Source organism: Pseudomonas sp. Je.1.5.c (assembly GCF_051129895.1).
In the GTDB taxonomy this organism is placed as follows: Bacteria; Pseudomonadota; Gammaproteobacteria; order Pseudomonadales; family Pseudomonadaceae; genus Aquipseudomonas; species Aquipseudomonas urmiensis.
The window spans coordinates 1-42,797 of sequence record NZ_JBCPSP010000043.1 but is presented as its reverse complement, the minus strand read 5'-3'; the positions used below and the strand labels follow the sequence as shown (position 1 = coordinate 42,797).

The 42,797-nt window shown below is 63.3% G+C and carries 45 protein-coding genes and 1 pseudogene; 25 read left to right on the top strand and 21 right to left on the bottom strand.

Annotated elements, in window-relative coordinates; genetic code table 11:
* Positions 1–107: pseudogene (locus AAZU54_RS23180) on the top strand (IS110 family transposase); the annotation flags it as partial.
* Positions 108–375: 268 nt separating this feature from the next.
* A complete protein-coding gene (gene metE, locus AAZU54_RS23175) occupies positions 376–2,685 on the top strand; it encodes a 5-methyltetrahydropteroyltriglutamate--homocysteine S-methyltransferase (protein ID WP_434727730.1) in 2,310 nt (769 codons plus the stop codon).
* Between the two features lie 124 nt (positions 2,686–2,809).
* On the opposite strand, the gene AAZU54_RS23170 is transcribed toward metE, so the two are convergent.
* Positions 2,810–3,991, bottom strand: a complete 1,182-nt coding sequence (locus AAZU54_RS23170; RefSeq protein WP_434727729.1) for an acetyl-CoA C-acetyltransferase — start codon at positions 3,989–3,991, stop codon at positions 2,810–2,812.
* 230 nt (positions 3,992–4,221) lie between these two features.
* On the opposite strand from AAZU54_RS23170, the gene AAZU54_RS23165 reads away from it, so the two are divergent.
* Together AAZU54_RS23165 and AAZU54_RS23160 are read left to right on the top strand one after the other, a co-directional pair.
* Positions 4,222–4,488 (top strand): PepSY domain-containing protein, encoded by a 267-nt coding sequence (locus AAZU54_RS23165; protein WP_434727728.1) that lies wholly within the window; start codon positions 4,222–4,224, stop codon positions 4,486–4,488.
* Positions 4,488–5,024 (top strand): cytochrome b/b6 domain-containing protein, encoded by a 537-nt coding sequence (locus tag AAZU54_RS23160; RefSeq protein WP_405130045.1) that lies wholly within the window; start codon positions 4,488–4,490, stop codon positions 5,022–5,024. Before AAZU54_RS23165 ends, AAZU54_RS23160 begins: the two co-directional genes overlap by 1 nt.
* 114 nt (positions 5,025–5,138) lie before the next feature.
* On the opposite strand, the gene AAZU54_RS23155 is transcribed toward AAZU54_RS23160, so the two are convergent.
* The 4 genes from AAZU54_RS23155 to AAZU54_RS23140 are packed head-to-tail and all read right to left on the bottom strand — an operon-like array spanning position 5,139 to position 9,291.
* The gene (locus AAZU54_RS23155; RefSeq protein WP_405130046.1) at positions 5,139–6,248 is read right to left on the bottom strand and encodes an agmatine deiminase family protein; all 1,110 of its coding nucleotides are present in this window, start codon (positions 6,246–6,248) and stop codon (positions 5,139–5,141) included.
* A gap of 3 nt (positions 6,249–6,251) precedes the next feature.
* Positions 6,252–7,346, bottom strand: a complete 1,095-nt coding sequence (locus tag AAZU54_RS23150; RefSeq protein WP_392464066.1) for an extracellular solute-binding protein — start codon at positions 7,344–7,346, stop codon at positions 6,252–6,254.
* Positions 7,347–7,348: 2 nt separating this feature from the next.
* Positions 7,349–8,239: an N-carbamoylputrescine amidase gene (aguB, locus tag AAZU54_RS23145; RefSeq protein WP_434727727.1), complete on the bottom strand. Its 891-nt coding sequence runs from the start codon at positions 8,237–8,239 to the stop codon at positions 7,349–7,351.
* Entirely contained in the window at positions 8,236–9,291 is a 1,056-nt protein-coding gene (locus tag AAZU54_RS23140) for an agmatine deiminase family protein (protein ID WP_434727726.1), read from the bottom strand. Before AAZU54_RS23140 ends, aguB begins: the two co-directional genes overlap by 4 nt.
* A gap of 135 nt (positions 9,292–9,426) precedes the next feature.
* Between AAZU54_RS23140 and AAZU54_RS23135 the strand changes: the two genes are divergently transcribed.
* From AAZU54_RS23135 to AAZU54_RS23120, 4 genes are all read left to right on the top strand, one after another.
* Positions 9,427–10,275, top strand: a complete 849-nt coding sequence (locus AAZU54_RS23135; RefSeq protein WP_186553728.1) for a LysR substrate-binding domain-containing protein — start codon at positions 9,427–9,429, stop codon at positions 10,273–10,275.
* Positions 10,276–10,488: 213 nt separating this feature from the next.
* Positions 10,489–11,700, top strand: a complete 1,212-nt coding sequence (gene fabV / locus AAZU54_RS23130) for an enoyl-ACP reductase FabV (RefSeq protein ID WP_312153471.1) — start codon at positions 10,489–10,491, stop codon at positions 11,698–11,700.
* 156 nt (positions 11,701–11,856) lie between these two features.
* Positions 11,857–12,543, top strand: a complete 687-nt coding sequence (locus AAZU54_RS23125; RefSeq protein WP_312153469.1) for an N-acetyltransferase — start codon at positions 11,857–11,859, stop codon at positions 12,541–12,543.
* A gap of 95 nt (positions 12,544–12,638) precedes the next feature.
* The gene (locus AAZU54_RS23120) at positions 12,639–13,547 is read left to right on the top strand and encodes an alpha/beta hydrolase family protein (RefSeq protein ID WP_434727725.1); all 909 of its coding nucleotides are present in this window, start codon (positions 12,639–12,641) and stop codon (positions 13,545–13,547) included.
* 93 nt (positions 13,548–13,640) lie between these two features.
* On the opposite strand, the gene AAZU54_RS23115 is transcribed toward AAZU54_RS23120, so the two are convergent.
* From AAZU54_RS23115 to AAZU54_RS23100, 4 genes are all read right to left on the bottom strand, one after another.
* Positions 13,641–13,982 carry a HopJ type III effector protein gene (locus AAZU54_RS23115; protein WP_186553732.1) on the bottom strand — a complete coding sequence of 114 codons (342 nt, stop codon included), beginning with the start codon at positions 13,980–13,982 and terminating at the stop codon, positions 13,641–13,643.
* Positions 13,975–14,271 (bottom strand): DUF1244 domain-containing protein, encoded by a 297-nt coding sequence (locus tag AAZU54_RS23110; RefSeq protein ID WP_186553733.1) that lies wholly within the window; start codon positions 14,269–14,271, stop codon positions 13,975–13,977. The genes AAZU54_RS23115 and AAZU54_RS23110 overlap by 8 nt, the downstream gene beginning before the upstream one ends.
* Positions 14,272–14,282: 11 nt before the next feature.
* Positions 14,283–14,975 carry a dihydromonapterin reductase gene (folM, locus tag AAZU54_RS23105; protein WP_264236400.1) on the bottom strand — a complete coding sequence of 231 codons (693 nt, stop codon included), beginning with the start codon at positions 14,973–14,975 and terminating at the stop codon, positions 14,283–14,285.
* A 78-nt stretch (positions 14,976–15,053) separates the two neighbouring features.
* Complete coding sequence (locus AAZU54_RS23100) at positions 15,054–15,626, bottom strand: antibiotic biosynthesis monooxygenase (RefSeq protein WP_186553735.1); 573 nt, start codon at positions 15,624–15,626, stop codon at positions 15,054–15,056.
* Between the two features lie 217 nt (positions 15,627–15,843).
* Between AAZU54_RS23100 and AAZU54_RS23095 the strand changes: the two genes are divergently transcribed.
* Positions 15,844–16,785: a MerR family transcriptional regulator gene (locus AAZU54_RS23095; RefSeq protein ID WP_434727724.1), complete on the top strand. Its 942-nt coding sequence runs from the start codon at positions 15,844–15,846 to the stop codon at positions 16,783–16,785.
* On the opposite strand, the gene AAZU54_RS23090 is transcribed toward AAZU54_RS23095, so the two are convergent.
* Both AAZU54_RS23090 and AAZU54_RS23085 read right to left on the bottom strand, forming a co-directional pair.
* Positions 16,770–17,387 (bottom strand): hypothetical protein, encoded by a 618-nt coding sequence (locus tag AAZU54_RS23090; protein WP_264236404.1) that lies wholly within the window; start codon positions 17,385–17,387, stop codon positions 16,770–16,772. The two genes, AAZU54_RS23095 and AAZU54_RS23090, sit on opposite strands and share 16 nt — an antisense overlap.
* 59 nt (positions 17,388–17,446) lie before the next feature.
* Positions 17,447–17,887, bottom strand: a complete 441-nt coding sequence (locus tag AAZU54_RS23085; protein WP_186553738.1) for a PAS domain S-box protein — start codon at positions 17,885–17,887, stop codon at positions 17,447–17,449.
* Positions 17,888–17,992: 105 nt separating this feature from the next.
* Here AAZU54_RS23085 and AAZU54_RS23080 point away from each other — a divergent pair, with 105 nt between their 5' ends.
* On the top strand, positions 17,993–18,448 hold the full coding sequence (locus tag AAZU54_RS23080; RefSeq protein WP_186553739.1) for a flavodoxin: 456 nt from the start codon (positions 17,993–17,995) through the stop codon (positions 18,446–18,448).
* Positions 18,449–18,462: 14 nt separating this feature from the next.
* On the opposite strand, the gene AAZU54_RS23075 is transcribed toward AAZU54_RS23080, so the two are convergent.
* Positions 18,463–19,341, bottom strand: coding sequence for a LysR family transcriptional regulator (locus AAZU54_RS23075; RefSeq protein WP_186553740.1), 879 nt, complete (start codon positions 19,339–19,341; stop codon positions 18,463–18,465).
* A gap of 100 nt (positions 19,342–19,441) precedes the next feature.
* Here AAZU54_RS23075 and AAZU54_RS23070 point away from each other — a divergent pair, with 100 nt between their 5' ends.
* The 4 genes from AAZU54_RS23070 (at position 19,442) to AAZU54_RS23055 (ending at position 22,639) form a co-directional block, all read left to right on the top strand.
* Positions 19,442–19,828: a CidA/LrgA family protein gene (locus AAZU54_RS23070; RefSeq protein ID WP_186553741.1), complete on the top strand. Its 387-nt coding sequence runs from the start codon at positions 19,442–19,444 to the stop codon at positions 19,826–19,828.
* Positions 19,818–20,504: an LrgB family protein gene (locus AAZU54_RS23065; protein ID WP_186553742.1), complete on the top strand. Its 687-nt coding sequence runs from the start codon at positions 19,818–19,820 to the stop codon at positions 20,502–20,504. Before AAZU54_RS23070 ends, AAZU54_RS23065 begins: the two co-directional genes overlap by 11 nt.
* A gap of 181 nt (positions 20,505–20,685) precedes the next feature.
* Positions 20,686–21,591 (top strand): alpha/beta fold hydrolase, encoded by a 906-nt coding sequence (locus AAZU54_RS23060; protein WP_186553743.1) that lies wholly within the window; start codon positions 20,686–20,688, stop codon positions 21,589–21,591.
* 133 nt (positions 21,592–21,724) lie between these two features.
* A complete protein-coding gene (locus AAZU54_RS23055; RefSeq protein ID WP_312153109.1) occupies positions 21,725–22,639 on the top strand; it encodes an SDR family oxidoreductase in 915 nt (304 codons plus the stop codon).
* A 408-nt stretch (positions 22,640–23,047) separates the two neighbouring features.
* On the opposite strand, the gene AAZU54_RS23050 is transcribed toward AAZU54_RS23055, so the two are convergent.
* The gene (locus AAZU54_RS23050; protein WP_434727723.1) at positions 23,048–23,836 is read right to left on the bottom strand and encodes an IclR family transcriptional regulator; all 789 of its coding nucleotides are present in this window, start codon (positions 23,834–23,836) and stop codon (positions 23,048–23,050) included.
* Positions 23,837–24,020: 184 nt separating this feature from the next.
* Between AAZU54_RS23050 and hmgA the strand changes: the two genes are divergently transcribed.
* The 3 genes from hmgA to maiA are packed head-to-tail and all read left to right on the top strand — an operon-like array spanning position 24,021 to position 27,263.
* Positions 24,021–25,322 carry a homogentisate 1,2-dioxygenase gene (gene hmgA / locus AAZU54_RS23045; RefSeq protein WP_186553746.1) on the top strand — a complete coding sequence of 434 codons (1,302 nt, stop codon included), beginning with the start codon at positions 24,021–24,023 and terminating at the stop codon, positions 25,320–25,322.
* Positions 25,323–25,325: 3 nt separating this feature from the next.
* On the top strand, positions 25,326–26,618 hold the full coding sequence (fahA, locus tag AAZU54_RS23040; protein ID WP_186553747.1) for a fumarylacetoacetase: 1,293 nt from the start codon (positions 25,326–25,328) through the stop codon (positions 26,616–26,618).
* A gap of 12 nt (positions 26,619–26,630) precedes the next feature.
* Positions 26,631–27,263 carry a maleylacetoacetate isomerase gene (gene maiA / locus AAZU54_RS23035; RefSeq protein ID WP_312153102.1) on the top strand — a complete coding sequence of 211 codons (633 nt, stop codon included), beginning with the start codon at positions 26,631–26,633 and terminating at the stop codon, positions 27,261–27,263.
* On the opposite strand, the gene AAZU54_RS23030 is transcribed toward maiA, so the two are convergent.
* Positions 27,257–28,063, bottom strand: a complete 807-nt coding sequence (locus tag AAZU54_RS23030; protein ID WP_186553749.1) for a SirB1 family protein — start codon at positions 28,061–28,063, stop codon at positions 27,257–27,259. The two genes, maiA and AAZU54_RS23030, sit on opposite strands and share 7 nt — an antisense overlap.
* Positions 28,064–28,186: 123 nt before the next feature.
* On the opposite strand from AAZU54_RS23030, the gene AAZU54_RS23025 reads away from it, so the two are divergent.
* Positions 28,187–29,206 (top strand): Leu/Phe/Val dehydrogenase, encoded by a 1,020-nt coding sequence (locus tag AAZU54_RS23025; RefSeq protein WP_186553750.1) that lies wholly within the window; start codon positions 28,187–28,189, stop codon positions 29,204–29,206.
* A gap of 137 nt (positions 29,207–29,343) precedes the next feature.
* Here the strand turns inward: AAZU54_RS23025 and AAZU54_RS23020 are convergent, their stop codons facing one another.
* Positions 29,344–29,607, bottom strand: coding sequence for a YebG family protein (locus AAZU54_RS23020; RefSeq protein ID WP_264236419.1), 264 nt, complete (start codon positions 29,605–29,607; stop codon positions 29,344–29,346).
* A 243-nt stretch (positions 29,608–29,850) separates the two neighbouring features.
* Between AAZU54_RS23020 and AAZU54_RS23015 the strand changes: the two genes are divergently transcribed.
* Entirely contained in the window at positions 29,851–30,321 is a 471-nt protein-coding gene (locus AAZU54_RS23015) for a phosphate-starvation-inducible protein PsiE (RefSeq protein WP_186553783.1), read from the top strand.
* Positions 30,322–30,324: 3 nt separating this feature from the next.
* Here the strand turns inward: AAZU54_RS23015 and AAZU54_RS23010 are convergent, their stop codons facing one another.
* The 5 genes from AAZU54_RS23010 to AAZU54_RS22990 all read right to left on the bottom strand — a co-directional run bounded on the left by AAZU54_RS23010 (position 30,325) and on the right by AAZU54_RS22990 (position 35,260).
* Positions 30,325–30,621: a DUF3509 domain-containing protein gene (locus AAZU54_RS23010; RefSeq protein ID WP_405130052.1), complete on the bottom strand. Its 297-nt coding sequence runs from the start codon at positions 30,619–30,621 to the stop codon at positions 30,325–30,327.
* Positions 30,622–30,757: 136 nt separating this feature from the next.
* A complete protein-coding gene (locus AAZU54_RS23005; protein WP_186553785.1) occupies positions 30,758–31,105 on the bottom strand; it encodes an HPF/RaiA family ribosome-associated protein in 348 nt (115 codons plus the stop codon).
* Between the two features lie 167 nt (positions 31,106–31,272).
* Positions 31,273–33,600 (bottom strand): TonB-dependent Fe(3+) dicitrate receptor FecA, encoded by a 2,328-nt coding sequence (fecA, locus tag AAZU54_RS23000; RefSeq protein ID WP_434727722.1) that lies wholly within the window; start codon positions 33,598–33,600, stop codon positions 31,273–31,275.
* Positions 33,601–33,839: 239 nt separating this feature from the next.
* The gene (locus AAZU54_RS22995) at positions 33,840–34,769 is read right to left on the bottom strand and encodes a FecR domain-containing protein (RefSeq protein ID WP_434727721.1); all 930 of its coding nucleotides are present in this window, start codon (positions 34,767–34,769) and stop codon (positions 33,840–33,842) included.
* Complete coding sequence (locus tag AAZU54_RS22990; protein ID WP_186553788.1) at positions 34,766–35,260, bottom strand: sigma-70 family RNA polymerase sigma factor; 495 nt, start codon at positions 35,258–35,260, stop codon at positions 34,766–34,768. The genes AAZU54_RS22995 and AAZU54_RS22990 overlap by 4 nt, the downstream gene beginning before the upstream one ends.
* 179 nt (positions 35,261–35,439) lie before the next feature.
* On the opposite strand from AAZU54_RS22990, the gene AAZU54_RS22985 reads away from it, so the two are divergent.
* The 6 genes from AAZU54_RS22985 to AAZU54_RS22960 all read left to right on the top strand — a co-directional run bounded on the left by AAZU54_RS22985 (position 35,440) and on the right by AAZU54_RS22960 (position 41,739).
* Positions 35,440–35,745 (top strand): DUF3649 domain-containing protein, encoded by a 306-nt coding sequence (locus AAZU54_RS22985; protein WP_392464038.1) that lies wholly within the window; start codon positions 35,440–35,442, stop codon positions 35,743–35,745.
* Positions 35,742–37,322, top strand: a complete 1,581-nt coding sequence (locus AAZU54_RS22980; RefSeq protein WP_434727720.1) for a PepSY-associated TM helix domain-containing protein — start codon at positions 35,742–35,744, stop codon at positions 37,320–37,322. The genes AAZU54_RS22985 and AAZU54_RS22980 overlap by 4 nt, the downstream gene beginning before the upstream one ends.
* Positions 37,316–37,642, top strand: coding sequence for a DUF3325 domain-containing protein (locus tag AAZU54_RS22975; protein WP_186553791.1), 327 nt, complete (start codon positions 37,316–37,318; stop codon positions 37,640–37,642). The genes AAZU54_RS22980 and AAZU54_RS22975 overlap by 7 nt, the downstream gene beginning before the upstream one ends.
* Before the next feature lie 4 nt (positions 37,643–37,646).
* Entirely contained in the window at positions 37,647–38,219 is a 573-nt protein-coding gene (locus AAZU54_RS22970) for an RNA polymerase sigma factor (protein ID WP_434727719.1), read from the top strand.
* Positions 38,219–39,202: a FecR family protein gene (locus AAZU54_RS22965; protein WP_312153744.1), complete on the top strand. Its 984-nt coding sequence runs from the start codon at positions 38,219–38,221 to the stop codon at positions 39,200–39,202. The genes AAZU54_RS22970 and AAZU54_RS22965 overlap by 1 nt, the downstream gene beginning before the upstream one ends.
* Before the next feature lie 134 nt (positions 39,203–39,336).
* Positions 39,337–41,739 (top strand): TonB-dependent siderophore receptor, encoded by a 2,403-nt coding sequence (locus AAZU54_RS22960; RefSeq protein ID WP_434727718.1) that lies wholly within the window; start codon positions 39,337–39,339, stop codon positions 41,737–41,739.
* On the opposite strand, the gene AAZU54_RS22955 is transcribed toward AAZU54_RS22960, so the two are convergent.
* The gene (locus AAZU54_RS22955) at positions 41,736–42,611 is read right to left on the bottom strand and encodes a helix-turn-helix domain-containing protein (protein ID WP_186553795.1); all 876 of its coding nucleotides are present in this window, start codon (positions 42,609–42,611) and stop codon (positions 41,736–41,738) included. The two genes, AAZU54_RS22960 and AAZU54_RS22955, sit on opposite strands and share 4 nt — an antisense overlap.
* Positions 42,612–42,797 lie beyond the last annotated feature (186 nt).

Below are 42,797 nucleotides of genomic sequence, written 5' to 3'. Positions count from 1 at the left end.
CCCAAGCCTTGGTCATCTTGGCTCGAAAGCTTGCCCGCGTGGCTTTCGCCCTGATGAAAAATCAGGGCGAATACATCACCAGAGCTATGAAATTGGCTTGCCCATAACCATAGAATCTCCCACAGGTTCACCGCCAGCCGGAAGAACGGCGCGGTACCTCCCACAGGTTCACCGCCAGCCAGAAGAACGGCGCGGTACCTGTGGGAGCGGGCTTGTCGGGGCGCCGAACCGCCGCGAACGGCTGCAAAGCAGCCCCAATCGCCCTACCGCCTCATGAATAAATCTCGTGATCATCTCAAATTATATGAGTTTGTCTCACGATGCCCGTGCCGCCAAACTTCCCTCATTGAATTTCCACTCTAAGGGACAAGGCACATGGCACTGGCACACAACCTGGGTTTTCCACGCATCGGCCGCGATCGTGAGCTGAAAAAAGCCCAGGAAGCTTTCTGGAAAGGCGAACTCGACGAAACCGGCCTGCGCGCCGTAGGCCGCGAGCTGCGTGCCGCCCATTGGCAGGCGCAAAAAGACGCTGGCATTGAACTGCTGCCGGTCGGCGACTTCGCCTGGTACGACCAGGTCCTGACCCACTCGCTGACCTTCGGCGTTATCCCCGAGCGCTTTCGTGGCCAAAGCGGCGCCAAGCCGACCCTGCACACCCTGTTCAGCATGGCCCGTGGCGCCGTGGCGACGGACCGCAGCGACAGCTGCTGCGGCGGCGCCCACGCCCAGGAGATGACCAAGTGGTTCGACACCAACTACCACTATCTGGTCCCGGAATTCACCGCCGAGCAGCAGTTCACCCTGAGCTGGGAGCAGTTGTTCGAGGAAGTCGCCGAAGCCAAGGCGCTGGGCCATGCAGTCAAACCGGTGGTGATCGGTCCGCTGACTTACCTGTGGCTGGGCAAGACCAAGGGCGCTGAGTTCGACAAGCTGGAACTGGTCGACCGCCTGCTGCCGCTGTACGACGAGATCTTCAACCGCCTGGCCGCGCAGGGCGTGGAGTGGGTGCAGATCGATGAGCCGATCCTGGTGCTGGATCTGCCACAAAGCTGGAAAAACGCCTACGAGCGGGTCTACAACATTCTTCAGCGTGCGCCGCTGAAAAAGCTGGTCGCGACCTACTTCGGTGGCCTGGAAGACAACCTCGGCCTGGCGGCCAATCTGCCGGTCGATGGCCTGCACATCGACCTGGTGCGCGCCCCCGAGCAGTACCCGACCATCCTCGACCGCTTGCCGGCCTACAAGGTGCTGTCGCTGGGCGTGGTCAATGGCCGCAACGTCTGGCGCTGCGATCTGGAAAAAGCCCTCGACGTGCTGCGCCATGCCGCCGAGCGTCTGGGTGATCGGCTGTGGGTCGCGCCGTCGTGCTCGCTGCTGCACAGCCCGGTGGACTTGGCCCGAGAAGACCAGCTCGATGCCGAGCTGAGAAGCTGGTTGGCCTTTGCCGTGCAGAAGTGCCAGGAAGTCGCTGTGCTGACCAAGGCCATCAACCAGCCAGGCGCAGCCGACGTGTACGCGGCACTGGAAGACAGCCGCGCCGTACAGGCCAGCCGCGCTGCCTCGCCGCGCATTCACAAACCGGCTGTGCAGGCCCGTCTGGCGGCGATCAAGCCGGCTGACAGCCAGCGTCTGTCGGCCTTTGAGCAACGCATCGTCAAGCAGCGGGCGGGGCTGGACCTGCCGGCGTATCCGACCACTACCATTGGCTCGTTCCCACAGACTTCGGCGATCCGTCTGGCGCGTCAGTCGTTCAAGCAGGGCAAGTTGACCGAGGCCGAGTATATCGAGGCCATGCACAGCGAGATTCGCCACGCGGTGCAAATCCAGGAGCAACTGGGGTTGGACGTGCTGGTACACGGCGAGGCCGAGCGCAACGACATGGTCGAGTACTTCGCCGAGCAGCTCGACGGCTATGTGTTCACCCGCTTCGGCTGGGTGCAGAGCTACGGCTCGCGCTGCGTCAAGCCGGCGGTGATCTTCGGTGACCTGAGCCGGCCCAAAGCCATGACCGTAGAGTGGATCAAGTACGCCCAGGGCCTGACCCGCAAGGTCATGAAGGGCATGCTGACTGGCCCGGTCACCATGCTGATGTGGTCGTTCCCGCGTGAAGACGTCAGCCGCGAAGTGCAGGCCCGGCAGCTGGCGCTGGCGATTCGTGACGAGGTGGTGGACCTGGAAGCGGCGGGCATCAAGATCGTGCAGATCGACGAAGCAGCCTTCCGCGAAGGCCTGCCGCTGCGCAAGAGCGCCTGGGCCAATTACCTGGAGTGGGCCACCGCAGCCTTCCGCTTGTGCGCCTCTGGGGTGCGTGATGAAACCCAGATCCACACCCACATGTGCTACAGCGAGTTCAACGATGTGATCGAGTCGATCGCGGCGATGGACGCTGACGTAATCACCATCGAGACTTCGCGCTCGGACATGGAGCTGCTGGAGGCGTTCGAGAAGTTCGACTACCCGAACGAGATCGGCCCTGGCGTGTACGACATTCACTCGCCGCGGGTGCCGAGCCGTGAAGAGATGGTCAAGCTGCTGCGCAAGGCTGCGCAGCGCATTCCCGCTGAGCGTCTGTGGGTCAACCCCGACTGCGGCCTGAAGACCCGTGGCTGGCCTGAGACCGAGGCGGCGCTGGTGAACATGGTCGCCGCTGCCCGCGAGCTGCGTGGTGCGGCGGTGGCTTGAACAGGTAGTTGAGCAAAACAACGGGACGCACTGCGTCCCGTTTTGCGTTGTGCGGGCTTAGATCGATTCTGAACTGGGGTTTGGTGGGACTGCAACGCAGCCCCAACATCTCACTGACGAAAAATCACTCGCGCTCGATCGCCAACGCCACGCCTTGCCCGCCGCCAATGCACAAGGTCGCCAGCCCCTTCTTGGCATCGCGCTTGATCATCTCGTGCAACAGCGTCACCAGCACCCGGCACCCCGAGGCCCCAATCGGATGCCCCAGCGCAATCGCCCCGCCGTTGACGTTGACCCGCGCGGCATCCCACTCCAGCGATTTACCTACCGCCAGCGCCTGAGCGGCAAACGCCTCGTTGGCTTCGATCAAGTCCAGATCGCCCAGCGTCCAACCTGCCTTGTCCAGGCAACGCTGGGTCGCCGATACCGGCCCGATGCCCATGATCGCCGGATCGACCCCGGCACTGGCATAACCGGCAATCTTCGCCAGCACCGGCAGGCCCAGCGCCTTGGCTTTGTCCGCACTCATCAGCAACACCGCCGCAGCGCCATCGTTGAGGCTGGAGGCATTGCCCGCGGTCACGCTGCCGTCCTTCTTGAATGCCGGGCGCAGTTTGGCCAGCGACTCGGCCGTGGTGTCAGCGCGCGGCTGTTCATCACGCTCGACCACTTTTGGCTCGCCCTTTTTCTGCGCCAGCACGATCGGGGTAATTTCATCTTTGAAGCGCCCAGCCTCGATGGCGGCAATCGCCTTGCGCTGGGATTCAGCGGCAAAGGCGTCCTGCTGCTCGCGGCTGATGTCGAACTTGTCCACCAGGTTCTCGGCCGTGATGCCCATGTGGTAATCGTTGAACGCATCCCACAGGCCATCGCTGATCATGCTGTCGATCAACTGCCCATGGCCCATGCGCTGGCCGCTGCGCGCCGCTGGCATGACGTAGGGCGACAGGCTCATATTTTCCTGGCCGCCCGCAATCACCACGTCGGCATCGCCACAGCGAATCGCCTGGGTGGCCAGGTGCAGTGCTTTGAGGCCCGAGCCGCAGACCTTGTTCAAGGTCAGCGCTGGTACTGCGAACGGCAGGCCGGCCTTGACCGCCGCCTGGCGTGCGGGGTTCTGCCCGGCGCCGGCGGTCAGCACTTGGCCGAGGATCACTTCATCGACCTGGGTTGGGTCCAGCCCGGTTTGCTCCAGCAGGCGCTTGATCACCGCGGCGCCCAGCTCGACCGCTGGCACGCTGGCCAGCGCCCCCTGGAAACTGCCAATGGCCGTACGGGTGGCGGCAACGATGACGACTTCATTCATTTTGTTGTTCTCCATGAAGGGTGGGGCGCCAGGACAGCGGCGCATTCCCACCAGCATCGGCGGGATTGGTTGATTTGTTAAGTTTGTTTTTCTTTGTGATTGATCTGAAATGCAAATGAATGGCCCAGGTGGCAGCAGCAGTGGCAGCCAGCATCGCCAGGCAATCGCAGCTACGCTAGATGAGCTTGGCTGCGCCGCGTGCTGTTTCACTCACACTGGAGCTTATCGTCATGCGTACCCTGATCCTGCTCACGTTGCTGCTTGTCAGTGGCCTTTCCCTCGCCTCACCGCAATGCACCACCGCCGAGAAAAGTACCTGGCAAGACCCAGAGAAATTCCAGACCCAGCTCAAGGAACAGGGCTACAAGATCAGCAAGTTCAAGGTCACCAAAGGCAACTGCTACGAGATCTATGGCTTCGACAAGGATGGCCGCAAGGTCGAGATCTACCATGACCCGGTCACTGGCAAGGCGGTGAAAACCGATATCGAAGACTGATGCCCGCCGCCAGGGTGCGGCTGTGGGATCCGCTGTTGCGCGCCTGTCACCTGTCGTTTGCCACGGTGTTCTTCGCCAATTACTTCTTCAATGAAGAAGGCGACGATTGGCATCAGTGGCTGGGTTATTACGCGCTGGGCTGCCTGCTGCTGCGGCTGGTATGGGGCTTCGTTGGCCCGCGCAGTGCCCGTTGGGCGGACTTTTGGCCGACCCGTGCGCGCTTGGCGGCGCACGCTCAGGCGCTGCTGCGGGGCGAGCCGTATCACCGGTTGGGGCATTCGCCGATTGGCGCGTTGGTGATGCTGGCGATGCTTGGCTGCATCGCCGGGCTTGGGCTGACTGGGTGGTTGTCGCAGGAAGTCGACGCGCTATGGGGCGCGGATTGGCCGGTGGATGTGCACAGTGTGCTGGCCAATGCCTTGTTGGCACTGGTGTGCGTGCATGTGTTGGCGGCGCTGGTCGAGAGTGTGCGGCTGGGTGAGAACTTGCCCTGGTCGATGATTACCGGGTGGCGGCGGGGGCCTGGGGATCGGTGAATGGGGCCGCTTTGCGGCCCAATCGCGGGGCAAGCCCGCTCCCACGCAGATAGTGTGCTGACAGGTTACGTGGGAGCGGGCTTGCCCCGCGATTAAGGCGCACGCGGCCCTGTGCTACACCACAGGACACTGATGGGTAACGCAGTGAATCCCGCCACCCCCAGCCGCAATCGCATCGATATCCAGCTGCACCACTTCGCGCCCTGGATACAGCTTTACCAGCAAGTCACGCGCCTTGCCGTCCGCACGCTTGTCGCCAAACTGCGGCGCAATCACCGCCCCGTTGATCACGAAGTAGTTGATATACCCCGCAGCAAAATCTGGATTGCCGCGGCTGAACTTATTGCGCCTGGGCGCCAGCGGCGGCGACACGGTGTGAATTTCAAGCGGGCGGCCATCGGCATCGGTCGCGCCCTTGAGTATCTCCAGGTGCCGCTTGGTCACGGCGTGATCATACGAGTCCGGGTCGTTATCCAGATTGGCGATCACCACCCCAGGGCGGACGAAGCGCGCATAGAAATCCACATGCGCATCGGTGATGTCCTTGCCCTTGATCCCCGGCAGCCAGATGATCTTGCGCAAGCCCAAGCGCGTCTTGAGCTCTTCTTCGACCTGGGCCTTGCTCCAGCCAGGGTTGCGGTTGCCGTTGACCCAGCAGCTCTCGGTCATGATCCCGGTGCCATGGCCATCCACCTCGATCCCACCCCCTTCGCCAACCAGCTCGCTGCGCTGATACTGCGCGCCGGCCAGCTTGGCCACCCGCGCAGCCAGCTTGGCATCGTTGCGGTGGCGCTGCTTGCCACCCCAGCCGTTGAAGTTGAAATCGACGGCGGCCAGTGCGCCGTCATCGTCGACGACGAAGTTGGCGCCGATGTCGCGCATCCAGATGTCGTCCAGCTCGCAGGTGACGTAGGTGATGTTGTGGCGACCACAATAGTCTTCAGCCAGGTCGCGCTCGGTCGGGCGGCAAAACACCGTCAGCGGCTGGAAGCGGGCAATGGCCTGGGCAATGCGTCCGAGGGCGGCTTGCACGTCAGTGGTGAAGTCTTCCCAGATAGCGTCCTGGGCGCCAAAGGCGAGGTACGCGCGCTGCTGCGCTTCGCCTTCGTCAGGCATGAACCAGCGCCCCAGCTCAGCGGCGCGGGCGCTGCCCAGTGGCAGCCCGAGGCCGGCGCCAAGGCCGGCGGCCAGGGACAGTTGCAGGAAGGTTCGACGAGTCGGCATGGGTCAGTCCTGTGCAGTCTTGAAGCGGGTCCAGACGCGCATGCGCGCACGCATGTCGGCCTGGGGGATGTCCTTGCCTGGGATCAACCGGGCGTAGGTCGCTGGGTCTAGGTAGATATCGGGGTTGTCGCGCATGCGTGCATCCACCGCCGGGCGCGCCTTGGCGCTGGCGGTCGGGTAGCCGGTGAAGTTGCTGATCGCGGCCATGTTTTCCGGGCGCATGACGAAGTTGATGAAACGATAGGCGTACTCCGGGTGACGCGCATCGGCGGGGATGGCCATGGTGTCCATCCACACCGTGGTGCCTTCGCGCGGCACGCGGTACTGAAAGTCGATGGCTTTGCCGGCAGCCTCGGCGGTGCGCTGGGCCTGGATCACATCGCCGCTGTAGCCCAGCGACAGGCACAGGTTTTCGTTGACCAGTTCGGTCACCGGCTGCGACTGGAACTTGCGCACGTAGGGGCGGATGGCGCTGAGCAGTGCGCTGGCGGCGGCCAGGTCTTCGCGCTTGGCGCTGCGCGGCTCGCGGCCGAGGTAGTTGAGCACCACGGCCAGGGCTTCGTCGGGCGAGTCGATGATCGAGATACCGCAGTCGGCGAACTTGGCGGCCAACTCTGGCTTGAGCAGCAAATCGAGGCTATTGAGTGGTGCATCGGGCATGCGCTGGCGGATCTTGTCGGCATTGACTGTCAGGCCGATGGTGCCCCAGGTGTAAGGCACGGTCGCCTGGCGCGCCTTGGGGTATTGGTCGTGCAGCGTGCGCAGGCCGGGGTCGAGATCGTCCAGTGCGGGCAGTTGGCTGCGATCGAGCGGTTGCAGGCTGCCGGCGCGCATCAGCCGTTCGGCTACGGTGTCGCCGGGGAATACCAGGTCGTAGCCGCTGCGCCCGGACATCAGCTTGGCTTCGAGCACTTCGCTGCCGTCCATGACGTCGTAGATCACCTGGATACCCGTCTCGGCGGTAAAACGCTTGAGGGTGTCTTCGGCAAAATAGTCCGCCCAGTTGTACAGGCGCAGGGTCGGTTGTTCGGCCTGGGCCTGGCTGGCGCAAAGCGCCAGGCCCAGGGCGGCCAGCAGGTGGCAAGGGCGCAGGGGCATGGTCAGATCCTCCGGGTGGGGTGGCCGTCGAGCGTCATCAGGGGCGCGTACATCTCGGGGCGGCGGTCGCGGTAGATGCCCCAGCTCAAGCGCTCTTCGCGCATGCGCGCCAGGTCCAGGTCGTGCAGCCAGACGCCCGTGTTGTCGCGGTCGGCTTCAGCGAGCAGGGCGCCCTTGTGGTCGCAGATGAACGACGAGCCGTAGAAGCGCATGGCCAGGCTGTCATCGCTGCGTGCCACTTCACTGCCAACGCGGTTGGCGGCCACGACCGGCAGCAGGTTGGCGGCGGCGTGACCGCGCATGGCCATCTGCCAATGGTCGCGTGAGTCCAGTTCGGCGGCGCCGGGTTCCGAGCCGATGGCGGTGGGAAACAGCAACACTTCGGCGCCCATCAGCGCCAGGCAGCGGGCGGTCTCGGGGAACCACTGGTCCCAGCAGATACCGATGCCCAGGCGGCCGAAGGCGGTCTCCCAGACCTTGAAGCCGGTGTCACCGGGGCTGAAGTATTCCTTCTCCTGGTAGCCGATGGCGTTGGGGATGTGGGTCTTGCGATAGACCCCGAGCAGGCGCCCGTCGGCATCGGCCACGCTCAGCGAATTGAAGAAGGCGTTGCCGGCCCGTTCGTACCAGCTCAGCGGCAGCACCACGCCCAGCTCGCCGGCCAGGGCGGCGAAGCGCTTGAGCAGCGGGCTGTGCTGGTACGTCTCGGCCAGCGCCTGGTGGCTGTGGCATTGCTCGATGCAGAAGTACGGGGTGGCGAACAGCTCCTGCAACAGGATCACCTGGGCACCCTGGGCGGCCGCCTGGCGTACCAGTTGTTCGGCGCGCTCAAGGTTGGCCGGCAGATCCCAGCTGCAGGGCATTTGGGTGGTGGCGATGCGCAACTGGCTCATGGGCGTGCCTCGCGCAGGGGCCAGGCCGGCTGCTGCTGGGTGATGCAGTGGATACCGCCACCGCCGTGGGCAATGTTGTCGATGCGCACCGGGACGATCTCGCGCCCAGGGAAAGCCACGGCCAGCTGGCGCGCGGCGGCCTGGTCGGCGTCGATGCCGTAGGCGGGCATGATGATCGCGTCGTTGGCGATGTAGAAGTTGGTGTAGGAGGCGCAGAACACCTCGGCCACAGGGTCGACGGCGGCGCTGGCTTCGTACAGGTCGAGCAGCTCGAAAGGGCGGCCTTGGGCATCGCTCGCCAGTTCCAGGGCGCGGCGGTTTTCCCGGGCGACCTCGGCGTACACCGAGTTGTGCTCGTGGGTGGCGTCGACCAACAGCACGCCGGGGCGGGCGAAGGCGCACACGCCATCGACGTGGCCATCGGTCATGTCGCCGGTGACGTACTGTGGATCGCCCGGCAGCCAGATGGTCTTGCTAATGCCCAGCAGGCGAGCGAAGCAGTCTTCGAAATCAGCCTTGGTCAGCCCCGGATTGCGATTGCGGTTGAGCAGTACCGATTCGGTGGTGATCAGCGTGCCTTGGCCATCGACATGAATCGCACCGCCTTCGTTGCACAGCGGCGTGCTGAAGCCCTCCAGGCCCAGGTGGTCGAGGATACGCCGGCCGAGGCTGCGATCCTGGCTGTGCGCCGACTTGTTGCCCCAGGCGTTGAAGCGCCAGCTCAGGCCTGCCAGGCCATGCTGCGGATGGCAGATAAAGCTCGGCCCGCTGTCGCGGCACCAGCTGTCGTCCACCGCCAGCTCCACCAGCTCGATGCCTGGGCCGCACAGGGCTCGGGCGCTGGCGATGGCGGAAGGATCGACCACCATCTTCACCGGCTCGAAGCGGGCGATGGCGCTGGCCACGCGGGCATAATCGCGTTGCACATCGGCCAGGGTCACGCGCCAGCCGGCTTCCCACAGGCTTTGGTTGTGCGGCCAGATCATCCAGGTGGCGGCGTGGCGGGCCCATTCGGCAGGCATGCGCCAGCCGCTGTCGTTGGACAGGTGCATAGAGAACTCCGATCAGTTAAGAATTATTTATCAACGAAGCCCGCCGTCGCGGGTGTTGAGGTCAATGCTAGGACTAGGAAGGTGCAGCGACAAACGATAGATTTAGCGCACATCTGATCAGTCAGGCTTATCGATATGCTCAAACACTGGCCCCCGCTCAATGCCCTGCGCGGTTTCGAGGCTGCTGCCCGGCTCGGCAGTTTTCACAAGGCTGCCGAGGCGCTGAACCTCACTCAATCGGCGATCAGCCAGCAGATTCGCAGCCTGGAAAGTTATCTGGAGCAGCCGCTGTTTCACCGCACTGGGCGCAGTGTCAGCCTGACCGATGCTGGCCACGATCTGCTCAGCACAACGCAATCGATGCTGCAGCAATTGGCGGTGGGGATTCGGCGGCTCGATCAGTACCGCAAGCCCAACCAACTGGTGGTCAACACCACCCCGGCGTTTGCCCGGCATTGGTTGCTGCCGCGTCTGGCAGACTTTCGTCAGCGCTGCCCGCAGGTCGACCTGTGGCTGTTCACCAGCTTCGACGTGCCAGACATGGCTACCCAGACCATCGACCTGGCCATTCGTGACGACCTCAGCGCCCAGGCCGAATGCAGCTTCAGCGTGCTGCATCAGGATCGACTGTACCCGGCGTGCCATCCGGGGTTGCCAGAAAGCGGCCGCACGACCTTGCACGGCGAGCGGGAGATGGACTGGAGCCACTGGCAGGTGGAGGGCGGCGAGGATGTCGGCCAGCAGGGGCGGGGGCTGAATTTTTCTGACCCCGGGTTGCTGCTCGAAGCGGCTTGCGAGGGGCTGGGGATTGCCCTGGTGAGCCAGCTGCTGGCGCAGCGGGCGGTGGCCGAGGGCCAGTTGCAGGCGCTGTCGCAGCAGCGCGTGCGGGGGCCTGCCTGGGCCTGCCTGGTGCATCGCGATAGCCAGGATGACCCGCTGGCGCGGCAGTTTCTGGCGTGGTTGCGGGGTGAGCTGGCGGGTTGAGGGTTTCTGGGCTGGCCTCATCGCGGGGCAAGCCCGCTCCCACAGTTGCTGCGCCGCTGCGACATGTCCCGCGATGTGGCCGGCAGCCTTTTGCATCACTCAATCACCCCGTAATATGTGTCGGATAACCTGCGGGGGTAGTCTCACCCTCTGATCAACGGATCCGGCCCACGCGGCGCGGCTCCTCAGCATAAACCTGACGAGGTACAGACATTGGCCATCATTCATCCCAAGGTTCGCGGTTTCATCTGCACCACGACTCACCCCAAGGGCTGCGAGCTCAACGTCCGTGACCAGATCGAAGCCACCCGCAAGCTGGGCGTGCGCGAGGATGGTCCGAAGAAGGTCTTGGTGATCGGTGCTTCCAGCGGCTACGGCCTGGCAGCGCGCATCACCGCCGCATTCGGCTTCAAGGCCGACACCCTGGGCGTGTTCTTCGAAAAGCCGGGCACCGAAACCAAGCCAGGCACTGCCGGCTGGTACAACGCCGCCGCGTTCGACAAGTTCGCCAAGGCCGAAGGCCTGTACAGCAAGTCGATCAATGGTGATGCCTTCTCCGACGAAGCCCGCGCCAAGGTCATCGAGCTGATCAAGAACGAAATGGGCGGCAAGGTCGACCTGGTCATCTACTCGCTAGCCTCGCCTGTGCGCAAGCTGCCGCAGACCGGTGAGCTGGTGCGCTCGGCGCTCAAGCCAATCGGCGAGCCGTACAAGTCGACCGCGATCGACACCAACAAAGACACCATCATCGAAGCCAGCATCGAGCCTGCCACCGAGCAGGAAATCGCCGACACCGTGACCGTCATGGGTGGCCAGGACTGGCAGCTGTGGATCGATGCCCTGGCCGGTGCCGACGTGCTGGCCGAAGGCGCGCGCACCGTGGCCTTCAGCTACATCGGCACCGAAATCACCTGGCCGATCTACTGGCACGGCGCCCTGGGCCGGGCCAAGCAGGATCTGGACGAGACCGCCCTGCGCCTGGACAAGAAACTGGACGACGAAATCAAGGGTGGCGCCAACGTGGCGGTGCTTAAGTCGGTGGTCACCCAGGCAAGCTCGGCCATCCCGGTGATGCCGCTGTACCTGTCGATGGTGTTCAAGATCATGCAGGAAAAGGGCGTCCACGAAGGCACCCAGGACCAGCTCGACCGTATGTTCCGCGAGCGCATGTACCGCACCGACGGCGCCCCGGCTGAGGTGGACGAGAAAGCCCGCCTGCGCCTGGACGACTGGGAGCTGCGCGACGACGTACAGGACGCCTGCAAGGCCCTGTGGCCGCAAGTGAGCACCGAGAACCTGTTCGAGCTGACCGACTATGCCGGTTACAAGAAGCAGTTCCTCAACCTGTTCGGTTTCGAGCGTCAGGATGTTGACTATGATCAAGACGTAGCCACCGACGTACGGTTCGACTGCGTCGAGCTGTAAGCAAGCCATTGACCGTGCACCTGTTTTCCACAGGTGTACGGTTCCCGCCTGGGCTTGTTAACATCTTGCAACACATTATCTGCTGGCCATTTGATATGGCCGCCATCTATACCGCAGTTATTGGCCGGGCAATTTCGCCGTGGCCTGGGAGGCGGTATGAGTGCACTGCAAAAACTACAAGAACGCATAAGGCGAAAAGGTCTCAAGCGCACCTTCAAGACGCTGTTCGAACGTTACGTGTTTTTCCACTGGGAACTGCTGTGGATGGAACGCGATTTGATCAGCCCCGTCCCCCCTTGCAAGCTTAAAGAGCACCCGCCAGTCACCTTGGTGGAAATCACCACCGACAATGCCGATGCCTTCGCTCGCCACTTTGGCGACCGCGTTGAAACCATGCGCGAACTGGCCGCTGCCGGGCATACCGGGCACATGTACCTGGACGAGCAGGGCGATGCGATCGCCTTCATTTGGGCCAGCGTGGTCGACTATCACGACAAGCACTATTACGGCTGCACCTTCCCGGTCAAACCGGGGGAATTCTTCGAGTTCGGCGGTGAAATGATCCGCCGCTACTTTGGCAGTGAGCTATCGGTGACCGCCCAGGTCGCACTGTGGAATACCATGCGCGAGAAGGGCTGCCACAAGGTGGTGGATGTGGTCGAGACGCACAACGTGCCGGCGATGAAACTGCACCTGCGCATGGGTTACCACGAGCAGGGCCGGGTGATGCATGTGTACGGCCTGTTCGGCCGCTTCAAACTGTTTCGCGAGAGCCGCTATCACGGTTCGCGCCTGGAAGTGCTGCGCAAGCCAGGCGTTGCTCGCGCCTTGTCGACGACCTGAGGGGGTGGCTTGGCGCTGATTTTTTGCTAGCGTTGGCGGACAACAATTCGTGTGTCCGCCCTTTCCTGTAGGCGCGACGCCGCAGGGAGCGCGCCATGAGCAGCCTCACTCAACCCGCCAGTGCCTTTCGCCAGCCAGCCGCCGATGGTTACAGCCTCGGCGGTTTCCAGTGGCGCCATGCCCAGCCCGATCTCCAGCGTCCGCTGGTGATCATCAATGCCGCAACCTCGGTGCGCTGTCGTTATTACTCGCGTTTTGCCGATTATCTGTTTGCCCAGGGCTTCGATGTGCTGACCTACGATTACCGGGGTATCGGCGAGTCGCGGCCGGCGTCGTTGCGCGGGTTCAGTGCGTCTTGGAGCGACTGGGGGCGATTGGATTTCGAAGCCATGCTGCAGCGCGCAGCCGAGCAGTTCGCGGGGCAGCCCGTGGATGTGGTGGGGCACAGCTTTGGCGGCTGGGCGGTTGGCCTGGCGCCGTCTGCCGAGCGGGTGCGGCGGGTGGTGATGGTCGGCGCGCAGTTTGCCTACTGGCGCGACTATGCGGCGCAGCAGCGCTGGCAGCTGTTTGGCAAGTGGCATGTGCTGATGCCGTTGTTGACGCGGGTCTACGGCTATTTCCCGGGCAAGCGCCTGGGCTGGCTGGAGGATACCCCGGCAGGGGTGGTGGATGACTGGAGTACGCGCACGCCGCGCTTTGAGCACCGGCCCAGTGGGCGCTCGCTCGCCAGCTTGCCGTTTGCCCAGGTGCGGGCGGCCACATTGGCAATCAGCCTGACCGATGATCCGTTTGGTACGGTGGCGGCGACTGAGCGCCTGCTGGGGTATCTGACCCACGCCGAGCGGCTGCATCTGCGGGTGGCGCCTGGGGATATCTCAGTGGATGAGATTGGCCATTTTGCGTTTTTTCACGATCGTTTTCGCGAGGCGCTGTGGCCGATTGCCCTGAGGTGGTTAGGGCAGGGGCAGCTGGGGGCTGAGGTGCCGGGGCAGATCATCAGCTGATGGAGGTAGGTCTGGCCTCTTTGCGGGCAAGTCGCAGCGGCACACCGCCGCTCCTACAGAGCCCTGTTGGAGCGGGGTTTGCCGCGAAGTGGATCAGGCCAGACGCTTGAGCGGCTGCTCAGCGAACTTGACCCCGGCCAAGCCATGGGCGATCAGCGCGCGGATATTGCCGTGGTCGCTGCCATCGGGCGTGGCCACTACGCTGCGGTAGTGCTCACCAAAGGCCAGCAGCGCTTCTTGGTCGCTCAGGCCTTCGAGCAATGCCAGGCCCAGGGTCTTGCAGGAGCCTTCGTTTTGCCCGGCAGCGTTCTCCACGCCGCCATTGCTGAACGCTTGAGGCTGGTAGCTGTAGTGCTCGGCAATGAACGCCAGGGTATCGGCAAAAACGTGTTCGCCGCTGGCAAGGCTGGCGCGCAGGGTGTTCAGATCAGTCACGAGGTTTTCCTTGTTCGAACGCCGCTTGCTGCTCGGCGCTGGCTTCTTTCTGGTATTGGGCTTTCCACTGGGCATAGGGCATGCCGTACACCGCTTCGCGGGCGTCATCCATGCTCAGCTCGATCTGCTGCTCGTCGGCTGCGGCCTTGTACCACTTGGACAGGCAGTTACGGCAGAAACCGGAGAGGTTCATCAGGTCGATGTTCTGCACGTCGGTACGTTTTTGCAGGTGTTCGACCAGGCGCCGGAACGCGGCGGCTTCGAGTTCGAGTTGTTGTTGCGCGGTCATGGGAGCTTCCCTCAGGTCATGCGATTCTTCAGATGGCGGCCACCATTGATGACCACCTGGCTGCCAGTGCTGTACTGGCTATCGAGCAGGTATTTGACCGCCTCGATCAGCGGCCCGGCGCCGGGTTCGAACTCCAGCAGGGCTTTTTTCAAGGTTTGCTGGCGGTAGGCTTCGTCGCCACCTTCCTTGAGGATCAGCAAGCCCGGCAGGATACCGTTGACGCGCACCTTGGGCGCGTATTTCTCGGCAAACGACAGCACCATGTTCTGCAGCGCGGCCTTGGTCGCGGCGTAGCCGATGTGGCTCTTGCTGCCGCGTGAGGAGGTTTCGTCGCAGATGTGAATGATATCGGCCTTGTCGACCTTGGCCAGCAGTTCACCCAGGGCCAGGTTGAGGTGGTAGGGCGCCTCGACATGCAGGCGGAACATCATGTCGAGGTTGTCCAGGCCGTCATCGAGCCACACCGAGGCGTTGTGGATGATCGCTCGCAGCCCGTCGTAGTGGGTGTGCAGGTGCTCGATCAGCGCCTGGCGGTCGGCCTGCTGGCAGAGGTCGGCGCGAAACTGGACGATGTTCGGGTGCGCCGACTGGGCAAGAATGCTGCGACTGGCACTGACCACCGTATGGCCGGCCTGTGCCAGTTCAAGCGCCAGGGCCAGCCCTACGCGTTGGCTGGCTCCGGTTACGAGGATAGGGCTATTCATGTTCGGGGCGGTCTACTTGTCTGTGCGTGCAGTGATGCCCCAGCATACCCGAACTGTCTGCCTCTTGCGTGGCGTGCCTCAGCGGCTGCGCAGCCCGCGTGCCGGTTGGCTGGCGTTGGCCGGCGCCGGGTGCAGCCAGGGGGCCAGCAGACGGGTCGACAACGGGATGAACAGGTAGACCATCACCGGCGTCAGGGCCAGGGTGCTGAGCAGCACTCGGGGCACCAGATCGAGTGGTGCCAGCCAGTGGCCGAAGAGCACGTTGAACAGCAGCGAGACCGGAAAGAACGCCAGCCAGATGGCGACCGCTTGCTTCCAGCGCGGCGGTTTTTGCACCATATTGGTGCCAAACCAGTCATCAATGCCGCTGACGCGCGTCTCTTTGGGGCGTTCGAACAAGCCATCGCCGCGTTGCAGCCAGGCTCGCCGCGAAGCGGAATGCTCCCAACTGTGCAGGGTCTGCTCGTTGGTGAAACGGAAGATAATCTGGAATTCATCGCCCTCGGCGGGCGGTGCGAGGATGCCCGAGCCCAGGTAGCCGGGGAAGTCGGTGGCCAGCTGCTCGCCTTCATGCAGCCAGGTCAGTAGGTCCTGGTAGCGGCCATGGGCGGCGCGGCGCGACACCATCAAGGTGACGGGTGGGGTAGACATCGTGTATCTCCTGGCGACGGGGCTGGCGGGTAGCTGGCCCCTTGGCTTCGTCGCCCGGGGTGGTGGGCGACGCAAGCAGGCTTGCAAGAATCGGGCGCGATTATCGCGGATATTTCATGACCCGTCAGTTTCAGGCGGCGAACGGGATAATCTGAACTCTTTGCCCAAGCGGGCGTAGAATGCCTTTCAATTACCTGAGACAGGGTCATCTGGGCGCATGAACAAGCAGCTATCGGCCTCAACCAGCGCAGCTGATCTGGACTACCAGCAGCTGTATCCGATCCGCGAGGTGTCGAAGTTGACTGGCGTTAAACCTGTGACCCTGCGCGCGTGGGAGCGCCGTTACGGATTGATCCAGCCGACTCGCACCGACAGCGGCCATCGCCTGTATTCCCAAGCGGACATCGACGATATCCGCAGCATCCTGGGTTGGCTGGAGCGCGGTGTGGCCGTGAGCAAGGTCGGCAGCATCCTGGCCCGCGGTCAGGCGTTGGCGCAGGACGGCTGGGCCGCTAGCAGCGCCGATGAACGCCTGCGCTGGCGCACCCAAGTGCGTGAAGCTGTGCAGCGCTTTGACGGCGCCAGTCTTGATCGGCTGTTTGACCAGGTGTTCGCCAGCAATGCCCTGGATCAGGTGTTCGATGAGGTGTTCATGCCGGTCTGGCACAGCCTGCGTGCGGGTCACGCAAATTTTGGACAAATGAGCGAGTGGGCGTTTCTCGACCAGTTTCTGCGGGGGCGGGTGCTGATGCGCCTGCAACTGGTGCGTGGGCCGCGCAGGCAGCAGATAGTGCTGGCGCCACTGAGTTCAGGCGCGCTGGAGCTTGAGCTGCTGGTCGCAGGCTTGCTGCTGAGCAGTGATGAAGTGAGCGTGGTGGTGCTGGCGCCAGGGCAGCCACTGGATGAGCTGACGCTGGTTTGCGAACGCTTGAGCCCGGATGCATTGGTGCTGTTTTCCAACCAACAGCCTACCGCTGAGTTGGGCAAGCGACTGGCGCGATGGGTGTTGGGCCTTGGCTGTCCGCTATTGCTGGCTGGAGAAGCGGCAGAAATGGCCCAGGATCATCTGGCCGGCAGCCCAGTGGCTTGCCTGGGCGCCGATGGCAGCCTGATGCGTAAGCGCCTACGCCAGTACCTGGCGGGTCAGCTCGATACCTGAGTATGCAGCTCGGGGTGGGCCAGGCGGTGAGCCTGAAGGATGTACTCACGCAGGCGCTCGATCTCGTGCGCTGGGCTGCGGCTGAGGTCGTAGGCGGCCAGGTCGCGGCCAATGCGTCGGCGCAGCACGCCATGCAGGCCGATCGCCGGGATGCCTTCGGGGGCGAAACGCAGGTCGAAGCGTGATGGCGCTTGGGCCAGACCACGGATTTCCACCAGTGCGCCCTTGAACGAGATGTCCCTGACCCACAAGCCGCTGGGTTCGCCATGCTCGCCCAGCAGCGCCGAAGGCTGTTCCATCGACAGCCGCCAAGGGCGCAGCATCGGGCCATCTTCGTAGATTTCCGGAGAACCTACCTGCAAGTGCAGGGCGTGGAATTCGTCCTCGACCAATTGCAGCGGGAAGCTGATCTGCTGGTTGTTGAACTGCGCCTGCAGGGTGACCTGTTCATTGGCCACCAGGCGGGTCAGCAACTGCTGGATCTGCGGGTCGCCATTGACCAGCAGGCTCGACATGGAGTCGGCCAGGTTCAACTGCGGCGAATGCTGCATATCCTGGATGAAATCCATTTCGTCCTGGGTCAGGAGGGCGTTTGCGTGCATGATCGAGCTCGAGAGTGGCGATTTCTTCAACGTGATTGACCGCGTCCGAGGCGCTTGGTTCAAGCGTGCAGTTGAGATTCCAGTTCAGCCAGGCGGGCGCGCACTTTATCCAGCTCACGTTGCAGCTCGACCTGACGGCTGACGTCCTTCTGGATACCAATGAAATAGGTACGGTTTTCAGCGGCGTTGTGTACCGGGGTGATCGACAGTTCGTTCCAGAACGCGCTGCCATCCTTGCGGTAGTTGCGCAGCACTTCACGGCACGGCTGGCCTTCTTTCAAGGCTTTGCGAATGCGCGAGCGGGCAAGCTGATCGCGATCGTCGCCCTGCAGGAAGCGGCAGTCCTGGTAGAGAATCTCATCGCGTTCGAAGCCTGTGAGGCGTTCGAATGCCGCGTTCACGTAGATCAGGATGGTGTCTTCATCGCCTTCTTGTTCAGCGACGACGATCCCGTCGTTGGAGGCATCGATCATGGATTGCAGCAGTTGCGCGTTGATCATCTTCGGACCATTGGCAGAGGAGGGGACTTTCGGCTTAGGCGGCCTTTTGCTATCGCCGGATGCTAGTATCCTACGTTTTCACTCAGTTTCGGAATCCTCTTTCAGATGAAAGTCGCCATTATTTCCGGGTCGGTGTATGGCACCGCCGAAGAAGTTGCTCGTCATGCCCAAGCGTTGCTCAAGGCGGCAGGCCATGAAGCCTGGCACGCCGCACGGGCTACCCTGCAGGATATTCAAGGGTTTGCCCCGGAGGCGTTTTTGGCCGTCACCTCGACCACCGGCATGGGCGAGCTGCCGGATAACCTGATGCCGCTGTACAGCACCCTCCGCGACACCCTGCCGGCAGCCTGGCGCGGCTTGCCAGGTGCGGTGATCGGCCTGGGTGATTCGAGCTATGGCGACACCTATTGCGGCGGTGGCGAGCAGATGCGCGAGCTGTTTGCTGAATTGGGCGTGCATGAAGTGCTGCCGATGTTGCGTTTGGATGCCAGCGAAACCGTGACGCCGGAAACCGATGCAGAGCCGTGGCTGGCGGAGTTTGCGGCTGCCCTCAAGGGCTGAATCTGGTGCTGGCCTCAAGCCTGCTCGCGCAACAGTTTCAACCAGGCCTGCGCCGCCCGTGACAGGTACGCCCCGCGGCGCCAGATAAAAGCGATATCCCAACGCAAATAGTCCGGCGCCAACAGCGGCAGGCGCACCACCCCAGGGCGTTCCAGCGCCCGTGCCACCACCCGGGGCAGCAACACCACCCCTTGGCCAGCGGCAACCAGCGCGGCAAGAAAGTCCGCCTGGCCGCTGCGCCCGCCTTCTTTAGGGGTGAACCCCACCTGCTGGCAGGCGCTCAGCAAGCGGTCATTGAGCACGAAACTGCGCTGATACAGCAAAAACGGCGTATCGGCCAGCTGGCGCAACTCGACCTGAGCCAGCCCGGCAAGTGGATGTTCCGCCGGCAGCAAGGCATCCAGCGGTTCATTGCAGAACGGTTGGTACTCAAAGTCGCCATCGCTCGGCGTCAGGCTACCGCCCAGCTCCAGCTCGCCGCTTTTGACCGCCTGCTCCACCGTGCGGCTGCCGCCTTCAAGCAGTTGAATGGCGATGTTCGGATGCCGGCGCCGGTATTCGGCGAACAATCCGGCGAACAGCGCATCGCTACCCAGCAGTGGCAGGCCCAGGCGCAGTTCACCACGGGCCATCTGGCTCAGGTCATCCAACTCGCTTTGCAGTTCCTGACGCTGGCGCAGCAGCGCCTCGCCGCGCTCCAGGACAATCCGCCCAGCCGCTGTCAGGTGCAATTGCGAGCCCTGCCGCTCAAGCAGCGGCTGGCCCACATCTTGCTCCAGCTGGGCGACCTGCTTGCTCACGGCGGACTGGCTGATATGCAAGGTCAGCGCAGCCTGGGTGAAGCCACCTCGGTGCACCACTTCGATGAAGCTGCGCAGTTGTTTGAATTCCATGCTCTGAATTCCATTTTGGAATGGTCTCCAGTCTAACAATTCGCTTCTGGCCTAGGCAGGCAAATTTTACAATGGGCACCTGCTCGAGGAACCCCGCCCCATGAACGCCCTGTTGTTGAAGAAATTCGCCCGCCTGCTGATTGAGTTGGCGGTGCTGCTCGTTTTGTTTCTGCTCGGCGGCCAGCTCGCCGTGTGGTTCGGCTGGCCCATCCCCGGAGGGGTGATGGGACTGGCGCTGCTGCTGGTGTTGTTTGCCAGCGGTATTCTCAAGCCGGCCATGCTGCAACTGGGCGCCGGCTGGCTGATGGCCGAGATGCTGCTGTTCTTCATCCCTGCGCTGATGAGCCTGCTCGACTACGGCAGCCTGCTGCGCGACGAGGGTTGGCGCATTCTGCTGGTGATCGCCGTGAGTACCCTGCTGGTGATGGTGGTCACGGCGGTGACGGTCGAGCTGGTCTGCCGCTGGAGCCTGCGCCATGAGTCTTGAGCCCATGCCGCTGTTCTGGCTCGTGCTGACCTTGCTGGCTTATCTGGGCAGCCGCTGGCTGTACCGGCGCAGCGGGCGCTATTTGCTGTCGCCGTTGATCCTGGTACCGGCGTTGTTGTTGGCGGTGGCGCTGCCGTTGCACACCGCCTATGCCGAGTATGCCCGCAATACCCACTGGCTGATGGGCGTGCTGGGCCCGGTGACAGTGGCCTTCGCCGTCCCCATCTGGCAGCAAAAAGCATTGCTGGCGCGGCACTGGCCGGCGTTGTTGGTGGGGATGTTGGCCGGAAGTGCCGCATCGATTGCCAGCTCCTGGGGTCTGGCCCATTGGTTGGCGCTGGATGATTCGGTCAGCCTGTCGTTGCTGCCGCGCTCTATCACCACGCCATTCGCCATGCCCTTGGCACGTGATTTGGGTGGGGTGCCGGAACTGACTGCGGTGTTCGTGATGTTCACCGGCGTGCTCGGCGCCATGTTCGGCGGCATCCTGTTGCGCTACCTGCCGCTGCGTACGCCCCTGGCGCGTGGTGCGTTGTTCGGGGTCGGTGCGCATGGCGCCGGGGTCAGTCGGGCACAGGAAGTGGGCCGCGAAGAAGGTTCTGTGGCCGGCTTGGTCATGGTCTTGACCGGGCTGCTCAACCTGTTTGCCGCGCCCTTGCTGGCGATGCTGCTCTGACCGTTCATACACCTGACCTGTTAGGTCATCAAGCTGGCTGCCAAGGTAAGTTCCGCCACTGCTCGCGCTGACTAGACTGTGCCTCGACGCGACATAGAGAGCACATGTAAGTGCCGAGGTGACATGCAATGACCGCAGCCTTGCCGTATTCCTTCACCCCCTACCTTCCGGGACCACTGTGATGCCTTTGGCCGAAATTCCATTGTGCGTCTGGCGAACCCGGGGTCAGAGTTTCTCATTCCGGGGCCAGAGCATCCGCTACTGGACAGCAGGGCAAGGAGAGCCACTGCTACTACTCCACGGTTTCCCCACCGCCAGTTGGGACTGGCACTACTTGTGGGCGCCCCTTGCGCAGCGTTTTCGCGTTATCGCCTGTGACATGATCGGCTTCGGCGATTCCGCCAAGCCCCTGGGGCACAGCTACAGCCTGATGGAGCAGGCTGATCTGCAATTGGCGTTGCTGGCTCATTTGAAGATCGATCAGCCCGCGCATCTGCTGGCCCACGACTACGGTGGCAGCGTGGCCCAGGAGCTGCTCGCGCGCCATCACGAAGGGCGCGCCGAGATCGCCAGCTGCGTATTCCTCAACAGCGCCTTGTTCCCCGAGCGCTGCCCGTTGCTGCTGGTGCAGAAGCTGTTGCTCAGCCCACTGGGCTGGTTGGTGGGGCGCTCGTTTGGCCGCGACGATTTGGTGCGCAATGTCACCCAGGTGTATGGCCCTTGCACCCACCCCAGCGAGAGCGCACTGGATGACAGCTGGAGCCTGATTGTTTCCAACCGAGGCACGCGGATCCTGCACAAGTTGATGAGTTTCGTCCCGGAGCGGCGTTTTTACCGCGAGCGCTGGGTGGGGGCGCTGCAACATGACGGGGTGCCGCTACGCTTTATCAACGGTGCCGTCGATCCTTTGTCCGGCGCGCACATGGTCGAGGCTTATCGCCAGCAGGTGCCCGATCCGGACACCGTGCTGCTGCAGGGCATAGGCCACTATCCGCACATCGAAGCACCGGTACAGGTGCTGCGCCACTACCTGGCCTTTCGTGAGCAGCCGATGAGCTATCTGCCGCAAAAGGTCGCCTGGTCGTAGCGCCAGAGTGCAGGCCGGTGGCAACCATCGGCCTGTCTTATCGCCCATCATTCAGCCCCAGTGCGCTTGATTGTCCCGGGCACTTGGCTGGCCGACACTGCCTTTAATCCAATCACCCTGTGGAGCCATGAGCATGAGCGAGCCCGTACGTCTGCAAGATCGAGTGGTGATCGTCACCGGCGCCGGTGGTGGTCTGGGCCGGGCCCATGCCCTGCTGTTCGCCGCGCATGGCGCCAAGGTGGTGGTCAACGACCTGGGCGGCAGCACCCATGGCGAAGGCGCCAGTGCCTCGGCGGCGGATCGGGTGGTCGAGGAGATTCGCGCCGCCGGTGGCACCGCCGTGGCCAACCACGATTCGGTCACTGATGGCAGGCGCATCGTCGAGCAGGCTTTGGACAGCTTTGGCCGGGTCGATGTGCTGGTGAACAACGCTGGCATCCTGCGCGACAAGACCTTCCACAAGATGGAAGACGCCGACTGGGACCAGGTCTATCGGATTCATGTCGAAGGCGCCTACAAGGTCACTCACGCTGCCTGGCCGCATCTGCGCGAGCAAAACTGGGGGCGAGTGATATTTACCGCTTCGACCTCGGGCATCTATGGCAATTTTGGCCAAGCTAACTACGGCATGGCCAAGCTCGGTCTGTATGGCCTGACCCGAACCTTGGCCATTGAAGGGCGCAAGCACGGCATCCTGGTCAATGCCATCGCCCCCACCGGTGGTACCCGGATGACCGAAGGGCTGATTCCCCAGCAGGTGTTCGAGCGCTTGAAGCCCGAACTGATCAGCCCGCTGGTGGTGTACCTGGGCAGCGAGCACTGCCGGGACAGTGGCCAATTGTTCGAAGTGGGCGGTGGTTGGGTAGGCAAGGTGCGTTGGGAGCGCAGCGTGGGCGTAGGGTTCGATCCGCGTGAAGGCTTCACCCCCGAACAGGTAGCCGATCACTGGGCGCAGATTGGTGATTTCGAAGGCGCGCTGCATCCCGAAGACAGCTTGCAGGCGTTGCAGCAAATGATGGCCAATCTGCAAAAATATCCGCTGAGTTGAACAGCAGATTCTTGCAGGAATAAAAAAGGCCGCTGCAAGCGCAGCGGCCAATCGAGACGTTAGATCAAGGAGCTTCAAAATCAACGTCGGTGAACCTGGGGTGGCGCGAAAGGCGGGGGGAGGGCCCTTCGCGCTAACCAGTGAGATAAGAATAAGCGCTTGATCCTGTGGGAAAAATAGTCGCTTCTGACATTCTCTATTACATCTTGGGTGATAATCGCGCGGCCTTGATTCGCTGATCGATCCGGGTTGCTTGTTCCCGATCCTCCATATCCCATCGTGCAGTCAGTGAAGCGGGGGGCACGGAGCAAGTGTTGGAGCACGAGAGCAAGATCAGTCGCCGTGAGGGATCCGCTATTGGCGAAATGCGTTAGGCAGCGGCCAGCGGCATGACAGCCGTCTAGGCATTCAAATCCTGGGCTCGCGCTGATAACCCATCCGCCTGCTGACTGCCTCCACGGCAGCCAGCAGGCGCTGCGCCGCTGGGCCCTGCTCATCGGCGTGGAAGATCGAAGTCGGGCCGACCACAGTCATCACCGCAGCGATCTGGCCCATGGCGTTGAATACCGGCGCTGACAGGGCATCCACCCCCGGCATCAGCAAGCCGTGCACATGGTGCAGGCCACGCTCGCGTATCCCCTCCAGCAGGGGGTCATAATCACTGGCGCTTTGCTTGAGCACCGCCAGCTCCCGCTCTAGCAAATCCTGCGTCTCGCGCGCCGGCAGATGAGCGGCGAACACCAGTCCGGTCGACGAGCTGAGCAGCGGCAACACTGAGCCGATCTGGGTCACCACGGTTACCGCACGCACCGCCGGCTCGATACTGACCACCGTTGCCCCCTGATTCCCCCACACCGCGATGAAGCAGCTCTCATTGAGCTCGTCGCGCAATTGCGACAGCGGCAGTGCGGCCACCTTGAGCACATCGATGCTGCCCAGCGCCGCCATCCCCACGCGCAGTGCTTCACGTCCCAGCCCATAGTGGTTGGTGCTTGGGTCCTGCTCGGCAAAGCCGCTGGAGATCAGCGCCTGCAAGTAGCGATGGACCTTGCTGGCAGGCATCTGCACGTGTTCGGCCAGGCGCGACAGCGAGGTTGAGGGCGACAGTTCGGCGAGCGCCTTGAGGATGTCGGTACCGACTTCCGCCGAGCGGACCTTCTGCTTGCCGGTGTCGGCAGGGTTGCGGGCGGTGGTCATGGGGCTGGGCATCCGGGGAAGACTGAGGGCGTCTTTATAGCTTGACGCCTTGATGCAATCAAATTACGTTATTCGTAATCTGATTACGATAAAAACAATGCAGACGCGCTACCGGTGCTTGCCGCATGGGCAATTGAGCTGGCAGCAGCTGCCAGCATGGCTCGCTTCGAGCCCGGAGGCATCGATGACTCGCGACACGTCCCCCGCAATCGACTACCTGAGCGGCTTCGGCAACGAATTCGCCAGCGAGGCGCTGCCTGGCGCTCTGCCGGTCGGGCAGAACTCGCCGCAAAAAGCGCCCTATGGCCTGTACGCCGAGCTGTTGTCGGGCACCGCGTTCACCATGACCCGTAGCGAGCTGCGCCGCACCTGGCTGTACCGCATTCGTCCCTCGGCGCTGCACCCGCGCTTCGAGCGGCTGGAACGCCAGCCGCTGGCAGGCTCACTTGGAGCGGTTACGCCTAACCGCCTGCGCTGGAGCCCGCAGCCGATTCCCAGCGAGCCGACCGATTTCATCGAGGGCTGGCTGCCGATGGTGGCCAACTCGGCGACCGATAAACCTGCGGGCGTGAGCATCTACATCTACCGCGCCAACCGTTCGATGGAGCGGGTGTTCTTCAACGCCGATGGCGAGCTGCTGCTGGTGCCCGAGCAGGGCCGCCTGCGTATCGCCACTGAATTGGGCGTGATGCAAGTCGAACCGCTGGAAATCGCGGTAATCCCGCGAGGCATGAAGTTTCGCGTCGAACTGCTCGATGGCCAAGCGCGTGGCTATATCGCCGAGAACCACGGCGCACCGCTACGCCTGCCCGACCTCGGCCCGATTGGCAGCAACGGCCTGGCCAACCCGCGTGACTTCCTCACCCCGGTGGCACACTACGAAGAGACCAGCGGCCCGGTGCAGCTGGTGCAGAAGTTCCTCGGCGAACACTGGGCCTGCGAGCTGCAGCACTCGCCGCTGGACGTGGTCGCCTGGCATGGCAGCAACGTGCCGTACAAGTACGACCTGCGCCGTTTCAACACCATTGGCACGGTCAGCTTCGATCACCCAGACCCTTCGATCTTCACGGTATTGACCTCGCCGACCAGCGTTCACGGTCTGGCCAACATGGACTTCGTGATTTTCCCACCGCGCTGGATGGTGGCCGAGAATACCTTCCGTCCACCCTGGTTCCACCGCAACCTGATGAATGAGTTCATGGGCCTGATCCAGGGTGCCTACGATGCCAAGGCCGAAGGCTTCCTGCCCGGCGGCGCTTCGCTGCATGGGGTGATGAGCGCCCACGGCCCGGACGCCGAGACCTGCAGCAAAGCCATCAGCGCCGAGCTTGCCCCGCAGAAAATCGACAACACCATGGCCTTCATGTTCGAGACCAGCCAAGTGCTGCGTCCGAGTCAGCAAGCCCTTGAATGCCCGCAATTGCAGGCCGACTACGATAGTTGCTGGGCCACCTTGCCGAGCACCTTCAACCCGAACCGGAGATAACCCATGAACCAGACCGCCATCGCCCGTAGCTGGGTCGAGCACGCCAACGGCCATCGCGATTTCCCTCTGCAAAACCTGCCGCTGGGCATCTTCAGCCGCCCGGGTGAAGCCTTGCGCTGCGGCGTGGCCATTGGTGATGCGATCCTCGACCTGGACGCGGTGCTCGCTGCCGGACTGTTCGAGGGTCAGGCCAAAGAAGCTGCACAGGCGACCCAAGGTGGTGCGCTGAACGCCTATTTCGCCCTCGGCCGCAGCGCTCGGGTGGCCTTGCGTGAGCGTCTGCTGGCGCTGCTCGGCGAGCACAGCGAGCACCAGGCTGCGCTCACGTCGGCGCTGTATCCAGCCAGCGAGTGCCAGCTGCACCTGCCGGCCAAGGTTGGCGACTACACCGATTTCTACGTCGGTATCGAGCACGCCAAGAACGTTGGCAAGCTGTTCCGCCCCGACAACCCGCTGCTGCCTAACTACAAGTACGTCCCGATCGGTTATCACGGCCGCGCCTCGACCCTGCGCCCCTCCGGCACCGAGGTGCGCCGGCCCAAGGGCCAGACCCTGCCAGCCGGCCAGACTGAGCCCGTTTTCGGCCCTTGTGCACGCCTGGACTACGAGCTGGAACTGGGCATCTGGATCGGCCAGGGCAACCCTATGGGCGAGTCGATCGCCATCGGCGATGCCGCCGAGCACGTGGCGGGCTACTGCCTGCTCAACGACTGGTCGGCGCGCGATATCCAGGCCTGGGAATACCAGCCGCTGGGGCCATTCCTGTCCAAGAGCTTCATCACCAGCCTGTCGCCTTGGGTGATTACTGCCGAAGCCCTGGAGCCGTTCCGCTGCGCCCAGCCGGCACGCCCTGAAGGCGATCCGCAGCCGCTGTCGTACCTGCTGGATAAACGCGACCAGGCCAATGGCGCCTTCGACATCGAACTGGAAGTGCTGCTGATCACCGAGCGCATGCGCGAGCAAGGCTTGCCGGCGCATCGCTTGACCCTGAGCAACACCCGCAGCATGTACTGGACCGTGGCGCAGATGGTCGCGCACCACAGCGTCAACGGCTGCCAGTTGCAGCCGGGTGACCTGTTCGGCTCGGGCACCCTGTCCGGTGCCCAACCAGGCTCGTTCGGCAGCCTGCTGGAGATCACCGAAGGCGGCAAGCAGCCAATCGAATTGGCCAGCGGCGAGGTGCGCAAGTTCCTTGAAGATGGTGACGAGATCATCCTGCGTGCGCGCTGCAGCAAGGATGGCGTGGCCAGCATCGGCTTCGGCGAATGCCGCGGCAAGGTCGTCGCGGCTAACTAAGAGGGTAGGGTGATGGAGCTGTTCACTTATTTCCGTTCCACCTCCTCCTACCGGGTGCGCATTGCCCTGGCGCTCAAGGGTCTGGATTACCAGGCCCTGCCGGTCAACCTGCTCGAGGGCGAGCACCGCGCGGATGATTATCTGGCGGTGAACCCTCAAGGGCGAGTGCCGGCGCTACGGACTGAAAGTGGTGAGGTGCTGGTGCAGTCACCAGCGATCATCGAGTACCTGGAAGAGGTCTATCCGCAGCCGGCGCTGTTGCCCGCTGCGCCTGAGGCGCGGGCCAAGGTGCGCGGGGTGGCGGCGTTGATTGGCTGCGATATTCACCCGCTGCACAACGTCAGTGTGCTCAACCAGCTGCGCCAGTTGGGCCATGACGAAGGGCAGGTCAATCAGTGGATTGGCCACTGGATTGGCCAGGGTTTGGCGGCTGTGGAGCAGTTGATCGGTGATAACGGCTTCTGCTTCGGCGAGACGCCGGGGTTGGCCGATCTCTATCTGATCCCCCAGCTGTACGCGGCCGAACGGTTCAATGTCGAGCTCACTGCGTACCCACGAATCCGCCGGGTAGCGGCGCTGGCCCAGCAGCATCCGGCCTTCGTCCAGGCGCATCCCGCCCAGCAGCCAGACACCCCGGCTCAGTGAATCGACTGGTTGCTGGCGGGTAGATGGCCCAGCCGCTCGCTCAGTTTCACCCGCTGCACGGGGTCGTCGGTCAGCAGTAGGGCATGCTCCAGATCGAAGCGTTCGGCCTGCGGGCAATCCAGGCGCTGATACAGCGTTGCCCGCGCCAGGTAGTCGCTGACCAGCACCGGCCCCAACTGCATCACCCGCTCGGCATCGATCAGTGCCGCCAGGTCGTTGTCGTTGCTGATGTGCAACTGGCGCAGGTTACGCGACAGCCGTTGCAGCATCTGCCTAGGGCTGGCCACTTGCATGTGGTCGGCGCTCAGCGCGACTTGCGGGCCGAACTGGCGGGCCAACAGCTGGCGGCATTCAGCCGGATACAGACGGCGTCCGCCACACGGGTCGAGCAAGTGGTCGGCGCCGGGTACTCGCAGCAGGAAATGACCGGGAAAGTTCACCCCTTCCAGCGGGATCGACAAACGCCTGGCCAGCTCCAGCGCCAGAATCGCCAGCACCAGCGGTTGGCCACGACGGCGCAGCAAGACCTTGTCCATTAATGCCGCATGCGGTCGCAGCGGGTGGTATTCGTCCTGGGCAAAGCCTAATGCAGTGAGCTGGCGCAGCAGCGGTTGCGCCAGTTCGCTGACTGGCAGCATCGGCAGACTGGCATTGATCTCCCGTTGCAGGTCATTGAGCCGGGCAAGGCTGTCCGCGGGCTCGACGCTGCGGTCGTGCTCGGCGGCAATCCATAACGAGGCTTCCAGCAGGGCGACCGGCTCGCGTTCCAGGCAGGCCAGGCAGGCTTGACGTGGCTTCATGAAAATCTCCCAACACGCTTAACTATTAGCTCTGGCGCGCGGTTTCGTCCAGTGGTCCGGCTGCGATACATGGGCTTGTGGGCTGCCTATACTGTGTGGAGCACCTCTTCGGGGAGCCCGTTGATGTTCGCGCTCATGCAAAGCACCCGCACTCAGTCTCTGCACCTGTTCATTGACCCACCTACCGGCCTCAAGGCGGTGGTGGTCATCCACAGCGAGCAGCTGGGCCCGGCTTTGGGCGGCTGCCGCTACTTGCCGTACGCCGATGACGAAAGCGCCATGACCGACGCTATTCGCCTGGCCCAAGGCATGAGCTACAAAGCGGCGTTGGCGGGGCTACCGGTGGGCGGCGGTAAAGCAGTCATCGTGCGTAACCCGCATGTGGAAAACCGCGCGGCGCTGTTCGAGGCATTCGGGCGATTTGTCGACAGCTTGCAGGGGCGTTTCATTACCGCCGTCGACAGTGGTACCTCGACCCTGGACATGGACTGCATTGCCCAAACCACCCCACATGTCACCAGCACCACTGCCTCGGGCGATCCCTCACCGCATGCAGCCATGGGCGTATTCGCCGGGATTCGCGCGACTTCGATGGCGCGTCTGGGTAGCGACAATCTCGAAGGTTTGCGGGTTGCGGTACAAGGGTTGGGCAATGTCGGTTATGCATTGGCTGAGCAGCTGCATGCGGCGGGTGCGGAATTACTGGTCAGTGACTTGGACCCTGGCAAAGTGCGCCTGGCGGTGGAGCAGTTCAATGCCCATCCGGTGATCAATGACGCCTTGATCAGCACGCCCTGCGATATTTTCGCGCCTTGTGGTGTTGGCCCGGTACTCAATGGCCAAAGCGTGATGCAGCTGCGTTGCGCAGCGGTGGCGGGTGCGGCGAACAACCAGCTGACCACCTTACAAGTGGCCGATCAGTTGGAAAAACGCGGAATTCTGTATGCGCCTGATTATGTGATCAATGCCGGTGGCTTGATCTATGTGGCGCTGAGACATCGTGGCGAAGACCTGGGCACCATCACTGCGCATCTGGCACGCATTCCTACGCGGCTGACGGAAGTGTTCGCGCATGCTCAGGCGGAGAAACGCTCACCGGCGCGGGTGGCGCAGATGTTGGCGGAGCGGTTGCTTTACGGATGATCCGGGTTTGATGTTGTCTGTTCTGGCCTCTTCGCGGGCAAGCCCGCTCCCACAGGGATTGCGCTGTTCTCAGGTTAAGCGCTGTACCTGTGGGAGCGGGCTTGCCCGCGAAGAGGCCAGAACAGGCCCCCCAAAACTTATTCCTCGCCACCACCCTCAAGCAACTCCGCCAACGCATCCGGCTGGCTCTTGAACGCCCGGGCAAACACATCGCGGTTCTTGGCCATGTAGATACCGGCTTCCTCGACCTGCTGTTCAGTCAACGAAGGCACCGCCTTTTGCAGCACCTCAGCCAGGCGCTCGGCGAGTTCGAGCATCTTGTCGTGACGATCGGCTTCGGCTTTATCCATGAACAAACGCTCCGGGTCGCGGCTGCTGCGGTACACCACTTCGACGGCCATTCATCACCTCTGTGCCTTTTAGCTGGTTGGATTGATCAATTACTGTATCGATATACAGTAATCGCTCTGGCCACTTCAATGCAACCCAATAGTGGCCATTTATATCCGGAAAAAGCGTAGCCCATAGGTGCCTTGCGGCAATCGGTCGCCTTCCAAGCCAAGGGCCTGGCCCTTTAACTGCATGGCACAAGCGTCACAGGCGTGGCGCATCATCCTTCAGCTCGTATCGGGGAATCGAACATCGTGAACATCAAATGGGCAGAAAAACTGCGCAAGGGCCTGCATGGCTCGGCCGACTCGCTGGGCAACCTGTGCGTCGAGTCGTTCCACTACCTGGCGTTGTTCGGTATCGGCGGGATCACGGCCTGGGCCGCTGTGATGACCTTCCTGGACATGCTCAGCAAAGGTGGGGTCAGCGTCGATGACATCCTGCTGCTGTTCATCTACCTGGAGCTGGGGGCGATGGTGGGGATCTACTTCAAGACCAACCACATGCCCATTCGCTTTTTACTGTACGTGGCGATCACGGCGCTGACCCGCTTGCTGATCGGCGATGTGTCGCACCACAAGGCGCCGGATGTTGGCCTGTTGTACCTGTGCGGCGGCATCCTGCTGCTGGCCTTTGCGATCCTGGTGGTGCGCTATGCCTCCTACCGCTACCCGTCGAGCCGGGTGCTGGATGCCAGCGGCAAGGAAGTCGACGAGGGCCGCTAGTGCTCAGTTGGCGATGTGGCTGGCGTTGAAATGCTGCTGGCGTGGGTCGCGGGTGAGGGCTGCGAGCACCTCAAGGGGGTTCTCGCCCTGTTCGATGGCAAGGCCCAGGCGGATGCTGTCGACCACCCGCTGCAAGCGCACGGGGTCGTTGCGCTGGGCTTGGCTGATCAGGCGCTTGGCGACGATGCCGCTGTCATCGGACAAGGTCAGCATGATGCTGCCATCCAGGCGTTCGATGCTCAGGTTGACCCGGTAGCGTGGGGCAAAGGCGTCGCTGATTTGATCGAATGGATTGTTCATGATCGCGCATCTGTAATTGGCAATGTAGGGGTTGACCGACGTACAGGCGGGTTGGTTCAGGGCCACTGATCGGGTCAAGGCACAAACCAAAACGCCCGGTGCAATGCACCGGGCGTTTGTGTTCAAGCAACCTCGATCATTCCTCGGGGTCATGCGCTTCAAGGATCACGCGCTTACTACGCAGCTTGCCGTAGAAGTGTTCCAGCGCGTTGTTCAGCTTGCTGGCGGCGCCATCGACCGCCTGGTCCAGCGAAGTGGCGGTGTGGGTCACGGAAATCGGTTGGTGGCCTTTGGGGCGAGCCTCCATCTGGCAGCGTTTGTCATGCGGTCCGGGCTTGGCGCCGTTTTCGTCGCGCAGGTGGACCTCAATGCGGGTGAGGTCGTCCTCGTAGCGTTCGAGGGTGCTTTCAAGCGTACTGCGGACCCACTCGTTAAGCCGGATGTTGCCTTCGATATGGTTGCTGCTGTTGACCTGGATTTGCATGACTTCAATCCTTATTCAGCTTGCTCGCAAAGAGACGTGCCTAGGCCACTGAGGCCTGTGGAATTTTTTCGCCTCTTGACTCTAAGGTCAGGCATCCGCGCGGCGAATTCAACCCCCCGAGAAAGAAAAATTTCCTGTTGCAATAAATTCGAAATCATCTAGGGCCGTCAGAACGCAACCGATGTTTGCAGGTATAAAGTCCGAGGTTCGCCGACGTACTTGCCCTTGTTGTTGTCATCGAACGAGCGGGTGTAGTACTCGCGATTGAACAGGTTCTTCACCCCCACCGCGACCTTGAGGTTGGACAACTGCGGGCCGAAATCGTAGGCCGCGCGGGTGCTGACCAGCATGTAGCCAGGAATCCGCCCGGTGCTGCCATCCGCGCTCTCTTCGCCGGTGTTGGCGTTGTCGGCGTACTGGCTGCTCTGGAAGCTGCTGTCCAGGTCCAACTGCCACGGACCTTCGGTGTAGCCCACGCCCAGGGTGCCCTTGTGGCGGGACGAGAACGGCACCTGGTTACCTTTGTTCGGCCCATCTTCGCGGATAGTGGCATCGACGAAGGCGTAGCTGGCATGCACATCGAAGTCGGCCAGGGCAGGGCTCAAGCCATCCAGGGCATAACGCACGCTGGTCTCGATGCCCTGGTGACGGGTTTCGCCACGGGCGATCACCGAGTCGTTGGTCTGGTTGCTTTCATACTGATTGTCGAAGTTGATCAGGAACGCGCCGATTTCTGCCTGCAAATCGCCGTTGTCGTAACGGGTGCCGACTTCCCAGGTACGCGCTTTCTCCGGTTTCACCTCACCGCTGCTGACCCGGTTGGGCATCTGGCTGTATTGCACGCTGCCGAACGAGCCTTCTGTGTTGGCGTAGAGGTTCCAGCTGTCGCTCAAGTGGTACATCACGTTAAGCGCCGGCAGGGCGGTGTTGTAGCTGCCCTGGTAGCGCTGGCCGTTGAGCTTGTTGCTCTGCTCGGAATCGATCATCTCGTAGCGCACGCCCGGGGTAATGGTCCAGCGGCCGATGTCGATGCGGTCATCGAGGTAGATGGCATGCGCTTCGGTACTGCCGCGGGTGTCGCGGTCGTTGCGACTGGCGGTGGTGGGCAGCTCGCCATTGACCGGCTCGCGGAAGCGCAGTTCGTGCCCGGCCTCGTTGATGTAGCGGTAGCCAACGCCCAGTTCGTGCCAGCTGTCGCCCAGCGCCAGGCCTTGCGAGAAACGCGTTTCGATACCACGCACCCAGTACTCGCGCGGCGACAGCGAGACGAAACTGCCCTGGTCCAGATAACCGCTGCGCAGGGTCTTGGTGAAGAAGCTATTGACGCTGAACTGGCGGTCATCCTGCTTGTAGTCATAACCGACGTTGACCAGCGTGCGACGGCCCCAGAACTTGTCTTTCAAGCGGGTCGACTGATACGGGTCGGCATCGAAGTCGGCCTTGCTCAGGCCGCCAGGCATTTGCGCCTCGCCCTCGTAGTACTGGGCCATGGCGTGCAGGCTGTTGGCCTCGTCGAGCTGCAGCTTGCCCTTGAGGATCAGGTCGTCGATCTGCGTGTCGCTGTGTTCGCGCCAGTCGCCGCCACGGGTGCCGGAGTACAGCAACGCGCCGCCCAGGCCGTTGTCGTTGGTGCCACCGACCAGCAGGTTGGCGCTGTTCTTGAAGCCATCGTGGCTGGACGAGGGGCTGATCTGGTTTTGCATGGCGGCCTTGAAGGTCGCCTGTTCAGGAATGGCGCGGGTCACGAAGTTGACGATGCCGCCGACGTTCTGCGGCCCGTAGCGCACCGCACCGCCGCCGCGCACCACGTCTACCGCGTCCATGTTGCCCAGGCTGAGCGGGGCCAGTGACAACTGCGGCTGGCCATAGGGCGCGAACGGCACCGGGATGCCGTCCATCAGCACGGTCGAGCGCGAGGCCAGGCGTGGGTTGAGGCCACGGATGCCGAAGTTCAGCGCCAGGTCATGGCTGCCGGTGCCGTTGTTTTCCGGGGCATTGACCCCGGGGATGCGGTTGAGCACTTCGCGCGCGCTGCTGGCGCCGCTGCGTTCGAACGCTTCGCGGCGGATCACGTCACGCGCGCCGGGGTGCTCGAAAACGTTGTCCTGCTGGGCTTCGGCCAGCCAGTCGCCGACCACGGTCGAGGCGCCCAACTCCAACGGCGCACCTGCAGCAGGAGCGGCGATGGGTTGCAGGCTGAAGGCATTGTCGGCCTCCTGGCGGGCTTGCAGGCCGCTGCCGCGCAGCAAGGCATCGAGGCCCTGGCGCACCTCGTACTGACCGTCCAGCCCTGGGCTTTGCAGGCCTTGGGTCAACTGCGAGCCGAACGAGATCAGCGCACCGCTTTCGCGGCCAAACTGGTTGAGCGCATCTTCCAGCGAGCCGGCCACGATGTGGTAGGCGCGGGCATCGGCCGCTTGGGTGGCGGGCACAGCGAGGCCGAGGGTGGTGGCGAGCAAAAGTGCCTGAACGAGAGGGCTGGGGCGAAGCAGCATGTGAGTGGTCCTTGAGAAGGGGTTTTGCCTTCTCTGTCACGCGAACGTTGCTAAATGGCTCAGGTGATTTCGATATTTTTCAAAACCTTTTTATTTCGGTGTCTGTACTGGCCTTTTCGCGAGCAAGTCGCAGCGGCACACCGCCGATCCTACGGGGGATAGCGCTGTTCTCAGGGTTGGCGCTGTACCTGTGGGAGCGGGCTTGCCCGCGAAGAGGTCGGTGCTGACAGCCGAGTGACTCAACTGGTCCGGGATTCAATCGTCACCCAGTACCGGGTAAAGCGCCTCACCCGCACCGGCAGCGCCACCTCCAGCATCTGCAGAATCCGCTCGCTGTCATCCAACGGGTACGAGCCGGAAATACGCAGGTCCGCGACCTGCTCGCTGCACCCCAACTGGCCGTGTCGATAACGCCCCAGCTCGTCGAGAAAATCCGCCAGGCGCATCTGCGAGGCCACCAGCATGCCGTCGACCCAGGCGCCAACATTGCGCTGCAGTGGGGCGATCGCCTGCCACCCGCTGCCAGCGAACCTGGCCTGCTGCCCCGCCAGTAAGGCGTGCCCAGCCACGCTCGCGCTGCCGTCGAACACCGACACCAGGCTAAAACCACTGAACTGGCGCACGTTGAACCGGCCCTGGTCCAGGCGCAGCACGCCTTCGGCACTGCGCAGCAGCAACGGCCGTGGATCCTTGGCCACTTGCAGTTGCAGTTCACCTTCAAACAGGCGCACCAGCCGTTGTTGGCCGTCGAAGCGCACATCGGCGGCGCTGCGGGTATTGAGCTGCAGCTCGCTGCCGTCGCCGAGGGTCATGCGCCGCCGCTGCCCCACCGGGCTGCGATAATCGGCCATCAGCCCAGGCAGCGCTGTGTGCTGCTGCAGGCCCAGGCCGGCGGCGCTGGCCATGCCCACCAGCAGCAGCGCCTTGAGTGCCCGGCGGCGGGCCGGGGAGGGCGGCGCCTGCAAGGTGGCGTGCACCACCGGGGAGGCGACGCCCCGCAGGCGCTGGTTGACCTGTTGAATATGGCTCCAGGCGCGCTGGTGCTCACTGTCTGCGGCCAGCCAGCGCTCGAATGCCTGCTGCTGGGCAGCGTCGAACGTTTCGTCTTGGGACTCGATCAGCCAGTGCACGGCCTGCTCGGCCACCTGCGCGCAGAAGGTGCTGTTCACAGGGCGAAGTAACAGCGCATGGCCGCCTTGTTCAGGTAGCGTTTGACCGTGGCCAGGGAGATGCCCAGCTCGCGTGCGATTTCGCCCTGGCCCAGGCCATCGACCTGAGCCAGCAGGAACGCCCGCTTGACCAAGGGCGCCAGGCCGTCGAGCAAGCGGTCGAGCTCCAGCAACGTCTCGAAGATGATCGCCTTCTGCTCCTCGCACGGCGCGACCTCTTCGGGCACCTGGGCCAAGGCCTCGAGGTAGGCGCGCTCCAGTTCCTGGCGGCGAAAGTGGTTGCACAGCACGCGCTTGGCCACCGTGGTCAGAAACGCCCGCGGCTCTACCAGCTGCGGCACTTCCCGTGCCTGCAGCAGGCGGATGTAGGTGTCCTGGGCCAGGTCCGCGGCGTTTTGCGGGCAACCCAGGCGCCGCCGCAGCCAGCCGGTCAACCAACTGTGGTGGGCGTGATAAAGGCCTTCGACCGTAGAAGAGAGGGCGCTGGACACCGTTGACACTCCGGCGCCTGATTGCGCAACTGGAAGTAAGAATTGTTCGCATTGTATTCAGGCGATCGATCTACGGCAATCCTTGCCGAGCGACCGATTTCATCAAAACGTGTCGCTTGAACTTTGCTTATGAGAATTGAAATCATTATTATTGCAGCCCCGTTTTCTCGGACCGCGTCATGAAAAGCAAAGCCGCCGGGTTGCCCCTGAGCTATCGACTGGCCGTGACTTCACGCAGCCTGGCTGCGTTGCTGGGCGGTTACTTGCTGGCGTCGATGACCAGTGTCTGCATTGCCTTGCTGGCGCCGATGGCGCAAGTGGACGCGGCCCTGACCGGCCTGTTGTCGTCGTTCGTGTTCTACCTGCTGGCCTTCATCTGGTGCTTTGCCTGTCGCAGCGCCTGGCGCGCCTGGCTTGGCGTGCTGCTGCCGAGCCTGCTGCTGGGGATGATCAATGGATTGGCCTACTGGATGAAAAACCCATGAAAGAGGGCTTCCGCCAGGCCATGGCCTGGTTGCACACCTGGACCGGCCTGATCTTCGGCTGGCTGTTGTTCGCCATCTTCCTGACCGGCACGCTGTCGTACTTCAAGGAAGAGATCAGCCACTGGGCCCAGCCTGAGATCCGTAGCCATCAGCTCGACCCGGTCGCAAGCCTGGGCTTGGCCCAGCAGTACCTGCAGAGCAACGCCGGCAACGCCAGCAGCTGGTTCATCCGCCTGCCCAATGAGCGCGAGGCGGCCCTGAGCGTCAACTGGCGCGACCCCAACGCCCAAGGCCGGCGCGGCTTCACCAGCAAAGCGCTGGACGCCCACAGTGGCGAGCCGGTCGAGGCCCGTGACAGCCGCGGCGGCGAGTTCTTCTACCGTTTCCACTTCCAGCTCGAAATGCCCTACCCGTGGGGCCGCTGGCTATCGACCTTGTGCGCTTTCATCATGCTGCTTGGGCTGGTGACCGGGATCATCACCCACAAGAAGATCTTCAAGGAGTTCTTCACCTTCCGCCCGGGCAAGGGCCAGCGCTCCTGGCTGGATGGGCACAATGCAATCGGCGTGTTGGTGCTGCCCTTCCACCTGATGATCAGCTACAGCAGCCTGGTGCTGTTCATGTACATGGTGATGCCGGCTGGCATCCTTGCCAGCTACGGCGATACCGGCGGTTATTTCAACGACCTGTTCGGCCGCGACGACCCGCCTGCAGTGACTGGCGTCGCCGCGCCGATGGCGCCACTGCCCGAGCTTTATGCCAAGGTCCAGACCCTGGCCCCCGGTGCGCGCATGGGCTACATCCAGATTCAGAACCCTGGCGACAGCAGTGCCCGGGTCACTTTCACCCAGGCCGCCGCCGATCATGTGGCCTACAGACGCAGCGCCAACTGGACCTTCGATGGCGTCAGCGGCGAGCTGCTGCGCCAGGGCGCCCCGGAATCCGCTGCGATGATGACCGCCTTCAGCTTCGCCGGCCTGCACATGGGTAACTTCGCTGGCCCTTGGCTGCGCTGGCTGTATTTTGCCTTCGGCATTGCTGGCACTGCGGTGATTGGCACCGGCCTGGTGATGTGGCTGGGCAAGCGCCAGCTCAAGCATGCCAAGAGCGCCAGCCTGCCGGGTGAACTGCGCCTGGTCGAAGTGTTGAACATTGCCAGCATGAGCGGCCTGCTGCTGGGCGTGGCGGCTTTCTTCTGGGCCAACCGCCTGCTGCCGGTTGCCCTGCAGGGCCGCGCCGACTGGGAGGTCAAGGCCTTCTTCCTGGCGTGGGCAGTGTCGCTGGTGCATGCCGTGCTGCGACCCGGGCGCAAGGCCTGGGGCGAGCAACTGGCGCTGGGCGCGCTGGCATTTGCCCTGTTGCCCCTGCTCAATGCGCTGACCACTGGGCTGGGGTTGGATCAGTCGATCGCTGCCGGTGATTGGGCCATGGCAGGCTTTGACCTGACTGCGCTAGGCACCGGCCTGTTCCTCGGCTGGGCGGCGAACAAGATGCTGCGCGCGCCCAAACCGGTCGCCAAGCGCGCCCCGCGCACGGCCAAGGCCAGCGCTGAAGTGGTCGAGGTGAACGGATGCTGAGCATTGCCTTGATCGGTTTTGCCGGGTTTGCCGGCCTGTGCCTGAGCATGGAAAAGCACTTCAACGAGCTGCTCAAGCGCAAGCCCAGCGGCGCTCAGGCGCGGGCGCTGCGTATCGGCGGCTGGCTGCTGTTGGCGCTGTCGCTGGTGCTTGCCGTGCAACTGCGCGGTTGGGCGTTGGGGCTGGTGGAGTGGATCGCTGTGCTGATGGCAGGCGTGACCCTGTGGGTGTTCGGCTTGCCCTATCAGCCACGCCTGCTGCTGGGCCTTGCCGCAGCAAGCGTGGTGCTTGGGCCACTGCTGGCCGTGATCGGCGTGTGAGCGCTTGAGCGAGCCGCTGGACATCAGCAAGCCTGAAGCCGACAGCGCCACTGGCCGCGCGCGCTTCGTGCAAGTGTTCCTCGCCCAACGTGCGCGCATGGAGGCGTTGGTCAGCCGCCGCGTGGGCTGTCGTGCCACCGCGGCTGATCTGGTCCAGGAGTTGTTCCTGCGTTTCTGGCGGCGCCCCGAGGTCAAGGTCGAGGCGCTGGACACCTATCTGCTGCGCTGTGCCGGCAACCTGGCCATCGATCATCTGCGCAGTGAAGGCAGCCGCGGGCGAATCGTTGAAGGCCTGCCCGCAGTGGATCAAGACTCGCCCAACCAAGCCATGGAGCAAGCGCTGCAAGTCGAGCATGACCTGCAACGGATCGAGGCCGCGCTGCGCGTCCTGCCGGAACGGACCCGGCAAATTTTCCTGCTCAACCGCATCCATGGTTGCACCTACGGCGAGATCGCCAAGGCCATGCAACTGTCCCAGAGCGCTGTGGAAAAGCATATGATGCGCGCCCTCGAAGCGTGCAAGGCGAGTATTGCCGAGCCCGCATCCGCCGTGCGCAGACCAGGGAGCGCCCGTTGATGAGCCGTACCGACCCGATCTGCGCCGAGCCTGCCCAGGCGGCCCTGAGCTGGCTGAGCCGGATCAATCAGCATCCCGCCGAGGCACAGAGTGCTGCGTTCAAGCGTTGGCTGCTGGCCGACCCCGCCCATCGCCAGGCCTATGCCGAGGCTCAGGCACTGTGGCGCCTGAGTGAAGCGCCGGCAGCGAAACTGGCTGGCGAGGAGCAGGACAGCCTGCAGCACTACCTCGATGCCATCCGCCAGGCGCCAGCCCGCAACCCCTGGCGACGCCGTGCTGGCGCCCTGGCGGTTGCCGCGTGCCTGGTGTTGGCACTGGGCACCCTGGGCGGTTGGCAGCCGCAATTCTGGTTGCAGGATGTGCAGGCTGACTACACCAGCGCTGGGCAGGTGCAGCAGATCACCCTGGCAGACCAGTCGCGCATGACCCTGGATGCGGGCAGCGCAGTAGCCATCGATTTTGCCCAGGGCGAGCGGCGCGTGCGGCTGTTGCGCGGTGCTGCGTTCTTTGAGGTGACCCATACCGGCCAGCCGTTCCTGGTGGATGCCGGGGGTGGCCAGGTGCGGGTGCTTGGCACCCAGTTCGAGGTGCGTGAGCAGGGCGCGGGTGCGCAGGTCACGGTGCGTAGCGGGCGGGTCGCGGTAACCTCCGGGCAGGGTCAGCAGCCTCGCGAGCTAACCGCTAATCAACAACTGGCCTATGCCGATGGCGTGGCCGGGCAGGTGTTGGCGGTGGACAGTGACAGCCGCCTGGCCTGGCGCCAGGGCTGGTTGAATTATTACCAGGTGCCGTTGGCGCAGGTGATCGATGATCTCAGCCGTTATTACCCTGGGCGGATCGTGCTGCTCGATGGCGAGCTCGGCCTGCGTAAGGTCAGTGGGAGTTTCCCGGTCGAGGAGCCGTTGCTGGCGTTGGACTCGCTGGGCAAGGTCATGGGCTTTTCGCGCAGCACCTTGTTAGGCCGGTTGACCCTTTTGAAGTAGCGTTAGCGCCGACACTGGCAATGTATTTTTCAACTTTTTTCACAGCACAGGTGAGGTAACAGGACGTGGCATCCGTGTAGTGAGTGGAAGTGCGATTCATTCGCAAGTAATCACCCTCTCACAGGTCAGCGTCCATGAAGTTCTCCCCGCGTTGCGTGTCTCTCTGGCTCGGTCTTGGCACCCTGTCCGCCGTCGGCGTGGTGCCGGTTGCCAGCGCTGCCCAGCAGACCCAGCTGTATGCCTTTGCCCAGCCCAGCCAGCCGCTGGCCGCAGCCCTCAACGCGTTCAGCCGCACCACCGGCCAGAGTGTGGTCTACACCCTCGAACTGGCCGACCTGCAAGCGCCAGCGCTGAACGGCTCGCTCAGTGCCGAGCAAGCCTTGCAGCAGTTGCTCGGCAATGCTGGCCTAAGCTGGCGCCGGCTCGACGCACGTACCCTGACCCTGGAATTGGCCGACAGCGCCGGCGCGCTGAACCTTGAGGCCACCAACGTCAATTCGCAGATGGACGACTACAGCTACCAGCCGCCGGCCAGCGCCTCGATCATGCGTGGCCAGGGGCCGATCCAGGACATTCCCCAGGCGATCAACGTGGTCCCGGCCCAGGTCATCCGCGACCAGGCCCCGCGCAACCTCGACGACGCCCTGGCCAATGTCAGCGGCATCACCCAGGGCAACAACTTCGGCGGCACTTCCGACACGGTGATGAAGCGCGGTTTTGGTGACAACCGCGACGGTTCGATCATGCGCGACGGCATGCCGCTGGTGCAGGGCCGCAGCCTCAATGCCAGCACCGAGCGGGTCGAAGTGCTCAAGGGGCCGGCATCGTTGCTGTATGGCATCCAGGACCCGGGCGGGGTGATCAACGTGGTCAGCAAGCGCCCGCAACTTGAGCAGTACAACGCCTTGACCCTGCGCGGCTCGACCTACGGCAGCGGCAAGAACGGCGGTGGCGGTGGCCTGGACAGCACCGGCGCGCTGGGCGACAGCCCACTGGCCTATCGCTTGATCGTCGATCATGAAGACGAAGACTACTGGCGCAACTACGGCGTGCACCGCGAATCCCTGGTGGCGCCGTCGCTGGCCTGGCTGGGCGAGGACACGCAAGTGGTGCTGGCTTACGAGCACCGCGAGTTTCTCTATCCGTTCGACCGTGGCACCGCCTTTGGCAGCGACGGGCATCCGCTGAACATCCCCGCCACGCGCCGTCTGGACGAGCCCTTCAACGACATGGAAGGCCGCTCGGACCTGTACCGCCTGGAGGTCGATCATCAGCTCAGCGATGACTGGAAAGCGCACTTTGGCTACAGCTTCAACCGCGAAACCTACGATGCCAGCCAAGTTCGAGTCACCGCCGTCAATGAAGCCAAGGGCACGCTGACGCGCAGCATCGACGGTACCCACAACGCCATGAGTCGCGATCAGTTCGCCACCTTCAGCTTGAACGGCAACGTGGTGGTGGCGGGCATGCGCCATGACCTGCTGGTGGGCGTCGATCACGAGGACCGCAAGGTGTTTCGTGGCGACCTCATCCGCCAGACCCCAAGCGCGACCTTCAGCTATGAGAATCCGCTCTACGGCCAGCAACAGGAAGGCAGCAACGTGCGTGCCAGCGACAGCGACCAGACCGACAAGCTGCGCACGGACTCGCTGTTTATCCAGGATGCGCTGCACCTGGATGAGCACTGGATCCTGGTGGCCGGTGGGCGTTTCCAGCAGTACGACCAATACGCCGGACGCGGCCGCCCGTTCAAGGCCAACACTGACAACAGTGGCCAGACCTGGGTGCCGAATGCGGGCGTGGTGTACAAGGTCGATGAGCAGCTGTCGTTGTATGGCAGCTACAGCGAGTCGTTCAAGCCCAATTCGAGCATCGCTCCGCTGAGCATCGGCGGCGGCCAGACCTTGCTGCTCGATGGCGGTATTGCACCTGAAGAAGGCAAATCCTACGAGCTGGGCGCCAAGCTTGACATCCCCGGCCAGCTCACCGGCAACCTGGCCTTGTTCGATATCACCAAGCGCAACGTGCTGGTCGCCGACGGCGACAGTAACCCCGGTACGATCATCTACAGCAACGCAGGCCAAGTGCGTTCACGAGGGGTGGAGCTGGACCTGACCGGCCAGCTCAGCGAGCGCTGGAGCTTGATCGGCAGCTATGCCTTCACCGACGCCGAAGTGACCAAGGACCCTGAACTGAAGGGCAAGCGCCTGCAGAACGTCGCCCGTCACAGCGGCTCGCTGTCGGCGGTGTACGACTACGGCAGCCTGTTCGGTGGCGACCGCCTGCGGCTGGGGGCGGGAGCTCGCTATGTGGGCGAACGCGCAGGCAACGCGAGCAACGATTTCGACCTGCCGGCCTATACCGTCGCCGATGCTTTCGCCAGTTACGAAACCCAATTGGATGAGCACAAGGTGCGCTTGCAACTGAACGTGAAGAACCTGTTCGACAAGGTGTACTACACCTCGGCAGTCAACCGTTACTTCGTCGCCCTCGGCGATGCACGTCAAGTCAGCCTGTCGAGCACCTTCGAGTTCTAATGGGCGAACGCTGCACGATACTCGCCAGGGGTCGCACCGAGCGCCTGGCGAAAGCGATTGCTGAAGTGGCTGGCGCTGGCAAAACCACACAGCAGGGCGATCTGCACCAGCGCCAGATCGCCCAGGCGCAACAGTTGGCAGGCCCGCTGCAGACGCCGCGCCAGCAGGTATTGGTGCGGCGGCAGGCCGAAGCTTGCGCGAAACATCCGGGCGAAGTGGTATTCGGAAAGGTTGCAGCGCAGCGCCAGGTCCGCCAGGGTGATCGGTTGATCCAGGTGCGCTTCGATGTACTCGACCAGTTGCCGGCGCAGGCTCGGTGCCAGGCCGCCCTTCAGGCGCAGGCCTTGGCGTAGACCGGCCTGGCTGAGCACCGCGTGGTCGACGATATCGTGGGCCAGGCTGCTGGCCAGCAAGCGCTCGCCGGGCTCGTCCCAGTTCAAGCTGATCAGCTGGCGAAAACGCCGGGCCTGCTGCGCATCTTCAAGGAAGGTCGCTTCTTGTAGCTGCATCTCGCGCGGCTCACGATCGAGCAGGCGAATACAGCCAAGGGCGAACTGCTCCTCGCTGATGTACAGGTGCGCCAGACGAATGGCGCCGTTGACCACCCAGTTCGATTCATGGCCGGCGGGCATGATGCATAGCTTGTCGGGCGCGCCTTTGTCGGACGGGCGCTGGCGGCGGAACGTGCCGGTGCCGTCGGCGATGTAGCAGGACAAGGTGTGATGGCTGGGCGCCTGGTAGTCACGGGCATCGTCGCGGTTGCTCCATAACGCAGCAGCCAGCCCCTCGCCCAGTTGCGCGCTGTGTTCCAGGCGAGCGTTGGGCGAGGCGTGCATGGCGTTGAAGACTTGCAGCTGGGTCAGTGGCGGCATGGGCGATTCCTCTGAGTGCCATCCTACTGCGCAATGGCGGGGTTGGCAGTGCCTGGCGATGGAAAAGCGCAAGTTTGTGCAAGCGCACCGGTCATTCGAGGCTCGACACTGGCTCCATGTGATGCCCATCGCGGGGCCACCCCGCTCCCACGCCAACGGCTGCGCTACAGCCCCATCCGTTCAGGG

Excerpts from the sequence above, each read along its gene's own strand:
- metE (WP_434727730.1), top strand. The coding sequence starts at position 376 with ATGGCACTGGCACACAACCTGGGTTTTCCACGCATCGGCCGCGATCGT.
- AAZU54_RS23170 (WP_434727729.1), bottom strand. The coding sequence starts at position 3,991 with ATGAATGAAGTCGTCATCGTTGCCGCCACCCGTACGGCCATTGGCAGT.
- AAZU54_RS23165 (WP_434727728.1), top strand. The coding sequence starts at position 4,222 with ATGCGTACCCTGATCCTGCTCACGTTGCTGCTTGTCAGTGGCCTTTCC.
- AAZU54_RS23160 (WP_405130045.1), top strand. The coding sequence starts at position 4,488 with ATGCCCGCCGCCAGGGTGCGGCTGTGGGATCCGCTGTTGCGCGCCTGT.
- AAZU54_RS23155 (WP_405130046.1), bottom strand. The coding sequence starts at position 6,248 with ATGCCGACTCGTCGAACCTTCCTGCAACTGTCCCTGGCCGCCGGCCTT.
- AAZU54_RS23150 (WP_392464066.1), bottom strand. The coding sequence starts at position 7,346 with ATGCCCCTGCGCCCTTGCCACCTGCTGGCCGCCCTGGGCCTGGCGCTT.
- aguB (WP_434727727.1), bottom strand. The coding sequence starts at position 8,239 with ATGAGCCAGTTGCGCATCGCCACCACCCAAATGCCCTGCAGCTGGGAT.
- AAZU54_RS23140 (WP_434727726.1), bottom strand. The coding sequence starts at position 9,291 with ATGCACCTGTCCAACGACAGCGGCTGGCGCATGCCTGCCGAATGGGCC.
- AAZU54_RS23135 (WP_186553728.1), top strand. The coding sequence starts at position 9,427 with ATGCTCAAACACTGGCCCCCGCTCAATGCCCTGCGCGGTTTCGAGGCT.
- AAZU54_RS23125 (WP_312153469.1), top strand. The coding sequence starts at position 11,857 with ATGAGTGCACTGCAAAAACTACAAGAACGCATAAGGCGAAAAGGTCTC.
- AAZU54_RS23120 (WP_434727725.1), top strand. The coding sequence starts at position 12,639 with ATGAGCAGCCTCACTCAACCCGCCAGTGCCTTTCGCCAGCCAGCCGCC.
- AAZU54_RS23110 (WP_186553733.1), bottom strand. The coding sequence starts at position 14,271 with ATGACCGCGCAACAACAACTCGAACTCGAAGCCGCCGCGTTCCGGCGC.
- folM (WP_264236400.1), bottom strand. The coding sequence starts at position 14,975 with ATGAATAGCCCTATCCTCGTAACCGGAGCCAGCCAACGCGTAGGGCTG.
- AAZU54_RS23100 (WP_186553735.1), bottom strand. The coding sequence starts at position 15,626 with ATGTCTACCCCACCCGTCACCTTGATGGTGTCGCGCCGCGCCGCCCAT.
- AAZU54_RS23095 (WP_434727724.1), top strand. The coding sequence starts at position 15,844 with ATGAACAAGCAGCTATCGGCCTCAACCAGCGCAGCTGATCTGGACTAC.
- AAZU54_RS23090 (WP_264236404.1), bottom strand. The coding sequence starts at position 17,387 with ATGCACGCAAACGCCCTCCTGACCCAGGACGAAATGGATTTCATCCAG.
- AAZU54_RS23085 (WP_186553738.1), bottom strand. The coding sequence starts at position 17,887 with ATGATCAACGCGCAACTGCTGCAATCCATGATCGATGCCTCCAACGAC.
- AAZU54_RS23080 (WP_186553739.1), top strand. The coding sequence starts at position 17,993 with ATGAAAGTCGCCATTATTTCCGGGTCGGTGTATGGCACCGCCGAAGAA.
- AAZU54_RS23075 (WP_186553740.1), bottom strand. The coding sequence starts at position 19,341 with ATGGAATTCAAACAACTGCGCAGCTTCATCGAAGTGGTGCACCGAGGT.
- AAZU54_RS23070 (WP_186553741.1), top strand. The coding sequence starts at position 19,442 with ATGAACGCCCTGTTGTTGAAGAAATTCGCCCGCCTGCTGATTGAGTTG.
- AAZU54_RS23065 (WP_186553742.1), top strand. The coding sequence starts at position 19,818 with ATGAGTCTTGAGCCCATGCCGCTGTTCTGGCTCGTGCTGACCTTGCTG.
- AAZU54_RS23060 (WP_186553743.1), top strand. The coding sequence starts at position 20,686 with ATGCCTTTGGCCGAAATTCCATTGTGCGTCTGGCGAACCCGGGGTCAG.
- AAZU54_RS23055 (WP_312153109.1), top strand. The coding sequence starts at position 21,725 with ATGAGCGAGCCCGTACGTCTGCAAGATCGAGTGGTGATCGTCACCGGC.
- AAZU54_RS23050 (WP_434727723.1), bottom strand. The coding sequence starts at position 23,836 with ATGACCACCGCCCGCAACCCTGCCGACACCGGCAAGCAGAAGGTCCGC.
- hmgA (WP_186553746.1), top strand. The coding sequence starts at position 24,021 with ATGACTCGCGACACGTCCCCCGCAATCGACTACCTGAGCGGCTTCGGC.
- fahA (WP_186553747.1), top strand. The coding sequence starts at position 25,326 with ATGAACCAGACCGCCATCGCCCGTAGCTGGGTCGAGCACGCCAACGGC.
- maiA (WP_312153102.1), top strand. The coding sequence starts at position 26,631 with ATGGAGCTGTTCACTTATTTCCGTTCCACCTCCTCCTACCGGGTGCGC.
- AAZU54_RS23030 (WP_186553749.1), bottom strand. The coding sequence starts at position 28,063 with ATGAAGCCACGTCAAGCCTGCCTGGCCTGCCTGGAACGCGAGCCGGTC.
- AAZU54_RS23025 (WP_186553750.1), top strand. The coding sequence starts at position 28,187 with ATGTTCGCGCTCATGCAAAGCACCCGCACTCAGTCTCTGCACCTGTTC.
- AAZU54_RS23020 (WP_264236419.1), bottom strand. The coding sequence starts at position 29,607 with ATGGCCGTCGAAGTGGTGTACCGCAGCAGCCGCGACCCGGAGCGTTTG.
- AAZU54_RS23010 (WP_405130052.1), bottom strand. The coding sequence starts at position 30,621 with ATGAACAATCCATTCGATCAAATCAGCGACGCCTTTGCCCCACGCTAC.
- AAZU54_RS23005 (WP_186553785.1), bottom strand. The coding sequence starts at position 31,105 with ATGCAAATCCAGGTCAACAGCAGCAACCATATCGAAGGCAACATCCGG.
- fecA (WP_434727722.1), bottom strand. The coding sequence starts at position 33,600 with ATGCTGCTTCGCCCCAGCCCTCTCGTTCAGGCACTTTTGCTCGCCACC.
- AAZU54_RS22985 (WP_392464038.1), top strand. The coding sequence starts at position 35,440 with ATGAAAAGCAAAGCCGCCGGGTTGCCCCTGAGCTATCGACTGGCCGTG.
- AAZU54_RS22980 (WP_434727720.1), top strand. The coding sequence starts at position 35,742 with ATGAAAGAGGGCTTCCGCCAGGCCATGGCCTGGTTGCACACCTGGACC.
- AAZU54_RS22975 (WP_186553791.1), top strand. The coding sequence starts at position 37,316 with ATGCTGAGCATTGCCTTGATCGGTTTTGCCGGGTTTGCCGGCCTGTGC.
- AAZU54_RS22965 (WP_312153744.1), top strand. The coding sequence starts at position 38,219 with ATGAGCCGTACCGACCCGATCTGCGCCGAGCCTGCCCAGGCGGCCCTG.
- AAZU54_RS22960 (WP_434727718.1), top strand. The coding sequence starts at position 39,337 with ATGAAGTTCTCCCCGCGTTGCGTGTCTCTCTGGCTCGGTCTTGGCACC.
- AAZU54_RS22955 (WP_186553795.1), bottom strand. The coding sequence starts at position 42,611 with ATGCCGCCACTGACCCAGCTGCAAGTCTTCAACGCCATGCACGCCTCG.